33 protein-coding genes are annotated in these 42,811 nt (G+C 27.2%); 24 read left to right on the top strand and 9 right to left on the bottom strand.

What is annotated here, in order from left to right:
- The first annotated feature begins 57 nt into the window (after positions 1-57).
- From MSCUN_RS00845 to metX, 5 genes are all read left to right on the top strand, one after another.
- On the top strand, positions 58-1,017 hold the full coding sequence (locus MSCUN_RS00845; RefSeq protein WP_095608115.1) for a ketopantoate reductase family protein: 960 nt from the start codon (positions 58-60) through the stop codon (positions 1,015-1,017).
- Between the two features lie 1,097 nt (positions 1,018-2,114).
- Positions 2,115-3,239 carry an AAA domain-containing protein gene (locus MSCUN_RS00840; RefSeq protein WP_095608116.1) on the top strand — a complete coding sequence of 375 codons (1,125 nt, stop codon included), beginning with the start codon at positions 2,115-2,117 and terminating at the stop codon, positions 3,237-3,239.
- A gap of 11 nt (positions 3,240-3,250) precedes the next feature.
- Positions 3,251-3,970, top strand: a complete 720-nt coding sequence (locus MSCUN_RS00835) for a DEAD/DEAH box helicase (protein ID WP_095608117.1) — start codon at positions 3,251-3,253, stop codon at positions 3,968-3,970.
- Between the two features lie 567 nt (positions 3,971-4,537).
- Positions 4,538-5,827, top strand: coding sequence for an O-acetylhomoserine aminocarboxypropyltransferase/cysteine synthase family protein (locus tag MSCUN_RS00825; protein ID WP_095608118.1), 1,290 nt, complete (start codon positions 4,538-4,540; stop codon positions 5,825-5,827).
- Positions 5,828-6,091: 264 nt separating this feature from the next.
- Positions 6,092-7,513, top strand: a complete 1,422-nt coding sequence (gene metX, locus MSCUN_RS00820) for a homoserine O-acetyltransferase MetX (RefSeq protein ID WP_245837625.1) — start codon at positions 6,092-6,094, stop codon at positions 7,511-7,513.
- Positions 7,514-7,777: 264 nt separating this feature from the next.
- Here the strand turns inward: metX and MSCUN_RS00815 are convergent, their stop codons facing one another.
- The 8 genes from MSCUN_RS00815 to aksF all read right to left on the bottom strand — a co-directional run bounded on the left by MSCUN_RS00815 (position 7,778) and on the right by aksF (position 20,734).
- Entirely contained in the window at positions 7,778-14,809 is a 7,032-nt protein-coding gene (locus MSCUN_RS00815) for an Ig-like domain-containing protein (protein ID WP_109582943.1), read from the bottom strand.
- On the bottom strand, positions 14,784-15,074 hold the full coding sequence (locus tag MSCUN_RS00810) for a hypothetical protein (RefSeq protein ID WP_095608121.1): 291 nt from the start codon (positions 15,072-15,074) through the stop codon (positions 14,784-14,786). Before MSCUN_RS00810 ends, MSCUN_RS00815 begins: the two co-directional genes overlap by 26 nt.
- A 988-nt stretch (positions 15,075-16,062) precedes the next feature.
- Positions 16,063-16,266 carry a hypothetical protein gene (locus MSCUN_RS00805; protein WP_095608122.1) on the bottom strand — a complete coding sequence of 68 codons (204 nt, stop codon included), beginning with the start codon at positions 16,264-16,266 and terminating at the stop codon, positions 16,063-16,065.
- Between the two features lie 16 nt (positions 16,267-16,282).
- Positions 16,283-16,609: a hypothetical protein gene (locus tag MSCUN_RS00800; protein ID WP_095608123.1), complete on the bottom strand. Its 327-nt coding sequence runs from the start codon at positions 16,607-16,609 to the stop codon at positions 16,283-16,285.
- 65 nt (positions 16,610-16,674) lie between these two features.
- On the bottom strand, positions 16,675-17,565 hold the full coding sequence (locus MSCUN_RS00795) for a hypothetical protein (protein ID WP_095608124.1): 891 nt from the start codon (positions 17,563-17,565) through the stop codon (positions 16,675-16,677).
- A 197-nt stretch (positions 17,566-17,762) separates the two neighbouring features.
- Positions 17,763-18,080 carry a hypothetical protein gene (locus MSCUN_RS00790; RefSeq protein WP_095608125.1) on the bottom strand — a complete coding sequence of 106 codons (318 nt, stop codon included), beginning with the start codon at positions 18,078-18,080 and terminating at the stop codon, positions 17,763-17,765.
- Positions 18,081-18,253: 173 nt separating this feature from the next.
- Positions 18,254-19,348 carry a fructose-1,6-bisphosphate aldolase/phosphatase gene (fbp, locus tag MSCUN_RS00785; protein WP_095608126.1) on the bottom strand — a complete coding sequence of 365 codons (1,095 nt, stop codon included), beginning with the start codon at positions 19,346-19,348 and terminating at the stop codon, positions 18,254-18,256.
- A 405-nt stretch (positions 19,349-19,753) separates the two neighbouring features.
- Entirely contained in the window at positions 19,754-20,734 is a 981-nt protein-coding gene (gene aksF / locus MSCUN_RS00780) for a homoisocitrate dehydrogenase (protein WP_095608127.1), read from the bottom strand.
- 270 nt (positions 20,735-21,004) lie between these two features.
- Here aksF and MSCUN_RS00775 point away from each other — a divergent pair, with 270 nt between their 5' ends.
- From MSCUN_RS00775 to npdG, 9 genes are all read left to right on the top strand, one after another.
- Complete coding sequence (locus MSCUN_RS00775) at positions 21,005-21,610, top strand: HEAT repeat domain-containing protein (RefSeq protein WP_095608342.1); 606 nt, start codon at positions 21,005-21,007, stop codon at positions 21,608-21,610.
- A gap of 411 nt (positions 21,611-22,021) precedes the next feature.
- On the top strand, positions 22,022-22,975 hold the full coding sequence (locus MSCUN_RS00770) for a malate dehydrogenase (protein ID WP_095608343.1): 954 nt from the start codon (positions 22,022-22,024) through the stop codon (positions 22,973-22,975).
- Between the two features lie 323 nt (positions 22,976-23,298).
- Complete coding sequence (gene pdxT, locus MSCUN_RS00765; RefSeq protein ID WP_095608344.1) at positions 23,299-23,877, top strand: pyridoxal 5'-phosphate synthase glutaminase subunit PdxT; 579 nt, start codon at positions 23,299-23,301, stop codon at positions 23,875-23,877.
- Entirely contained in the window at positions 23,865-24,782 is a 918-nt protein-coding gene (locus tag MSCUN_RS00760) for a class II glutamine amidotransferase domain-containing protein (RefSeq protein ID WP_095608345.1), read from the top strand. Before pdxT ends, MSCUN_RS00760 begins: the two co-directional genes overlap by 13 nt.
- 24 nt (positions 24,783-24,806) lie before the next feature.
- Positions 24,807-25,484, top strand: coding sequence for a GltB/FmdC/FwdC-like GXGXG domain-containing protein (locus tag MSCUN_RS00755; protein ID WP_095608374.1), 678 nt, complete (start codon positions 24,807-24,809; stop codon positions 25,482-25,484).
- A 1-nt stretch (position 25,485) separates the two neighbouring features.
- Complete coding sequence (locus MSCUN_RS00750) at positions 25,486-26,547, top strand: Coenzyme F420 hydrogenase/dehydrogenase, beta subunit C-terminal domain (RefSeq protein ID WP_095608346.1); 1,062 nt, start codon at positions 25,486-25,488, stop codon at positions 26,545-26,547.
- Between the two features lie 6 nt (positions 26,548-26,553).
- On the top strand, positions 26,554-28,029 hold the full coding sequence (locus MSCUN_RS00745; protein ID WP_095608347.1) for a glutamate synthase-related protein: 1,476 nt from the start codon (positions 26,554-26,556) through the stop codon (positions 28,027-28,029).
- A 91-nt stretch (positions 28,030-28,120) separates the two neighbouring features.
- Complete coding sequence (locus tag MSCUN_RS00740; protein ID WP_308574326.1) at positions 28,121-28,462, top strand: P-II family nitrogen regulator; 342 nt, start codon at positions 28,121-28,123, stop codon at positions 28,460-28,462.
- Positions 28,463-28,660: 198 nt separating this feature from the next.
- Complete coding sequence (gene npdG / locus MSCUN_RS00735) at positions 28,661-29,341, top strand: NADPH-dependent F420 reductase (protein WP_095608348.1); 681 nt, start codon at positions 28,661-28,663, stop codon at positions 29,339-29,341.
- A gap of 1,437 nt (positions 29,342-30,778) precedes the next feature.
- Here the strand turns inward: npdG and aroE are convergent.
- Positions 30,779-31,633: a shikimate dehydrogenase gene (gene aroE, locus MSCUN_RS00730; RefSeq protein WP_095608349.1), complete on the bottom strand. Its 855-nt coding sequence runs from the start codon at positions 31,631-31,633 to the stop codon at positions 30,779-30,781.
- Positions 31,634-32,277: 644 nt separating this feature from the next.
- Between aroE and hisS the strand changes: the two genes are divergently transcribed.
- The 10 genes from hisS (at position 32,278) to cbiQ (ending at position 42,698) form a co-directional block, all read left to right on the top strand.
- A complete protein-coding gene (gene hisS / locus MSCUN_RS00725) occupies positions 32,278-33,573 on the top strand; it encodes a histidine--tRNA ligase (RefSeq protein WP_095608350.1) in 1,296 nt (431 codons plus the stop codon).
- Positions 33,573-33,962, top strand: coding sequence for a phosphoribosyl-AMP cyclohydrolase (gene hisI / locus MSCUN_RS00720; protein WP_095608376.1), 390 nt, complete (start codon positions 33,573-33,575; stop codon positions 33,960-33,962). The genes hisS and hisI overlap by 1 nt, the downstream gene beginning before the upstream one ends.
- Positions 33,963-34,007: 45 nt before the next feature.
- Positions 34,008-35,885 carry a PINc/VapC family ATPase gene (locus MSCUN_RS00715; RefSeq protein ID WP_095608351.1) on the top strand — a complete coding sequence of 626 codons (1,878 nt, stop codon included), beginning with the start codon at positions 34,008-34,010 and terminating at the stop codon, positions 35,883-35,885.
- Positions 35,886-35,937: 52 nt separating this feature from the next.
- Entirely contained in the window at positions 35,938-36,696 is a 759-nt protein-coding gene (locus tag MSCUN_RS00710; RefSeq protein ID WP_095608352.1) for a sugar phosphate isomerase/epimerase family protein, read from the top strand.
- Between the two features lie 26 nt (positions 36,697-36,722).
- Positions 36,723-37,229: a tRNA-intron lyase gene (gene endA / locus MSCUN_RS00705; RefSeq protein ID WP_095608353.1), complete on the top strand. Its 507-nt coding sequence runs from the start codon at positions 36,723-36,725 to the stop codon at positions 37,227-37,229.
- Between the two features lie 190 nt (positions 37,230-37,419).
- Positions 37,420-38,508: a tryptophan--tRNA ligase gene (locus MSCUN_RS00700; RefSeq protein WP_095608377.1), complete on the top strand. Its 1,089-nt coding sequence runs from the start codon at positions 37,420-37,422 to the stop codon at positions 38,506-38,508.
- A gap of 281 nt (positions 38,509-38,789) precedes the next feature.
- On the top strand, positions 38,790-40,382 hold the full coding sequence (locus MSCUN_RS00695) for a DUF6508 domain-containing protein (protein ID WP_095608354.1): 1,593 nt from the start codon (positions 38,790-38,792) through the stop codon (positions 40,380-40,382).
- Positions 40,383-40,731: 349 nt separating this feature from the next.
- On the top strand, positions 40,732-41,361 hold the full coding sequence (gene cbiM, locus MSCUN_RS00690) for a cobalt transporter CbiM (RefSeq protein WP_095608355.1): 630 nt from the start codon (positions 40,732-40,734) through the stop codon (positions 41,359-41,361).
- 13 nt (positions 41,362-41,374) lie between these two features.
- Complete coding sequence (locus MSCUN_RS00685) at positions 41,375-41,659, top strand: PDGLE domain-containing protein (RefSeq protein ID WP_095608356.1); 285 nt, start codon at positions 41,375-41,377, stop codon at positions 41,657-41,659.
- 244 nt (positions 41,660-41,903) lie between these two features.
- The gene (gene cbiQ, locus MSCUN_RS00680; protein WP_095608357.1) at positions 41,904-42,698 is read left to right on the top strand and encodes a cobalt ECF transporter T component CbiQ; all 795 of its coding nucleotides are present in this window, start codon (positions 41,904-41,906) and stop codon (positions 42,696-42,698) included.
- Positions 42,699-42,811 lie beyond the last annotated feature (113 nt).

Raw genomic sequence — 42,811 nt, 5'->3', positions numbered from 1 at the left:
AAATATATATTATATAATAATAAATAAATTAAAGAAAAAAAATTTTGATGATTAAAAATGAACATTTTAATAATAGGATCAGGAGCAATAGGAATAGCACTAGGAGCATCAATGATATCAGAAGGTGCAGATGTATCATTTTATGCAACAGAAAATACGGCTAAAATGCTACGTGAACATGGAATTGAAAGAATAGGATTATTTAAAAATCTATCATATAAACCAAGCGAATTTAATGTATATACATCATATGATGAAATACCAGAAGATACATTTGACTATGTATTTATCACAACAAAAACCACAGTAAATGAAAATGTATCAGAAAAATTAGATAAATACTGTGATATACTACATTCTAATGCTAAAATTATAATTTTCCAAAATGGATTTGGAAATGATGAATACTATCTTAGATATTTTAGCAAAAATCAAGTATTCTCAGCACGCGTAATAACAGGATTTATAAGACCTCAAAAAAATATAAGTGAAATAACAGTACATACAGCACCAATACTAATTGGATCACTTCAAAATGTAGAAATTAGTGATGATCTTAAAAAAATAGCTCAGATGATAAACAATTCAGGAATACCTGCTAGTACAACCGAGTGTGTTGAACAATACTTATTAGCTAAATTACTTTATAATTGTGCATTAAATCCACTAGGTGCACTTCTTGGTGTTTGTTATGGAAAGTTAACTGAAAATAAGTATACTGTTGATATTATGAATAATATTATTGATGAAATATTTAATGTAATTGAAAAATTAGGATATAAAACACTATGGGATGATGCTTCTTCATATCGTGAGGAGTTCTACTTGAAACTTGTTCCTGATACATATAATCATACCTCATCAATGCTTCAAGATTTTAATCGTAAACAACACACTGAAATTGATTCACTTACTGGTAAAATTATACAACTAGCAGATATTGCAGGTGTTGATGTTAAAACAAACAAAGTAATTTATGATCTTATTAAAACTCGTGAATTAAGCTTTGAAAAATAGCAGAATACTACTTTCTAATATTTAATAAAAAAGTTAGCACATGTTTTTTTATAAATATTTTTCAAAAGTATTTCATTTCTTTTTTTTTAATTTTATTTTTTTTTTGAAACTTTTTTTTTAGTAAAATCTTTTTTTTATCATTATATAAAATTCTATATTTTAAGAATAAAATTTTTGTTTTTAATTAAGTTTTTATTATATATTAAACATATATAGAATTATAATATATTAATCATAATTAATTTAATATATTATATATCCAGAAAGAAATCTTTAAAATTTATTAAATCATTAAATGATTTGTTAAATATATTATGATAAATATTTTCTTTTTAGATGAAATTGAAACACGGAACAACTAAATTATATCCTATAAAAAAAATGAGAGATGTAAAAAAAGAAATTTTCATGATGGATATTGATGAGAATGGATAAACTTATCAAATTCATCATTCTCTCTCTTTTTTTTAATTTTAAATGCTCTTTTTTTGGTATCATATTTCTTTTTTTTATGACGATTACAATAATTTTAATTTTCTTTTGTATGTATCTTTTTTTTCTTAATTTAATTTATGGAAAAAATAAATAAAAAAATAACTGCTTTTATTATTAACTACTTTTATTTTTTTAGGGTTTAATTATTAAAATTAATTCTTTTAAATATTTGTGTTTAATTTTAAGTTTTTTATGTTTTTTTTAACTAGGACTTTATTTTTTTTTTTACTATATTCTCTGTTTTTTTTCGGGGTGTGGTTTTTATTTTTTTCTTGAAATATTTTTTTTATAGCTTATTAAATCTTATATTGAGTGTATAACTTCCGAATTTTTTTTATTTTTTTTTATATTCACGTTTTTCATCCATTTTTTTAGCCTTAATTTCATACATTTTCCTGCCTTTTTTTTTATTGTTCTTTATATTTTTCTTTAAATGATTTATTTTAGTTTTTATACATTAAATTTTTTGTTTTTTGATGTTATGAAAAAATATATTTTTTTATATGAACTAATAAAAGTATGAATTTTTTTAAATTTTGTATTACTTTCTACAAATAACTATATGTAATACTAAATATATAAATGTTATTACAAATTACATTATGAAAAAACCAAATAAAATACTAAATCACTTAAAAAAACAAATACAAAATGAAAAGAAAAACAACCAAATACATGCTAAAATAACATATATACATGAAAATAAGATACATGTATCACTAAAAAATCCAACAAAGATTCCTAAAAATACACAAATAATAACACATCACATTAAAGGTATAATAACAAAAAATAACCATAAAAATCTTGAAATAAAACTAACAAAACCTCACAAGTTCAGATTACATGATAAAATTATAATAAAAAACATACAAAATGAAACCATAACACATAAACTTGAAAAAATAGTATCACAAATTGAAAATAATCAACTAAATGAAGATAATCTTGAAACATTACAACTACTACAAACACAAATAAATCCAGAATATGACACAAATATCACATATTATAATCATAAACTTAATAAAAATCAGAATAAAGCTGTTAAAAAAGCACTCCAAACATCAAAATTTCATCTAATACAAGGACCACCAGGATGTGGAAAAACATATACAATAGTAAATCTCATAAAACAACTTCATAAAAACAAAAAGAAAATACTAATATGTTCACATACACATATAGCAGTTGATAATGTAGTTGAAAAACTAGAAAACATAGCAGATGATGATATTTTAAGAATTGGTAATAAAAATAAAATCAGCCAAAATAACTTAAAATATACAATAGATGAACATATTAAAAAAGCACCAGAATATAGTGAAATACAAAAATATAAAGATAAAATAGAAGATATTAAAAGTCTTACAAATAAATCTTCTATAAATAATGATCCACTTATCATTGATAATAATTGTGAGTCTATATTTTCACGTTTATTTAGAAAATTACTCCCAACAAATAATAAGACAACTAATTATATTAATGAAGTAAGTTATGATGAAAATAGTATTTATGAACTTGAATGTAAGATTAGTAATATAGAAAATTCATTAAATGATACAATAGTTAGAAATGTTTCAATTATTGCAACGACTGTAATATCAGCATCAAGTTTTCTCATTGAAAATGTTGAATTTGATTATGTTATAATGGATGAAGCAAGTCAAGTTCCTCTTTATTTATCATTAATTGCTCTTTTAAAATGTGAGAAGTTTATTTAATTGGTGATAATATGCAACTTGAACCAATACATAATAATAACACATCAATGTATCTTAATAAGTCTATTTTTACAACACTTCTTATGTTATATCCTGATAATTTTACATTTCTTAATATTCAGTATCGTATGAATCAGGAAATTTGTGATATTGCAAGTAATTTGTATTATAATGGAAAGCTTAAAACATATGATAAAATTGCAAATAAAAAAATTAGTGTTGATAACTCTTCTATTTTTGTTGATGATTCACCCGTAGTTTTTATTGATACTAGTGGTGTTTCATATAATGAGGCGAGAATTAATCGTAGTTGTTATAATAAATTTGAAGCTGAAGTTATTTTAAGTATAATTAAAAATCTTATAGATAATGATATAAAATGTGAAGATATTGGTGTTATTTCAGCTTATAGATGTCAGAAATTATATATTAAAAAGTTACTTGAAGATAATGGAATTAATGATGTTGAGGTTGATACTGTGTATCGTTTTCAGGGACGTGAGAAAGATGTTGTTATTTTGAGTTTTTGTAAGAGTAATAATGGTGTTTTATCACGTTTTGAGAGTGATTTTATTTCAAATATTAATCAATTAAATGTTTCAATTACTCGCAGTCATTATAAATTAATTATGATAGGTGATCTTGATTTTTTAACTCATGCTTTAAATATTAAAAAGCTTATTTATATGTTGGGTAGTTTTAATGTTATTCATTTATCAGATATGTTTTAATATGGAATATATGATTATATTGTTTGATGTAATATAAGGGGCGTTAAGTTTATATACTAAATACAATATAACAATAGTTATATCACTTAGTGTGATTACAATTTTTTATAAATTAAGCAAGCCAAGTTTTATTTTATAATACCTGATATAACAATGTTATATTTACACCCCATTTAAAAATATATTATATACTAAACACAAAGAAAAAAAAATCACCACCACACTCATACACTCAACCTAAAAAAAGCATCCTATAAAAAAAAGGTTAATGAGTGTATGAGAAAAAAAAACATCCTAATCATAAAAAAAAATTATCACCAAAAAAAAATTATCACCAAAAAAAAATTATCACCAAAAAAAAATTATCACCAAAAAAAAATTATCACCAAAAAAAAATTATCACCAAAAAAAAATTACCTAAAAATTCAATACAAACAAAAAATAAAATATAAAAAAAAGAAAACCCTAGATTAAAAAAAAAGATAAATAAACTAAAACAAAAAATAAAAAAATAATTCTAACCCAATAAAAAAAAATAGAAACCAACAAATAAGTGGAGAGAATAAAATGGCATATGAAATAAAAAATAAAAAAAATATAGCAACAATAGGACTACACGTAGGACAAGAAGAAACAGATGAAACAGGATCAAGAGTAACACCAATATATCAAACCACATCATACGTCTTTGATAATGCAACACAAGCAGCAAACAGATTTGCACTAAAAGAAGGCGGAAACATATACACAAGACTTACAAACCCAACAACCGAAGCATTCGAAAAAAGAATGGCAGCAATAGAAGATGGAACTGCAGCATATGAAACAGCATCAGGAATGGCAGCAATATTCTATGCAATAATAAACCTAACAGAAGTAGGAGATAACATAGTATCATCCTCAAGTCTATATGGAGGAACAGTAGAACTCTTTGAAAACACACTTAAAAACATGGGTCGTGAAGTAAAATTTGTAGATGGAGATAAACCAGAAGAATTCAAAGAAGCAATAGATGAAAAAACAAAAGCACTATATGTTGAATCAATAGGAAACCCACAACTACACATACCAGACTTTGAAAAACTCGCAGACATAGCACACTCAAATGGCATACCACTAGTTGTAGATAACACAATAGGTGTTGGAACAATAAGACCATTTGATCATGGAGCAGATATTATAGCAAGCTCTGCAACAAAATACATTGGAGGACATGGAACAACACTAGGTGGAATAATCATTGAAAAAGGAGACTTCCCATGGGATAATGGAAAATTCCCATCACTTGTAGAACCTGATGAAACATATAATGGACTATCATTTTATGAAACATTTGGTCCTGCAGCATTCACAACAAGAATAAGAGCAGTACTAGGACGTGACACAGGAGCTGTACCAAGCCCATTTGGATCATTCCTATTATTACAAGGACTTGAAACATTAGATTTACGTGTAACACAACATGGAAAAAATGCACAAGCAGTAGCAGAGTTTTTAGAAGATAATCCAAAAGTTGCATGGGTAAACTACTCAGGACTTAAAAGTAGTCCAAATCATGAAATAGCATCAAAATATGTAGAAAAAGGATACAGTGGAATGGTATCATTCGGACTAAAAGCAGGATATGCAGGTGCTGTAAAATTCATAGAAAATGTAGAACTACTCTCACATCTTGCAAATGTAGGAGATGCAAAATCACTAATCGTACACCCAGCATCAACAACACACTCACAACTAACTGAAGAACAACAAATAGCATCAGGTGTAACACCAGATCTAATAAGATTCTCAGTAGGAATAGAAGATTTAGAAGACATCCTAGCAGATGTAAAACAAGCACTAGATAAAATAGACTAGAAGTATCATCAACACCAAACCTCTTTCTCCTCCCATATTTAACCTCCATTCATCTTATTTTTTTTATACTCTTTCAATTTAACTTAAACATCTTGTTTAATTATTAAAGAAAAATTGTAACAATAGTTATAAACATAACAAAATATAATATTATATAATATCACATAATTAATAACAATTAATTATTAACAACTACAATAATAGGAGGGAAAGTCAATCACAAATAGAAAAACACTAGGAAACATACAAACACAAACATACACAATGAAAGAAGACCTAAAACTTGAAACAGGAGACATACTAAAAACACCAACAATAGCATATGAAACATACGGAAAACTAAACAAAGAAAAAAGCAACGTAATACTCATATGTCATGCACTAACAGGTGATGCACATGCAGCAGGATGGCATGAAGGAGATAAAAAACCAGGCTGGTGGAATATAATAATAGGACCTGAAAAACCATTAGATACCAACAAATACTTCATAATATGCTCAAATGTAATAGGAAGTTGTAAAGGATCAACAGGACCAAGTTCAATAAATCCAGATACAGGAAAACCATACGCACTAGATTTCCCAATTATCACAATAACAGACATGGTAAATGCACAGAAAAAACTACTTGATCATCTAGGAATATCACAATTATTTGCTGTAGTAGGAGGATCTATGGGTGGAATGCAAGTACTCCAATGGACAATAAACTACCCTGACATGATACGAAATGCAATAATGATAGCATCAGGAGCATACTCAACACCACAACAAATAGCATTTAATGCAGTTGAAAGACGAGCAATAACAGAAGATCCTAACTGGAATAAAGGAAACTATTATGACAAAGAAAAACCAGAACAAGGACTATCTGTAGCACGAATGATTGGACATATCACATACCTAAGTAATGAATCAATGTATGAAAAATTCGGACGAAGACTACAAGATAAAAATGATTTCAGTTATGATTTTAGTAATGAATTTCAGGTAGAAAGCTACCTTGAATACCAAGGAGCATCATTTACAAAGAAATTTGATGCAAACAGCTATCTTTACATGACAAAAGCATTAGACTACTATGATGTACGTGTAAATAATTCACTAGAAGAAGCATTTAAAAACATAAAATCCAAAATGCTTATCATGTCAATTACATCAGACTGGTTATACCCAAATGATCACATGGAAGAAATAGTACGAGCACTAAGAGCAAACAATGTAAATGTAAGCTATTCAAAACTTAACTCAGAATATGGACATGACGCATTTTTAATTGAAAATGGACAAATGAACTATATTCTTAGTAACTTCCTATCACATGCAACAGTACGAGATGTAATGTCAAGTAACATTATAACAATCGATGAAAAATACACAGTAAAAAAAGCAGCAGAACTAATGTTAAAAGAAAACAAAACACATATACCAATAGTAGATAATAAAAATCATATTGTTGGAATAATCACAGCATGGGATCTTTCAAAAGCAATAGCGACAAATACAGATAATATTGATGATATTATGACAAAAGATGTTATAACATGTCATGAAGGTGACTCAATTTATGATATTCGTGATATGATGCAAAAATATAGTATATCATCAATACCAGTAGTAAATGATGAAAACATAGTTATAGGAAATATAACATCATATCATATAAATAATCTACTTGAAGCATGAGAATATTATTAAAAAGTTTTCATAAAATAAAAAATTTCAGGATATCTTCTTCCATCCTCTCTTTTTTACCCTCCATCCTCTTTTTTTTGTTTAGGTTATTTATCACTATAAAAATTAAATTTATGATAATCTTCTTTTTTTAAGTTTTAGGTTAGAAAATGTAGTGATAATATTAATATAATAATTTTTAATTATCAAAAAAAAATAAGAAAAAAAAGAAGGGAGGGGAGTGAAATTTAAATGTAGATTCTTCTTTTTTTAAGTTTATGCTTTTATTGTTAATGCTTCTTGTGTGCATCTTGCAGTTTCTACGTAACTATTTCCTGAGTATGTTACTGTTATATTATATGTTTTACTTTTCATGTCTTTTGGAATGTATAGGTGTATTGTTGCTTCTCCATTTGATATTCTTAATGGTTCAGAATTTACAACACCATTTTCATCTACATCTTTTTGAGTTATTCCATTTATTTTAAATGCTACTTTACCACTTGTTATATTTTCATTTGTCATATTTGTTTTAAATGTTGCTTTTAGTGTTATGTAATCTCCAGGTTTAGCTGTTATTTTATTAATGTTAATTAAAGCTCCTTGTTTGTATGCATTTATTGTGAAGTTACATCTTTTTGTATTATATTTACTATTTTCACCAACTACTATTTCTAAAGTATTATTACTTCTTAATGTTTTTGGTATTTCTATGTATTCACATAGTTTTCCATTGTTTATAGTTGTTTTTAGTATTGTTTTTCCATTATATTTAATTGCTACTTTATTTTTTCCTACTAGTTGGTTTCCATATACATCATAGAGTGTTTCATTAATTAATAATTTTGCACCCATGTTTGTGTTAATTGTTTTAGTATCTAATACTATATCTTTTTTTCCAACTGATAATATGACTGTTGTATTTGAAGATTTTTGAATATTATTTCCATTAAATTCTGCTATAAGTTCATAATCTCCCATGTCAAGATCTTTTAGACTAAATGTAGTTTGTGCTAATCCATTTACTATACTTACAGTAGATGTTTTATTTCCAAGTTTAAATGTTACATTACCTTCATATACAATATTACCATTTGAATCCATAATCATTACTTTTGGATTTACTTCTACTTTAGGATTTGTTATATTAGGCATTAAAGTAGTTGTACTAAATTTATTAATTTCAATAGTTTTATTTAAAATTTTTAATTGTTTTTCTGCTTTTAGATCTATATATCTAATTTTTACATCTAATGATCCAACATCATCTTTTGTTAATGTATAATTATAAAGTGCTGTACCATTATCATCACTACTAAGAGTTATATTTCCTACTTCTTTACCATTAACTATGAATATTACAAGACCATCTTCTACAGGTATATATTGTCTATCTGGACGATATTTAAATGTAACATTAAATAATACACTGCTAAGTGCATCTGTTGAAGATACTATATTTGAACTTACTTGTACATTAACTACTTTTCCAACATTATATCTTACTATATTATTTACTGTATCATTTATATTTTCTTGCAATACTGCAACATCTCCCCCGTGTGTAGCTGTTATTAAACTGTTATATTCAATTGTATTTCCTACTCCTTCAATAATATTTATTAGATTTCCTGAATTTCCTGATTGTATGGAGCAATCTCTTATTGTATTATTGTGTGAGTTATTTATTATTATAGGTATTGTTCTAATAGTATTAGTTCCATACCCTGGTATATTTATGTTTTCAAATCTATTATATGTTGAATTATTTTCCACTAATATTAATTGTGTATTTGATATATCTGCTCTTAAACTTCCACTAAACTTGTTATATGATGAATTATTTAATTTTAAATTTACCATATGGTCAGATGAATAACATCCAATTGAAGCATCTACTATGTTATAATTTGAGTTATTAAGCACTACTCCACATGCTTCATTAGCATAGAAAGGTTGGAAAGTAGAACTCTTTGTCATGTTTATATAGTTATTATTTGCATTATTTAATAAAACACCAATTACATTATAGTATTGTGATTCTAAAGTCTCTATGTTAATTTTATTAGAATCTCCTTCTATTGTAATTATTGTTGCATTATTTTCTGATGCTCCTCTTATCACACCATTAGATAACATGATATTGTTATTATTTCCAAGTATTAATATTGGATTTATATTATTTGTTGATGTAATATTTAATTTATCCATATTAAAAGTACAGTTATCTGCATAAATTTTAACTTTAGTATTTTTTCCTACTAAAGTTACACCTGTTATATTTGTATTTGTAGCTTTTTTATCAATAATTATTATACAATCTTCAAGTGTTGTTTTCTCTGAAATTAAATTTAATGGTTTGGTTATATTAAGTGTTTTTCCATATAAGTTTCCTGAAATTAATATTGTAATATGTGATGGTATTTCATCTTTTAATACTCCATTTTTATCAAAGAATTCAGAGTATGTTTTTTCATTAAGAGTAATAAATGATGTTGGATTTTCAGGATAGTTTAAACGTATACGATTTAAAATTCCATTATCCATAATTGAATCTTCTGCATAATATTCATTTGAATAGAGTGTATTTGTTTTAATAAGATTTCCACTTGATTCTTTATCAAGAGTTATTGTGTATTTATTTAGTGTTGATATTGTACTTCCTGAAATCTGCATACCACTTGTATTTATTAATTTTATATCAGCACTATCATTTGTAATATTTCTTGCAATTGTATTTATTATATTATTTGTTATATTGCTATTTTCTGATGAAACTATATTAAATGCCTCAGCATTTGTTCCATTAAGTTTTATTTTGTTTGCCTGGAAATCACAATTATTACATTGATATAAACTAAATCCTACAGTTTTATTTCCATTAAGTACTATTGATGATGAAGATGCTTGTGTGTTATTACACATTGATAATATAATACCTTGTGCATATGAACCATTACAAGTTATAATATCACTTAACCTAGTTCCATTTGATCCCATTACTTGAATTCCTGCTGGTGATTGTCCTTTTGTTATTATTCGATTATAGTTTGATTTTATTGTTTGATAGTTACTGTTAATTGCATAAGCATAATTATGACCATTTGTATTAATATTATTACTACTTATAGTATTTACATTTCCAGTTTTATTACCTATCATATTTACTGAATATATTGTATCATATTCATCTTTATATGAATTATAACTTGTAGTTATATTATTAACACTTACTGTTACACCTGTTGTATTAATAAGTTCAATAGAACATGTTGAAACAATACCACTTACCCAGTTAAGATTTGTTGCAGGACCATAGGTAGTTATATTATTACTTCTTATATTTGCTGATGTTGGTGTTACATTTCTAATACTTATTGATGCTACATTATCAGAACTATTTACAAAAATATTATTATAATTAATATTGAAACTAGCTGATGATACATTTGTTATATTAATTGCATTTGTATCAGCTGTAATATTTGTGTATTCTATGTTAATTACTGGTGAATTGATTATAATTGGTGTTTTTTCATTATTATTTATTATTGTTATGTTTTTAATATTTAGTTTAGTATTTCCTAATGTTTTTATTGTACAATTAGTTAATACTGCATTTTGATAATTTTGTAAGTTAATTGTTCTATCTATATTAAATATGAATTCTTTTGATTTAATAGTTCCATTAATTAATAAGTAAATTTCACGTATGTCACTTATTGGTTTCATGTTTCCTTGATTATCAAAGTATTCATTATAATTTTTCTCTGTGATAATATAATTTTTATAAGATGGAGTATTATCTTCTATTTTATTTGTTGTTGATGTTGTTTTTACAGATTCATCTCCTACAAGAATATCTGCAATTAATACATTGTTTGTAATATTATTATTTTCTCCATTAAGAACTATTGTATTATCAGCATTTGTTGTTATAGCTACATTTTCAACAATATTTTCATTAGAATTAAAGATTAATCCTGGTTCTTTGTTTGTATTTACTATTTTAACACCATTTATATTTGCTTTAGCATTATTTATGGTTATTGTTAAGTTAGATGATATTATATTACTAGTTTGTATAATTTGTATATCTTTATCTAGGATAATATTTTTATTTGTTAATGGGTTATTTATTTGAATTTGTGTTATGTTTTTAAATGTATTAAGTAATTTTCCATCATCATCAAAGTATCTATAGAATGTATCATCATCAACTTGTATGAGTGATGCTTGAGGTGTGTTATTTTCTATAATATTTGTTGTTAATGAATCATAGTTAATTGCTGCACTTCCTAAGAATCCTTTTGTTGATATGTAGTTATTTGTAACATTTGTTAAACTACTACTTCCAATTACAATACCATATATATCTTCTTGTGTTGTAATATTATTTCTAGTTATAGTGTTATTTTTCCCAATAACTGAAATTACACGATTAAATGTATTATTTTTGAGTATTACATTATCTGATTTAATTTCCACAGCATATGTTTCTCCACCTGTAATATTTAATACAGTGTTATTTTCAATCACATAGTATGCATTTGCATATGCTTTTAATGCAAATTGAAGTTCATTTAATGATGAAAGACTTTTGAATAATGAAGATCCTCTAGGAGAATTAAATGTATTATTTATTATACTTATATTATAATAACTAAAATCATTCGTAAATTTAGGTACATATATTCCTGTTGAATTATTAAATACACAGTTTGTAATATTTATATTTGATTGATCTAAATAGATGTCAAGTTGATCATTGTTAATAAATGTACATCTATCAACTACAGTTGTTACATTATCCATAGTTAAGTTAGCATAAAAGTTTGTTGATTGAGTATTAGCTGTAATTCCAGTTCCTGTTTTATATGTACTTCCACCATCATATTCAATGTTATCACGAATAGTTGAATTGATAATAGTTAAGTTTTTATCATTTGTAACTGTTCCCCATCTTGCATAGTTTTTCTGGAATGTAGAGTTTATTATTGTTGCTGTTCCATTATTATATATTCCTGCCCCATAGTTACCTGTACTGTTACTTTTACGGTTTGCTTCAAATAAGCTATTTAAAACTGTGAGATTTCCTTCAGAATTATTTTTTATACCAGCACCTACTCCACCATGGTTATATATAAATGATACGTTATTAACTATAAGATTTCCATTATTTGTAATTGTACCTGTTAGGTATGATTCAAAATTACTTTCTCCTGGATTCCAACAGTTTTTAATTGTAAGATTACTTAGTTTTATAAGTCCAGTTCCACTTGTTATGTTCATAGCCCAGTTTCCAGTTGCATTATTGTATGGATACCATATTGGTGTAGATAACCAATAGTATTCATCTGGGTCAAGAATTGTTTTTATGGTATAATTTACTTCTCCATCTATACTTGAATTTCCTACTCCTATAAAGTTTATATGAAGATTTCCAGGTACTGTTAGGTTTGTATTTCCTACTCCTTTGAAGTTTCCATCTAGGTATATGTTTGCATTTTGTTTGTTTGTATTTATTGTGTTTATTGCTTTTTGTATTGTTTTAAATGGACTAGTTTGTGATCCTGTGTTTGTGTCTGATCCTGTAAGATCTGATACATAGTAGTTATTTATTACTTCATCTGTTTTTGTTGTTTTTGTGTTTAACACTAGTTTTGTTTTTATTTCAGTTCTGCTTTCTTTATGGTTGTTATTTTCTCCATATATTGCTAGAACTTTTATTTCTCGGTTGTTCCAACTTTTTGGTATTGTGAAGTTTAGTGTTGTTTTTCCTTTTATTTTTAGGTTTTGTAGTGTTTTTCCTTCTATTTTTACACATATTTTTCCAGTTTTTACTGTGTTTCCTTTTTCATCTTTTGGATCTACTGTTATTTTTAGTATGTTTCCTTCAATTGTTGTTGTTAGATTTGTTTTTGTAACAAGTTTTTTAAGATGTAGTGTTGAGTTAGTACGTGCTTCTATGAATTTGCTACTTCCTCCATATGTTGTTGTTAGTATGTAATCTTTTGCTGAGTAGTTTTCTGGTATTGTGTAGTTTAGTTTTGCTGTTCCATACTTAATATTGCTATGTCCTATTGTACATCCATTGATTTTAAATGCTACTTTTCCATTTGGTATAAGTTTATTATCTGAAGTTTTAAATGTAGCATTTAATGTTATTGTTTCTCCTGGTTTTGCTGTGATATTGTTAAATTCTACATTTGAATGATCATATATAATATTAGCTATTAAAATGTTACCTGATGTTAATGTTATATTTTCATGATTTGCTGGAAGTTTACTAATATCTATCCTTGTTGTGTAATTATTTTCTGGATTTAATGATATTTTTGTTGTATTAATAAGATCAGATGATGATGTAATATTTATCACATATCCTAAACCAAGATTATTAATAATTTCATCTTTATCTTTATCTTCATAGATATATTTAATATCAAGTTTTTTAGTTTTCTGATTAAATACACTAGCATATTTTCCATTTACAATAAATGTAAAACCACTTTTATCATTAATAAAATAATTTTTTCCTACTATAGTATAATCCATGTAACGTTTATTTGATGTATTAAATACACAGTATTCTACAGTTTTATTAGAAGAACTTCCCAGAGCAATATCACTTCCACCATAAGTATATGATGCATAATTTCCTTCAAAATTACAGTTTGTAATATGAGCTGTAATCCTACCTGATTGAATTGCTATAGCTCCACCACGTCCTCTTTCTCCATTTGCAGAGTTATTAATGAAGTTAGAATAAGTTATATTACATGTGTATAAGGTATCTTTTTGGGCAAAGTAGATAGCACCCCCATAACATCCATTATAACCTTCTTGTATGAGTTTATTATTAATAAAGGTTGAATTTACAACTGTTAGATTATTATTAACATATATTGCTCCACCATAAATAGATGGTGTAGTTGTACTAACTTTATTATCTATAAAGTTACAATTATTAATATTTAATTCACTTTGAGTATATATAGCTCCACCAAGCGAGTCATTTAATCCATTTTTAAATGTTATATTATTAAAATTAATAATTTGATTCATACTTGTAATGTTAAAGAATCTTGTCTTATTTTCTCCATCAAAGATTGTTTTATCTACATTATTACCATTAATTGTAATATGTCTTAAATCTGTAATATTAGAAGATAATTCTTCTTTAAAATTATAGTTTCCATCTTTAAGGTTAATTGTGTATTGTGTTGTATTATCACCATTTTCTTGAATATTATTCCAAGAAGTTTTTAGTGTTTCATAGTCATTTGCTGTTTGAGTTTGTATCAATTGTTTTTTTAATTTGTTTATCTTTACTTGTTGTTTTTATAGTTTTATTTTTATTAATAGGTTTAGATATTTCAGCTTTAGTATCCTTTATATTTGAGGATTTTATAGTTGAAGTTATATTACTATTTGAAGTATCTTGTAAATTAATGCTGGTATCTGATATGCCATTATCATTGATATCATTTGTTGCATTAATACTACTAATTGATACTAGTAATATAAGTAGTGTTAAACCTAAGAATAAAAATTTTGTATTCTTATTCATATAAAAAAAATCCATTATAATTATTACTATAAACTATTTAAAATAATTTTATAAAAATTAAAAAATATTTTAATAATTTATACAATCATATTTAGAAAAAAATAACTATTTAAAACTTAAATAAATACAAAAATAAAACTAGATTTTAAGATATTACAACATATCTTTTTCACCCCCCCCCCCTTTATTTAGATTAAAATCTATTAAAATTAATTTTAAAGGATATTTTAATAAAATTATGTAAAATCTAGTAATTTATTAATAATTACAAAAAAATAAGAATTTCAACAAAAAAAAAATTTAAAAAAATTCCAATTACTCTTTAAGAAGTTTATGTTTAATATAAAAAATTTTAAAACTAGTATACTATTTCATATTTTTCCGAATGAAAATAAAAAAAAAGAGAAAGAATATGTTAATAAAAGAGAATTGTTTCTATTATTATTCTTTTAACTTTTTTTTATACTTTTATTATTTGTACTATTTTTGATGATGTAGAATTTTTCTTATAATATATCTGTGGTTTAACTACTATGAGTGTTCCATTATATGTTGCCTTATTATATAGACTGTTTTCACCTAGTATTATTGTTAGTTTGTATGTTGGATTTTCAAATGTATCTGTTGGTATTTCTACATTTATTAACCCGTCTGTTATGGTTGTTTTTATAAATGTTACTCCATTTATTTTAATACATATTTGTGTTTTTCCTTGAATTTGTTTTCCGTTTGTATCATTTACTGTTATTGTTAGTGTTGTGTTTGTTCCTTGAATAACTTTTATGTCTGTGAGTGTTTTATCAGGTATGGTATTTTTTTATTATTGTTAGATTTTGTGTAATACTTTCTTTATTATAGAATAAATTTATGTAAACTACTGTTATGTTTGAGTTTCTTGCTTCTATTTGTGTTGTTAGAGTGTAATTTAATTGTGCTTTTCCATTTACTACATCTGCTCGTATTAATTTACCATTTTCATCTTTTAGTGTTATTCCACTGATTTAAATATTACAAATCCACCATTAACAGGTGTTTTATCATCTTGTGTTATTGTCACATTAACTATTAGATTTTCTAGTGTTTTGGGTGTGTTTGTTTCTATTTGTATTGTTGTGTTTCTTTTTTGTATGTTTATTGTTTGTGTTATTGTTCCCATATTATAGTTAGTATTTGATCCGAGTATTATTAACATATGGTATGTTGGATTTTTAAATGTGTCTGTTGGTATTGTTATATTTTAGGATTCCATCTGTTATTTGTGTTTTAATTTGTGTTTTTCTATTTATTTTTATGCATACTTCTGTGTTTCCAATTAATTGATTTCCTTTTGTATCATTTATTATAAGGTATAATGTTTCATTTGTCATTGAGGTTATGTTCATATCATCTAATGTTATATTTGCAATACTTCGTTTTGTTATATTTAAGTTTTGTATGATAGTTGCATTGTTATAGTTTGTACTTTCAGGTATTGTTATTGTTATTGTGTATTCTCCTGGAGCTAGTGTGTTTGTTGGTAGTGTTACATTTAGCAATCCATCTTTTATTGTTGTATGTATTGTTTGTTTATCTACATTTATTATTACTGGTACCTCTCCTATTAGTGGGCTAATGTATTTGTTGATTTAAACTCAATATCTCTCATATTATTTGTAATATTTGAGTTTTTAAGTGTGAAATTTTTTGTTGAATAAATTGTATTATTATTGTTTGCTTTATTATTAGAAAATTGTGTATTATTTATTATTAAATCTCTTAGGTTATTTATTGCTCCTCCATTTGCTGTTGCCGTATTTTCTGTGAAATTTGAGTTTGTTATAATTATTATATCTCCAAAATTATTTATTACTCCACCAGTATTTGCATTATTTTTATTAAAATTTGAATCTATAATATTAATACTACAATTAATATTATTATGTATTACTCCACCATATTCTTCTGCTATATTTTGTGTAAAGTTTGAATTTCTAATATTTAAGATACTTTCTTGTGGTATAATACCAGTATATGTTTGTTGAGTTATTACTGCTCCATTATGTGCTCTGTTATTATAGAATATTGAGTTTGTAATGTTTACTTTTGAACGTCGTTCTAAAGCCATTACTCCACCATTTTCTGTTGCATTATTTTCATTAAGGTTTGAATTTGTAAGATTCATATTACCATAATTATATATTGCTCCACCTTCTGAATTTGCACTGTTTTGTGTGAAGTTTGAATTTGTAATATTTAATAAAGCTTTATTATATATTGATCCACCATCATATGATACAGTATTTTTTGTGAAGCTTGAATTTATAATTGTTACATGACTTACTGCACTTATATTATTATATATTACTCCACCATATCCTGCAGAATTTTCATTAAAGTATGAATTTGTAATGTTTAAAATTCCATCATTATATATTGCTCCACCTTCTGATTTGTGACATCTTTGAATTGTTATATTTTCTAATTTTATGGTAAATGATTTATTTATTACCATGAATTGTTTTTGGTTTTCTCCATCTATTATTTGTCCATTTCCAATTATTGTTAATACTTTTGTTGTTTGTGTTGTATTTCCCCAGTTAATTGTGTTTATAATAGTGTAATTTCCAGGATTTAGTGTTATTGTTGCTTCATGATCTGTTGATGTTGTTTTTATTTCTTCTATTTTATTGTATAATTCTGTATAGCTATTTACTGTTGTTGTATCTTTTTTTTTGTTATTTTTGTAGTGTTTTTATTTTTATTTAAAGTTGTTATATTTGTTTTTATTTTTTCTTTAGTTTGATTATTTATGATATTATTTTCATTTTTAGAATTAGTAATTGTTTGCTGATTTTGTTGTGTTTTAATTAGATTTGTGTTTTTCTGTGTATCTATTGTATGTTGTGTGTTTTCATGTGTTGTTATTGTATCTGTGGTATTATCTGTTGCATTAATTGTACTGAAACTTATTAGTGTTATGAGTATTAGTAATTCTATTAATAAAAATTTAGAATTTCTATATTTCATATAAAAGTCCTCATATAATTAAAAAAAATTTATTATTAAAAAAAAGTTTTTTCTAAGAAATATTAATAGTTTGTTATAAAAAAAAAGATTAAGTTCTAAAATTTCCTTATGTAATGTGTAAATTTATAAAAATTTATTAAAAAAAAGGAGTTAGAATATGTAAATTATTACATTTACATATCTTCAAATCTGTCTTCTAGTTTTTCAAGAACTCCAGGGAGGCTTGTGTATTCCATTTCATCAGCTGGTAATCTGTGTGGTTCAAATGGTCCGTGTCTTCTCATGTAGTTTGAGATTTCTACTGCTTTTTGTCTGGTTCCATCGAATGCTGGGTCATCAAACATATCTACAGGACCGATGAGTTTTGCGTTACTTACTTGGAATCCAAGTCCGATTACTCGTGGAGGTCCATCAAATCTTACAGGTCTTGCATCTTTTTGTCCTACAGGCATTAAAGGTCCGTTATGTGATCCTCTCATCCATCCACTTACAAGGTGTGGGAATGCGAATGCTTCGGATGTTTCTCCTCCTGCTGGGAATCCTGATTGTGATCTTACGATTGCTACAGGATCATCTTTTCCTACGTATTTTCCTGCCATCATATTGAGTTTGTCTGTACTTACTGCTGCTGCAATTTCGCCATCTGATCTTCTGAAGATTCTTTTTATTACGTATCTTCCTGTTGAACCGATTAATGCAAGTAAGTCATACATTTCATCAGGACATGACATGATAACTTTTCTGTTTTCAATTACATCATATACTTCAAAGTCGAATCCACCGTGTAGTGTTGGGTCGATTACTAAACCTGCAGTGTTAAATGGGTCTGCAAACATTTTAAATAATGGTAAGTTAAATGCTCCTGGTTCTGTTTTATCACAGCAGTATGCAAATACTGGGTCTGCTCCTCTTTCTTTGAATTCTATTTCTGCACTTCCAGGTCCCATTCCTTTGATGTTTCCACTGAATGTTTCTGATAATAAGTCTTGACCTGCACCGTATAATTTAAGGTCTTTTGCAATTTCTGCTCCTGCCATAAATGTGTCAAATGCGAGTTTGTGTACTTCTTCGTTATCAACACCGTTTGTGTGGGTCATGATCATATCTATATCGTCACCACAGTGAGTTATATAATAGTCTGTTAATAATCCTTCTTCTTTTGCTATTGATAAGTGATTGTCACATTCATCTAATAGTTTTTGGTGTGTTACTGCGTGTCCACCAACACTTCCAATATCTGCTTTTATTATACTTACAGTTGTTTTCATTTTAAGTTAATACCTCCTTGGGTAATAAAAATTACATACCAAACCTTAATGTTCCATTATTATAAAGTTTATGAAAAAAATAATAAGAATGAATTTAAGTATTTTTTTTAATTCTTTTTTAGAAATTTTTCCCATTTTTTCCTAAAAAAAAGAGAATTTACATACCTCATCTTTTCAATTATTCTATTTCATATCACTTTTTTTATGTAGTAGTTAAGATAGTAATTATATAAAAATTAAATAATTCACAATTTCTATTTTTGGGAATTATTCTTTGCAAAACTAAACAAAAAGTTTTTTTAAGATATTATAATATTTTCTTTTTCTACATTTATAAATTTATTTATATTATGTATTTTTACTCTAATTTTTAGGGTATGATTTATTATTAAATATCATTAGGTTTTATTCTATTTTATGTAATATTGCATCTGCCATTTGTTGTGTGTTGCTATGTCCACCCATATCAGGTGTTTTTACTTTGTTTTCATCTATTACTTTATATACTGCATTTTGTAGTTTTAATGCCTCATCTGTTAGGTTGAGAAATTCAAGCATTAAGGATGCTGAGAGTATCATTGCTATTGGATTTGCCTTGTTTAATCCTGCAATATCTGGTGCTGATCCATGTACTGGTTCAAATAGTCCATTATTAGATCCTATATTTGCTGATGGTATAAGACCTAAAGATCCAAGTAATCCTCCTGCTTCATCAGATAAGATGTCTCCAAATAGATTGGTTGTTACAATTACATCAAAATCTTGAGGACGTGTTATTAGATACATTGCTGTTGTATCAATATAGTAGTCTTCTGCTTTTATTTGTGGATATTTAGTTGCTACTTTATAGAATTCATCTTTAAATATTCCATCTGTTAATGGAAGTAGGTCTGCTTTATGTGATGCTGTTACTTTTTTATGTCCAGTTTTTTTTGCATAGTTAAATGCATATTCTGATATTCTTTCACATCCTTTGTATGTTATTTTCCTGTATGCTGATACTTCTTGTTTTTCTGGATTTTCAACTTCTAGGTGTGAATAGAGTCCTTCTGAGTTTTCACGTATTATTGTAAAGTTTATATCAGGATTGGTGTATGATTTTATTGGTCTTTGATTTACATATAAATCTAGAATACGTCTTAGTGTTACAATTGCACTTTTTTGTTGTGGTATTGATGTTACAGCTCCAAAGAGTGTACTATCTGTTTTTTTAGTAGTTTCAATAGTATCTTCAGGTAAGTTTGTCCCATATTCTTTGTAACATTCAGCTCCTGCTGGTTTGTGTATGAATTCAAATTGGGTGTTTAATGTTTCTAGAATTTCTATTGTAGGTTTCATTACTTCTTTACCTATTCCATCTCCAGGTATTGTTGTAATTTTATACACAGTTATTCAATCTCCATATACTTATTTTATATAAAATTTATTTTCAAAAAAAAATATTAAGAAAAAAAAATAGTTTTCATTATTTGTATTTGTTATAATATTTGGGCTTTTTATTATATTTATTTATTAAAAAAAAGTAATTATATAATTATTTTTAATGACAAATCTTTTTAGAATAAAAAATATAAAAATAATAATATAAAAATAATAATTAAAAAGTGAACATAAAAAAAATAAGAAAAAAAATAAGAGTAATGGAGAAATTAAAAAATGAGTAAAGAAGAAATACAAGATGCAGTATTAAAATTATCAGATAAAGATGACTTTGTAAAACTTGAAGCTGAAAACACAATAGCAATGAACATGCCAGAATCATTAGATGTGTTACATGAAGAAGTAGTTAAAAAAGAACATCCAAAAGGTGTAAAACTTCCAATTATAAGCTTACTTCGTCAATTTAATGACCCAGCATCAATAGAAATATTTGCACAATTATTACATGATCAAAATAAATGGGTAAGACGTGAATCAAGCTCAGCACTATCAGAATATGGTGAAAAAGCACATGAAACACTCCTAAAATTAGCAGATGATCCAAACTGGAGAGCACGTGGTGGTGCAATATGGGCACTTGCAAAAAATGCAGATGAATCAATGACAGATGTTTTCATCAAAGCAGCAAATGATGAAAGAAGCTTTGTAAGATCAGGATCAGTATTTGGACTAGGAAAAATAGGAACAGATGAAACAATGGCAATACTACAAGATCTTGCAGATAATGATGAAAGTGGATACATCCAATATAATGCACGTGCATTTATTAATGGAACATTTGATGAAGATGAAGAAGAACCAGATGAAGATAAACTAGAATAAAAAAAAATATATATTATATCACCACCTCCTTCATCATTTTATTCTTTTCATAAATCTTTTTATTACAAATATTATTAACCACCCCAAAAAAAAAATACTATCTTTTTTTATAAAATACTTAATAAAACAAATTAAAATTATCTTATAAAATATGAAAAAACATAATCATATCCCATGATAAACGTATATTAATAATTTTTCTAATTTAAACAATTAAACATCATATAACATTAAAATTTATACAAAATAATAATATACTAAAAAATATACTAAAAGTTTTATTATATATAACAATTAAAAATATAATTAAATAAATACAAAAAAAATATTTTTATTAAAAAAAAAATGGAAATCAAATAAAAACATAGGATAAAAAAAAATATTGAGAATATAGAAGGGACTTGATATAAAATGGCAAAAATCGCTATAATGGGAGCATCAGGAACAATAGGAAAAAATGTAGCATTCACACTAGCAAAAGAAGATAGTATAGATGAAATAGTACTATTTGCACGAGAAAGTAGTTATGAAAAAATAACCGGAGAAGTACTAGATATGTATGATGCACTAGCTGCAGAAGATATGGATTGTATACTAACACCAACATGTAGCTATGAAGATCTAGAAGGATGTGAAGTTGTACTAATATCATCAGGAATACCAAGAAAAGAAGGAATGTCAAGACTACAACTTGCAATACCAAATGCAAAAATAGTAAGTGAATACTCACAAGCAATAGCAAAACATGCACCAGATTCAATCATACTAATTGTAACAAACCCTGTTGATGTAATGACAACAATAGCACTTAAAATGTCAGGCTTTGATAAAAACCGAGTAATCGGACTAGGAAATCACCTTGATTCACTAAGACTTAAAATAATACTAGCACAATACTTCCAAATAAACAGTGGAGAAATAAACACCCGCGTAATAGGAGAACATGGAGATCACATGGTTCCACTACTAAGCTACACAACCATTGGTGGAGTACTACTACATAACTTCGTAAAAAGCATACCACTAGATATTGATGAAGTAGTAAAAAGACTCAGATCTGCTGGAAATACAATAATAAGCAAAAAAGGAGCAACAGAATATGGACCATCATATGCTGTATCAAACCTTATTAAAACAATAGTAAATGATAGTAGAAAAATCTTAACTGTAAGCACATATCTTGAAGGTGAAGTAGAAGGAGTATATGATGTATCACTTGGTGTGCCTGCAATTCTATGTAAAAATGGAATAAAAAGTATAGTACCACTAAAAATGGATGAAGATGAAAAAAAACAATTCCTAGATGCAGCACGTGCAGTTAAAAAATGCACATACCTAGTACGAGAAGAACTAGACATAAAATAAAAAAAATATTAACCACCACCTCACCTCACCTTCAGACTTCTTTTTTTATAAATACTATAACCCCAAAAAAAACATGAATTTATTTCAATGTTTAAAATAAACATTATTTAGAAAACTATTTTTATACAAATAATATTTTATAAACTATTTTTTAAACTTCTTCTATTTTTTTAGTTAAAAAATTTGACAATAAACTAACAATATCAATTTATATTTTTGTAAAAACAAACAATATAATTAAGAAATTAAAACTTTACACAAAAAAAATATAATACGATAAATTATCTAATTTTTTAGAAAAAAAATATGTGAGATATAAAAAAATGATAACAATAGGAATCTTAAACTTACAAGGAGATGTTGAAGAACACCAAATAATAACACAAAAAGCATTCAAAGATATGAATATTGAAGGAAAAACCAAACTCATAAACATACTTGATGACATAAAAGACTGTGATGCACTAATAATATCAGGTGGAGAAAGCTCAACAATAGGAATGCACCTTGAAAAAACAGGATTACTTAACTATATTAAAGAAAGTAAAATACCAGTACTTGGAACATGTGCAGGATTAGTACTACTATCATCTAAAACAAAACGTGACCAAATACTACTAGAATTACTTGATGTAGAAGTTAAAAGAAATGGATTTGGAAGACAAAGAATGTCATTTGAAGCAGAAATAGACTTTGATGGTGAAAAATATCCAGGAATATTCATAAGAGCACCATATATTGAAAATGTACCAGATGATGTAGAAGTTCTAAGTACATATGATGATAAAATAATAGCAATAAAAAAAGATCAATACATGGCAATAGCATTCCATCCAGAATTAACAGATAATACACTAATACATCAGAAATTTATACAAGAGGTACAAAGATGTGTGGAATAGCAGGAGTACTATATAAGGATGAAAAACAACACAATGTAGGTGAAAATCTTACAGCAATGCTTAAATCACTCCAACATAGAGGACCTGACTCTGCAGGATTTGCAATATATGGAGGATTAAACTTACCTGATAATCAATACCAATTAAATGTAGAAGTAAAAGATAAACCAGGACTTATAGATCAACTAAAAACAACACTCACACAGATAAGTCCAATATATGAAGATCAAATAATACCATCCACAGATAACTATAATATTTATCGTTGTGTTATAGAACTTGAAAACTATGAGTTACTAAAACCTCTTATTAGTAATCTTGACATAATTGAAGATATTCGCGTAATAAATGGTTCACACTCATTTGAAATGATAAAAGATGTAGGATTAGTAAAAGATATAGCTAAAAGATATAATGTAGAAGAAGTTAAAGGAACACACGGAATAGGACATACACGTTTTGCAACAGAAAGTAAAATAGACAGATATCATGCACACCCATACCAAAGTTACATAATACCTGATATAACAGTTGTACATAATGGACAAATAACAAACTACTGGAAAATACGAGATCCACTAGAACGTAAAGGACATACATTTGAATCATACAATGACACAGAATGTATAGTACACTATATTGCTGATAAATTAAGTGAAGGATATCATCTTGAAGAGGCATTAGAATCTGCAGTATGTGATCTTGATGGACCATTTTCAATACTTGTAGGAACACCAGATGGTATTGGTATTGCAAAAGATAAACTAGGACTAAGACCAGGTGTAATGGCAGAAAATGATGATATATTTGCAATAGCATCAGAGGAAATGGCACTACAAGATGTAATAGACACACAACATGTAGAACAAATTGCACCAGGAGAAGTACGAGCATATACAATATAAAAAAAATAGGTGGAGGGCTTTATTATTAAAGAATATATTATAGATGCAAAAAACATGGATGAAAAAACCCTAACACGCACAATAAAAGAACATGCAAAATACTATGATAAACTCATCATAGAAAATCCACAATCAAAACACAACATTGCAGCAGGACTTATGGAAGATGTGGAAATTGAGATAAATGGATCTGCAGGATATTTTGTTGCAACAATGATAGATGGACCACAAGTACATATCAAACGTAATGCTGGATGGTTTGCAGGTGATAACATGACAAGTGGTGAACTAATCATAGATGGAGGTTCTGGTGATGGAGCAGGACAGGGAATATATGGTGGAACTATAGTAATATATGGTGATACCGGATCACGTACTGGTGAAATCATGAAAGGTGGAACCATAATAATAGGTGGAAATAGTGGATTTATGACAGGACTTCTTATGATGGGAGGAAAACTCATAATTCTAGGTGATGTTACAGATGATGTAGGAGAATCCATAATGCGTGGAGAAATATATGTTATGGGAGATGTTAAAAGTCTTGGAAAAAATGCCATAATGAATCAAACTACACTTGAGGATCAAAAACAACTAAAAGAAATACTCACACCTTACAATTTTAATCTGACAGATCTTGACTATACAAAATTTAAGAAAATAACAAATGAAAACAAACTACTTGATAGTGAGGTGAAATAAGATGAGTATATCAGATGAAAAAGTAGCAATAATATCAACACCATGTCAAATACAAGCTGCAGCAAAGATCCAGAAATTCCTAGATACTCCTATAAAACTTAAAATTGGACTTTTTTGTATGGAAAACTTCTCATATTCATACTTTAAAGAACACCTAAAAAAATACAATATAGACTATGATAGTATTAAGAAATTCCGTATTGAAAAAGGACATGCATTCATAACACTTGATGATGATTCAATTACTAAAATTCCACTTGGAGAACTTAAAAGTGTAGTACGTAAAAACTGTCATATCTGTATGGACTTAACATCACAAAATGCTGATATATCAGTAGGATCAATAGGATCTGATGATAATTACTCAACTGTAATAATAAGAAATCTTGATGCACAACACATAATAGATGATGCAATAAAACAAAACTACTTCACATCAAAACCATTAACACAAAAACAAATTGGTATACTAAATAAATTATCACAAAAAAAGAAACATGACAACCAAGAAAATATAGAAGATCATGAACTTAGATCAAAACCAGTACTTTATACACGAGAAATATCAGATAATGAAATATTATCACAAAATATGGAATCAAACTTCACTGATCTGAAAGATAATGTAATAGATGTTGGAGCATGTGTATTATGTGGAGCATGTGAATATTTATGTCCTGATAACTTGATTATTATTGATGATACAAAGCCAAGAAAACAAGGAAAATGTCGTGATGATTGTCATATGTGTTTTACATTCTGTCCAAGAACTTACACACCTGAAGATTTAAAAGTTGACTGTGATGATATGGGTAATTATCTAAATATTATGACATTAAAAAGTAATGATAATTACATAACCCAGGATGGTGGTGTTATAACAACACTCATAAAATACTTACTTGATCATGATATTATTACTAAGGCAATGGTAGTTGATAAAAAAGATGATAATGCATGGAAACCATATGCAAAACTAACTGATGATATGGATGAAATAATAAAATCAGCTGGAAGTAAATACTCAGTATGTCCAGTATTTAAAGCACTAGGGGAGGATTAGAAAACTATGGGATTTACTGTAAATAGACGATCTGAAATTTGTAAACAAAACAATGACAGACCAGGATGTTGTAACTACCTATGTGATAATCCACATAAAAATAACTGTAAAAACTGTTATAGCTGCTATGTTAACTGTCCTCATGATGTATACCAGGTCATAAATGATGAACCAATACCAGTATATCTAGAAAGATGTGTTGGTTGTAAGATATGTGAGAAGATGTGTCCAACACATGCAATAAATGTAGTATCAAATCCTAATGAAAACCGTGGAGTATGGACATCAAGTACACTTTCTGAAATAAAACGAAAAAGTGAAACTGGAAACTATAAAGTGCGAGGAAGTGGAGCATTAAGACATATTCCAACGTTTGATGATCTAAGTATACTACCAGCTCAAGTATCAAGACCACCAATAGATTCATACCGTGAACCTTGTCGTACAGATGTAACACTTGGTGCTCGTTATGCTGAAAATCCAATAAAAATAGCAACACCAATAATGATAGGAGCTATGTCATTTGGATCTGTAAGTAAGGAAACTAAAATAGCATTTGCAAAAGGTGCAACACTAGCTCAAACTACAGCAAACACTGGTGAAGGTGGAATGCTTCCAGAAGAACGTTATTATGCTGATAAACTAATAGCACAATATGCATCAGGACGTTTTGGTGTAAATGCAAGTTATCTTAATAATGCTGAAGCTATTGAAATAAAAATAGGTCAAGGTGCAAAATCAGGAATGGGAGGACATCTTCTAGCTGATAAAGTAACAGCAGAAGTTGCACATATTCGTAATATACCACAAGGTATGGATGCACTTAGTCCTGCACGACACATGGATATTGTAGGACCTGAAGATCTTGGAATGAAAATAGCTCAACTTCGTGATATTACAGACTGGAAAGTACCTATTATTGTTAAATTTACTGCAGGTCGTGTGAAAGAAGATGTTAAAATAGCAGCAAAAGCAGGTGCTGATATTATAGTTATTGATGGAATGCAAGGTGGAACAGGTGCAGCACCTGATGTTATAACAGAACATTCTGGAATTCCAACAATTGAAGCAATAGTAAAAGCTGATGAAGCACTAAAAGAGGTAAACCTCAGATCTGAAGTTAATCTTATTGCTGCTGGTGGAATACGTTCAGGAGCTGATGTTGCAAAAGCAATAGCACTTGGAGCTGATGCTACATATATTGGTACAGCAGCACTTGTTGCAATAGGATGCCAGGTATGTCAAGCATGCAGTAAAGGAAACTGTCCAAAGGGAATTGCAACACAAGATAGACGACTTAGACGAAGACTTGACCCTGTTCGTGGTGGAATAAAAGTTGCAAATTATATTAAAGCTATGACAAAAGAAGCTGAAATGCTAACACAACAAGCAGGAAATACAGATCTTCAAAAACTTGAAAAACAAGATCTTGTAGCATTAACATATGAAGCATCTAAGTTAACTGGTGTACCACTAGTATAAATACTAGAAAATATTATAACCAAAAAATTAGCTTAAAAAGTATTTAATCAAATAAGAAATATCATAAAATAAAAGTATAGGAGATAATAATATGATTCAAAAAGTTGAAGCAATAATACGTACAGAAAAACTTGACATTGTAATTAACAATCTTAATGAAATTAATTGTAATGGAATAACAGTAGTAGATGTTAAAGGACATGGAAACCAGATGGGATTAACAGAAAAATACCGGGGAAATACATATAAGATAGATCTTATTCCAAAAATTAAACTTGAAATTATAACAGAAGATACCAAAGTTGATGAAATCATACAAGTTATACGTGATTCAGCATATACTGGTGCTATTGGTGATGGTAAAATATTCATATCAGAAGTTGAGGAAGTTATCCGTATACGAACTGGTGAGAAAGGTATTGATGCTATATAAAACAAAATAATACCTTATTTTCTCCTCCTTTTTTACTTAGTTTATATACTCAGTTGCTTTTTTTAAATAATTTTATATATTAAATTGAAGATATTATAAATAACGATTAATAATTATAAACCATTATGAATAATTATAATCAAATAGAAAAAAAATTTTAAATTTAATATAGATTAAAAATATAGAGGTTCAGATAAAATGAAAATAGCAATTATTGGTGGAACAGGATCACAAGGATTAAATCTTGGAAAAAGATTTGCAATTGCAGGTGAAGATGTTATCATAGGATCACGTAAAGAAGAAAAAGCATTAATGAAAGTTGAAGAAACATTAGAAGAACTTAAAGACTATGAAAATATCAGCATGGTAGGAATGGCAAATGAAGTTGCAGCAGAAGAAGGAGAGATTCTAATATTAACAGTACCATTATCTGCACAAAAATCAACACTACAAACAATAAAAGACCATGTTGGAGATAAAATCATAATGGATGCAACAGTACCATTAGAAACAGCAATAGGTGGATCACCAGCAAGATTTATTGATTTAATGGAAGGATCAGCAGCAGAAAGAACAGCAAAAATCCTAAAAAACACTGATGCAAAAGTTATCGCAGCATTTAACAATGTAAGTAACTCACTTTTAGAAAACATACCAGAACCAATAGATTCTGATTGTCTAATAGCAGGAAACGATAATGAAGCTAAAAAAGTAGCAATAGAACTTATCGAAAAAATACCAGGAATAGAATGTATTGACTGTGGAAAACTAGAAAAAGCACGAATGATAGAAAAAATTACACCACTATTAATCGGATTAAACATAAAATACAAATCACACTACGGTGGATTAAGAATCACAGGAATAAAAAAAGAATAGGTCTACTATTCTAACCTTATTCTTTTTTATTTACAAAATAAACTCCAAATTATTTTTTAAAAAATTTAAAAAAATTTTAAACACACTATTTTTATAAAAAACATTCATACATTTAATTAAAAAAGGTTAGTTCGTATTGAAAGTAATATACCTTTAAATACTACATATGTAAAATAGTATAAGTGTATTATTATATTAAAGATAATTCGAAATCTAATGATATTTGGTCACACAACTTTATACATAGAGATGTAGTGTAAAATTGTATAATGTTGAAGTATTAAAAGATTTTGTAGTTAATTTAATTATAATAGTATAATCAAATATAAAAAAATAAAAAATAATCAAAAAAAAAAGTTAGATCAGGAATAAAAAAAAAACTAATAAAACATGCAAAAAAAAAGGGAAATTTGAAAAGTTATAAATTTTTTTCGTAATATTTTAAGTTTTTCCTCCAGACAATTAACTAAATAATACATAAAGAACAAAATTAAGTTACCTTTACTTTAAAAATATAGACAAAAGTGTTTCATATAAAATAAAATCATTAAAAATTTTTCAAATAAGTTAAAGTTAAGATAATACGAAAAAAAAAGTTTTTGAATGTTTAATATAAAAAAGTTAGATTTTTTTTTATAACCATGACTTAACATAAAAAAAAATTTTCCAAATTTGAAATCAAATACTATGATAAAATTGTACAAATAAACAAGCAGATAACATTAATCAGTAATTAATAATAATAATTATCACATAAATCACATTTAACAACCATCAAACGATAAACAGTTATAAAATAAAGTATAAAATGGATGAGTACAATTTACTTTATTTTATTCATATCTTAAAAATAAGTATACAAAAAATATAGTGTTAAAAAAAATAGACAAACTAAATCAAATGAAATAATTCAAGGTTATGTTAAATTACAAAGTGGGATAAAATTATAGAAATATGAATTATAAATTTAAAAAGGAATAGAAAAGTAGTGATTTCTAATCTTTTTTAGTAATCTTTGAAATGTAATTATATAAGTGGAAATCATATTTCTTTTTATGTGGTTTAACAACTACAACTATTTCAAATAATTATATTAGTCAGTAAAAAGAAGAAGAATCATCCATAAGAAAAGAAAGTGTTGAAAATAGTAGTGTGTTTTCACCATTATGATTATGAAAAAATAGTAGTGTGTTTTTTCATATAAATTGTTTTCTTTTTCTTCTCTTTTTTCTGCTTGAAATTTTTTTTTAAAAACATTAATGGAATTTTTTTAGAATTTGATTATTCTAAAAAAAAATAATTACTCTTTTTATTATATTATTTACTCTAATTTTAATTTTACATATTAGATGATTTACTCTTTCATAATTTAGCAAGTTAACTATTTTTACATATTCTAATAGTTTTTTATAAAAAAAAGAAGATGATTATGGGAGTTTATTGTTTTTGTGTTAGTATTTTAAGTAGTGGTTTTTCGAAGTATTCATATTTTGGTGTTTGATTTGTAAATATTTTGAATGCTTCTATTCCTTGGTTTACTAGCATGTGTGTTCCTGGTATGGTTTGTGCTTTTTGTTGTTTTGCTTTTTTTAGTAGTTTTGTTTCTAGTGGGTTGTATATTATGTCCATTACTGTGTGTTTTTGATTGATTTTATCTGTATTTATTGGGCATTCATCTATGTTTGGTGTCATTCCTATTGGTGTTGTGTTTATTATTATGTCTATATCATCAATTATTTCATCTGTGTTTTGTATTGGTATATATGATATATTAGTATATGGTGTTTGTTTTTTGATATTTTCAATTAAGGTATCTGCATTTTGTTGTGTTCTGTTTGCTATTGTTATGTTTTGTGGATTTTCATATGTTAGTGTAAATGTGATTGCTTTTGATGCTCCTCCAGCTCCTAATATTAGAATATTTTTATCTTCAAGGTCTGTATATTTTTTAAGTGATTTAATTGCTCCTATTCCATCTGTATTATATCCTTTTGCTTTTCCATTTTTAAATTGTATTGTGTTTACAGCTCCTATTTTCTGGGCTATTTCATCGATTTCATCTAGTTGTGGTATGATGGTTGTTTTATAGGGTATTGTTACATTTAGTCCTTGTATGTTCATGGTTTTTGCTGATGTTATGAGGTTATCTATGTTTTCTGGTAGTATGTGAAATGGTACATATACATAGTCCATATTCATTTTTTTATATGCTGTGTTGTGCATTGGTGGTGAGAATGAATGTTTTATTGGGTGTCCTATTACACCTGTTAGTTTGGTTTTTCCTGTTATCATTATACTTTCACTTTTTATGTTTTTTTCATAAATATTATCAAAATATTTATATACTAGTAAATATATAAATATTAATATTCTTTATCATATGTTAAATTTCTGTTTAAGTAATTACATAAATATAACTATTTTATAGTAATTATTTATAGTGGAAGTTTAATTAATTATAAAAAAAAGTATTTAGATTTTTTTTAGAAAAAAAAGTAAATAATTCTAATAAAAAAAAGATATTTTTTTTAATCTAAAAAAATAATATAACTACCATTAAAAATTTTTATTTCTTATTCTCATATATTATAATTAACAAAAAAAAATAATGTAGATTAAGAATCCTAATTTTAACATTAATGATATTAAAAAAAAAGAGATTATCTAATTATCAAAAAAAAAAATAAATATTATTTTTTTCTAAAAAAAAGACTAAAAACACAAGATACACTATGTTAACATGTTAGTTTATCTATCAAAAAAAAAAAGATTAAAAAAAAACATTTTAACTCCTCTTTTTGGTATGGTCTTCTAGCATACTTAACATGAAAAAAAAAGTATCTAAGGGATTAAATACAATGTTAACTTTATAAGAAAAAAAAATTAGGTTAATCACATCAACACCAAAAAAAATATAAAAGGGATGTATATTAAACATGGAATTTAAAAAACCTAGAGGAACACGTGATTTTCTATTTGAAGATTTAGAAGAAAGAAAATATGTAGAAAATACCATAAGAAAAACAGTAGAAAACTACGGATTTAAAGAAATAAAAACACCAATCTTTGAAGATTTAGAACTATTTACAACACGTTCAGGCGAAGGAATCAAAGAAGAACTATACCACTTCCAAGATAAAGGAAAAAGAGACCTTGCATTAAGACCTGAAATGACAGCAAGTGTTGCAAGACTATATAATAACAACCTTCAAAGAGAAGCAAAACCTCTAAAAATGTACTACTTCGGAAGCTGCTTTAGATATGAAAGACCACAAGCTGGAAGATACAGACAATTCTGGCAATTTGGAATAGAAGTAATAGGTGGAACACCAATATATAACGAAGCAGAAATAATCGCAATGGCAAATGAAGTACTACAAAAACTTAATATACAAAACTATGAAGTTGCAATAGGACACCTTGGAATAATAAAAGGAGTACTAAATCATCTTGATGTAGATGCCCAAAAACAAACAGAAATCATAGCAAGTATAGATAAAGAAGACTATGAACATCTAAAAGAAATCATGGAAGATCTAAAAATCGACATGAAAAACCAACAAATAATCAATGATATTATAAATGTTAATGGAACACGCAAAGATCTAGATAAAATCAAACCAGAACTTGAAGAAATACCAGAAGCATATGAAGCAGTACTTGAACTTGATTCTATCCTAGAAATAATTGAAGCATATAACTTTACAGATTACACAGTAAAACTTTCAATAGCACGAGGACTTGATTATTACACAGGCTTAGTATTTGAAGTATATGTACCAGATCTTGGTGCTGAAAAACAAATTACAGGTGGAGGAACATACAACCTCATGGGATTATTTGACTCAGAAGAAGTAGAATCCACAGGTTTTGCATTTGGATTTGATCGTATAATGGAAGCATATCATAAACAAAACATTCAAATACCAGAAGATAACACCAAACGTGTACTAATCGTACCAATAAAACCTGACTTTAAAAAAGAAGCTATACAAATCGCACAACAATTAAGAGGTGCTGATATTATCACAGACATAGATCTTAAAGGTAAAAAACTTAAGAAAAATCTATCATATGCAAACACACACAACATAAATAACGTTGTAATGCTAGGAGATAAAGAAATCACAGATAACACAGCAACACTTAAAAACATGAAAACTGGAAACCAAGTAACAATACCACAAGATGAACTTATAGAATTAATACTAAAAGATGATGATACACAATGATAGAACTTAACTTCAGACACAAAATAGGTGATAAAGAACTTGCAACAGCAATAGCTCAAGACTATGAAACAGGCGAAGTACTAATGGTAGCATTTATCAATAAAGAAGCATATGAAAAATCAGTAAAAACTCGTAAAGCACACTACTATAGTACAAGCCGTGATGAAGTATGGTTCAAAGGTGAAATATCAGGACACATCCAAAAAATACATGAAATACACATAGACTGTGATCGTGATGCTGTATTATTTAAAGTAGAACAAATAGGAGGAGCATGTCATACAGGACATTACTCCTGTTTCTACACAGAAATTACAGATGATGGTGAAAACATAAAAGAAAATAAAAATAACATTGTATTTAATCCCGACATTGTATATAAGGAATAAAAAAAAAGATTGAAGCACGAAAAAATATCATGGAGGGTATTAACAATGCTTAAACTAGTACCAGATACAAGCATAATAATAGACCAACAAGTAAGTAAACTAATAGAAGATGAATTTAGAAAAACCAATAATGAAATACAAGTACTAATCCCAGAAGCAGTTCCATCAGAAATAGAAAATCATGCAAATAAAAGAAAAGAAATAGGATATAAAGGAATAGATGAATTAAAAGAACTACGCAGATTATCAGAAGATGGAATAATAACACTTGAATTTGTAGGAAGAAGACCAAACCTTGAAGAAATATCAATAGCAGGGGGAGGAGAAATCGATGCAATGATACGAGATATTGCACGAAAATACCATGCAACACTCCTAACAAGTGACAAACTTCAAAAAGAAATAGCAGAAGCACAAGGAGTAACAGCATACTACTACAAAAAAGATGTAGAACCAATTGCATATAACAAAACAGAACTTGAAAAATACTTCACAGAAAACATATCCTCAGTACACCTAAGAGAAAATACAACACCAATGGCAAAAAGAGGAGTACCAGGACATGTAGAATTAGTAGAACTTGACTACAAAGCACTAAGATACAATGACTTAGATAGAATAGCAAAAGAAATACTAGAACAAACCAAACACAGACATGATAGTTTCATAGAAATCGACAAAAAAGGAGTAACAGTAGTACAATTTAATGATCTAAGAATCACAATAGCAAAACCACCATTTGCAGATGGATATGAAATAACAGCAATAAAACCAGTAAACAAACTAGATCTAGATGACTATGACATATCAGACAAACTTCTACAACGTCTTGAAAATGATGCAAAAGGAATACTAATTGCAGGATCACCTGGAGCAGGAAAAAGTACATTTGCACAAGCACTAGCTGAATATTATCATTATGATATGGAAAAAATTGTAAAAACCATGGAATCACCACGTGATTTAAATCTTGATGCTAACATAACACAATATGCACCACTTGAAGGTAACATGGAAAACACAGCAGATATACTACTACTTGTAAGACCAGATTTCACAATATTTGATGAAGTACGTAAAACTCGTGACTTTGAAATATACTCAGATATGCGTCTAGCTGGTGTAGGAATGATTGGAGTTGTACATGCAACACGTGCAATTGATGCTGTACAAAGATTACTTGGACGACTAGAACTTGGTATTATACCATCTGTAATAGATACAACAATCTATATAGAAGATGGAGAAGTAAAACATGTATATGCATTAGAGATGACTGTAAAAGTACCAACAGGAATGCTTGAAGCAGATCTTTCACGTCCTGTAATTGAAATTAAAGATCTTGAAACTGATGAATTACTCTATGAAATCTACACATATGGTGAACAAACAATTGTAATGGATATCCAGAAAAACTATGCTTCATTACAAGATGAAGAAAATGAACGTGAAAAAACTCCAGTTGAAAAAATAGTAGAACGAACAATAAGAAAAGAAGTACTAAAAGTTGCACCAAAAGCAATAATGGAAGTATCTTTAATATCAGATAAACGTGCACTACTTGAAATTGATCCAGATCATGCAGGAGTAATAATTGGTAAAAATGGTAAAACAATAGATAAAATCGAAGAAAAAGCAGGAATAAGTATTGAAGTTGAAGAACTTGAAATAAAAAATATTGATAGTAAAATACCAATAAATGTTTCTGTATCAGGAAATTATCTATCATTAAACTTTAATAAAGAAGATATTGGTTCAAGCTATGATATTATTGTTGAAGATGAATACCTTTTCACAGCAACAGTAGGTAAAAAGGCAAATATCAGACTTAAAAAAGATATTGAAATGGCAGAAATTGTAATACGTGCAATGAAAAAAGATGAACCAGTATATGCACGTTTAAGAAACGAAGATGCATACTAAAAAAAAAGATAATAATAAAAATAAAAAATAAACTATAGGGGACTTGAACATAATGAAAATAAGTGTTTCAACACTAGGATTATATCCAGCAAAAATAGAAAATGTATTAAACTTCATAGATGATCAGAAATTAGATTACCTTGAAGTTATACATGAATACCCATATGACCACCTAACATATGATGATTTTGCAAATCATGATATTAACATTAGCCTTCATTCACCAATGTCAGATGTAAACATAGCATCACATGTTGATAAAATACGTAATACATCAATTGAAGCTGTATGTGACTCATTTAAACTTGCAAATGAAATAGGTGCAAATCGTGTAGTAGTACATCCTGGATCTATACCAATTATGGCATTAAAGTATCCTGAAAAAATACTTGATTATAATACAGAGTCACTTAAGAAATTACAAAAAAGTGCTGAAGATTATGGTGTTATGATGTGTGTTGAAAACATGCCCCTATTTGAACGTATGCTATTTACAAATGTTGATGCATTATTTGACTTTATAGATACAGATATACACTCAGGAATAACAATGGATGTAGGTCATGGACATAATAATGGTTTTACACCCGATGAAATGCTAGCTTCTGATAATATTCATCATATTCATTTAAGTGATAATGATGGATCATATGACATGCATGATGCACTAGGAAAACATAACATTGATTTTCCAAAAATCTTTGAAATATTAAAAGATAAAAAATATGATGATATCTGTGTAATAGAAGTTAATACAAAAGCAGAAGTACTTCAAAGTATTGACTATCTTAAAAGCATCAACATACTATAAAATTAAGGTTGGTGTTTAAAATTTCAATGAAATCAATACTATATGATGATCGAGTAATTGTAAAAGATGTTAATGCCCATAATTTATATAATAAACGATTCTATGGTAATTTAACAGACTTTGGATTAGAACTATCATTAATTGAAGCATTATACTTACTTAAAAAAGGAAAAATCTACATAATTACAGAACACAAAGAACAGATAACAGCAGAAAAACTCTCAGAAATAATACGTAAAAAACAAATATACTCACATTACCTAGTATATGAAGATCTAAGAACACGTGGATATATAATAAAAACTGGATTTAAGTATGGAAGTGACTTTAGAATATATGAACGAGGACATAAACCAGGAGAAGGACATTCAAATCATTTAGTTAAAATACTTTCAGAAGAACAATCAATAAAAGCTCGTGATTTTTCAAGTTATGTGAGAGTAGCACATGGAGTTCGAAAAAGTTTACTTCTTGCAGTTGTAGATGATGAATATAACATAACATACTATGACATAGAATGGACAAGACCATAAAAAAAAACTAACACTTTAACTTTCCCTTTTTTTTATCCTCTTTTTTTTTATAATAAATTTTTTTAGATATGTGTAATATAAATAAATAATACACAATAGGATGAGAAAAAATAAAATAGAATTTTTTTTTACTTTCTATATTTATACATAAATAAACTTTTTTTTGTGGAGGAATGAATTAGATATGAATATGATAGATCCATGGGGTTCATCAATTATAGATTATGAAAAACTTACAGAACAATTTGGTATAAAAGCATTTTCTGATAATTTAGATAATATTAAAAATCCAAGTAAACTTATGAGACGTGGAATCATCTTTGGTCAACGTGATTATAAAAAGATAACAGATGCACTTAAAAATGGTAGTGAATTTGCTACAATGACAGGTATGATGCCAAGTGGAAAGATGCATATTGGACATAAAATGGTAGTTGATCAACTAAAATGGTATCAACAACAAGGATCTGACATTTACGTTTCAATAGCTGACATGGAAGCATATGCAGCACGTGGAATATCAAAAGAAAAAGCACGTAAACTTGCACTTGATGAATATATTACAAATTACATAGCACTTGGTCTTGATGTAACAGTTGATAACTTCCATCTTTACTTACAATCAGAAAATGATGATGTAAAAGATCTTGCATACACACTAGGAAGTAAGGTAACATTTAGCCAGATGCGTAGTATATATGGATTTGATAATAGTACTAATATATCACACATCTACACACCACTTCTTCAGGTTGCAGACATACTACATCCACAACTTGAAAAATATGGAGGACCAAAACCAGTTATAGTACCTGTAGGACCAGATCAAGACCCACACATCAGACTAACACGTGATCTTGCATCTAGATTTAATGATGAATATGGATTTATTGAACCATCAGCAACATTCCATCGTTTCATGACCGGATTAACTGGTGATAAAATGAGTAGTAGTAAACCAAAAACTGCAATATATCTAACTGACTCAATAAAAGATGCAACCAAAAAAGTTAAAAGTGCAAAAACAGGTGGACGTGAAAGTCTCAAAGAACAAAAAGAACTAGGAGGAGAAGTTGATAAATGTTCAATCTATGAACTTCTAGTATATCACCTGGTAGATGATGATAATAAACTTAAAGAAATACGAGAGCGTTGTCTTAGTGGTGAAATGGTATGTGGAGAATGTAAAGCATGTGCATCAGAACTACTTGAAAAAATGCTTGAAGATGTACACACAAAACATGAAGAAGCTAAAGAAATAGCTGAAACTCTACTTTAAAATAAATCCACTCCATTACTTTTTTTTATATTTTTTTTAAATTATTTTTAACTAACTATAAGTTTTTCTCTTATTTTAACTGATTTATTTATAATAACTTTATATTTAGGTATGTTAAAAAATAATAATTACTTAATAGATAAAGATTTTACTAATTGTTATAAAATATTCATAAATAAGGATTATAGAAGATATTACAATACTATAAAACATAAAAATTCACATAACAATTATAAACTCAATATTAAATAAAAAAATAAGCTATATAGGAGAATAATTAAATGGACGAAGAATTAGTTGAAATTTGGAGTAATTATGACAGACAAACTGTATTTAATTACGTAGAAACAAGACTTCATCACTACTTATTTACAAAAATTATGAAAGATGAAGCAGAAATCATGTCTAAAATCATTGAAATTGATGCAAATGAACTAAAAGCATTTAAAGTAGATTACTTCTTAAATATAGATGCAACACAAGATTTAATCAAAAACTTTGATAAACTTGAAGATATGATTGGAGATAATGATCCAACACAATCACCATATAATGAAATTCTAAGAGTAATCAAATATATCTTTGAAAACATTAAAAATGATGATGCAAACCGTATAAAAAACAAGAACTTTGATGATGATAAACTTGAACGTATTAATGAAGAACTTCTTGCAAATAAAAAAGAACTTTCAAAAATACTTAAAAAAGATATCTTCAAAAACATAGAAAAACCTGACATTATTGATGTTAACCTTCTTGAATTTGCAGCAAAAAGTACAGATCGTTTATTTAATCTTGCACGAATATATGAAGTATATGATGAACTATTTGTATTTCCGGATAAAATGGAATTATACAATACAATAGTTAATATAATACTTCCTGCAATGAGTAATGATAAACTCTTTGAATTATATGTACTTTTAAATACTCTTGAAGCACTTGAAAAAACTAAAGGAAAAATTACATTCCAAAAAGCAGGTGTACGTGAACTTGCAGAATATTACATGCAAATTGAAGAAAACAGTATGGAACATACAACAGTTATGCAAATATTCTTCCATGATCTACCAGAAGAATTAGAAGCAAAATTCAAACCAATATTAAAATATCCATACATATGTCTACGTATGAAAAACTCAGTAAAAGCACGTAACATTACACGTACAAGTTACCTTTTACTTGAAATTGAAAGAATTACAGATAACCAAATAAAATACAAATGTAAAGCAACAGAAGATATCCGTAACATCCTAGTTGTATGGGATCACAGACTCTTTAATGATGAAAAATCACACATTAAAGTATTAGACTATAAAACACTACAAATGGGACTTAACAAATCATTTGGTAACATCTTCAAATTCCCAAATATTGAAAATGTAGATGCAATACTTGAATATATCCCATACTTTGAAGAGAAAAAAGATGGATTTATATACACAGAAAATGGTCAAAAATACTATGATGAAGAAGCTGACTTCTTTAAAGATGATCTTTACCAAGAAAACATTTATCGTACATTTGATGATCTAAAAGATTGGGAAGAAAAAGGTTGGAGATATATTAATAACCATGAGCTAATTAAAAGATTAGATCTATTAACAATTATGAAACTAATCTACTTAATTATGCAAAAAGAAAATACAAGACCAGGTTTCCTTGCAACACTCATGGAAGATGGTACAATTCTAACAATTCTTAAAAGACTTGAAGAAATTAGAAATGTAAATGAATCAGAAATAACTGAACTTTATTCACCATATAAAAAACTTAAATGTTGTCCAATTCACGATCCAGATTTCTATGCTGAAAAAGAAAAAGAAATGGATGATTTATTAGCACGTAAAGCTGATGAAGTTGATGAAAAATAGGTATTAAAATATCCTATTTTCATTTTATTTTTTTTATAAACCTTTTTTTATTATTTATTTCTTATTTTGTATTAATTTTTTTATTTTTATTTATATACTATGTATTACTTTATTACTATTTTATATTGATTAATTTAAATTGTATTACTTATTTTGGTATTAATTTACTATTTAATTAGTATCTAATTAATATTATTACAAATAAGACTTTTTTATGCGTTTTTGTAATAAATAGTTTTAAATATGAAAATAATTAATAATTTATATATAACAAGAATTAATAAAAAAGTTAAAACTTGTATTACATTTATAGAAAAATAATAATAAAAAATTAAAGGAGAAATTAAAAGTGCATATACCAGATGGCTTTCTTAGTACACCAGTTTGGATTATATTATACATAATTGCAATAATCTTCGTAGCATTATCAATACGATGGTGTCGTGAAAACTTAGATGAAAAATACACACCACTTCTTGCAGTATTAGCAGCAGGTATATTTGCAATAATGTCATTTAATCTCCCAGTACCATTTGGATCAAGTGGACACTTACTTGGAGCAGCACTTGTTGCAATTATTTTCTGCAGTCTTTATGCAGCAATTTTAGTACTAACAGTTGTACTCATAATACAAGCATTATTCTTCGGAGATGGAGGAATAACAGCTCTAGGAGCAAATATCTTTAACATGGGAGTAGTAGGTGGATTTGTAGGTTATTATGGATTCATTGGACTTAGAAATAAAGTTGGAGAATATCCAAGTATATTCATAGCTTCATGGGCAGCATGTTTTATTTCAGCAGTAGTTGCAGCAATTGAAATGGCTCTTAGTGGAACATTCCCACTTGTTGATGGAATTCTATTTATGGGAGGATACCATGCAATGATAGGAATTATTGAAGCTGTAATAACTGTAATAATCATTAAAGGAATTGATGCTACAAGACCTGATCTACTAGCATTTAACAGAGAACAATAAGGAATGAATTAACATGAAAAATAAGAATGTTTATATAGCAATATTCGTTATTGCTGTAATTGTTTGTATCCTATCTCCATTTCTAGCTTCAAGTGATCCTGATGGACTTGAAAAATCAGCAGAAGAAATTAATCCAGAAGTACTAGATGCAAATCAAGTAATAGATCCTGCAATGCCAGATTATACTCTTCCAGAATTTGAAGATAATCCACTAGTTGGAGTAGGTTGTTTAATTGTAGGTGCAATAATTGCGGTAATAATAGCTTATGGTGTATTTTATATCATAAGCAAAAAGTAGGGAGAAAAAAGCATATAATTACAACCTTAATATCATAACCTCCCAACATTTTATTTTTTTAACCCTATTTTTTCTGGAATTTCTTTTATTATAAATTTTCAACAAAAAAAAAATTTACTGTTTTTTTCTATTAAAAAAATAAATACTAAACTTAAATAAGACTTTACTTAAAATTAAATAAGAATTAATATAATATGAATTATATAAATATAATGATACTTAAACTAAGGAGCATAAAAAAAACATGGTTTCACTTAATGAAATAATAGCACAAGATGCACTTTCAAGTAAACATAGCTTACTTCATGATATTGATAGTAGAATTAAGTTAATTGTTCTAATTTTAGTAATTGTATTTAGTGTATCTGTAAGTAATTTTGCAATTTTTGCAATTTTAGAAGCATATCTTCTTATATTAATATACATGTCTAATATTTCAATAAAAGATGCGTTATTTAGAGTTCTTCTAATACTCCCATTTGGATTTTTCATAGCAATATTTCAGCCATTTATTCAGCCTGGTGATGTAATATATACACTACCATTAGGTATAACAGTTACACAACAAGGAATTGCATTTGCAGAACTTTTACTTTTAAGACTTGCTGTATGTATAACATCAGTTGTACTTTTTTCATATATTACACCAATGCAATCTATTGCTGAGGCTTTTCGTAAACTTCATCTTCCTAAGGAGTTTGGAATGATTTTCTCATTATTTGTAAGATTTTTATTCCTATTTTTTGATGAGTTTGAAGTTATTAGACAATCACAGAAAAGCCGTGGATTTGAACTTTCAAACAAAGCTCCTTATAAATGGAAATTAAAACAGTTCGGATACCTGTTTTTAATGATGTTTCTACGTGCATATGAACGTGGAGAAGCAGTTTATAATACAATGGCATGTCGTGGATTTTCATCAGATAGTCAAATTTACACATCACATGATAAGATGAATATGCAAAGTTATACATATCTTCTCATTACAATTATAATAATACTTATATGTAGTGTAATTGAATATCTTCCTGTATTATAAAATCCCTATTTTTTTATTTTTTTAAAAACATTAAGTATTCTCTCTTTTTTCAGTATTTATAATAAAAACAATACTATTATAAAAATTAAATGATATAAATATATAATAAATAT

Origin of the sequence: Methanosphaera cuniculi (genome assembly GCF_003149675.1) — an archaeon.
Taxonomy (GTDB): domain Archaea; phylum Methanobacteriota; class Methanobacteria; order Methanobacteriales; family Methanobacteriaceae; genus Methanosphaera; species Methanosphaera cuniculi.
The sequence above is the reverse complement of the archived record's forward strand: the minus strand, read 5'-3'. Positions and strand labels throughout refer to the sequence as shown.

Excerpts from the sequence above, each read along its gene's own strand:
- MSCUN_RS00845 (WP_095608115.1), top strand. The coding sequence starts at position 58 with ATGAACATTTTAATAATAGGATCAGGAGCAATAGGAATAGCACTAGGA.
- MSCUN_RS00745 (WP_095608347.1), top strand. The coding sequence starts at position 26,554 with ATGGGATTTACTGTAAATAGACGATCTGAAATTTGTAAACAAAACAAT.
- MSCUN_RS00715 (WP_095608351.1), top strand. The coding sequence starts at position 34,008 with ATGCTTAAACTAGTACCAGATACAAGCATAATAATAGACCAACAAGTA.
- cbiQ (WP_095608357.1), top strand. The coding sequence starts at position 41,904 with ATGGTTTCACTTAATGAAATAATAGCACAAGATGCACTTTCAAGTAAA.
- endA (WP_095608353.1), top strand. The coding sequence starts at position 36,723 with ATGAAATCAATACTATATGATGATCGAGTAATTGTAAAAGATGTTAAT.
- aroE (WP_095608349.1), bottom strand. The coding sequence starts at position 31,633 with ATGATAACAGGAAAAACCAAACTAACAGGTGTAATAGGACACCCAATA.
- MSCUN_RS00790 (WP_095608125.1), bottom strand. The coding sequence starts at position 18,080 with ATGAAATATAGAAATTCTAAATTTTTATTAATAGAATTACTAATACTC.
- MSCUN_RS00695 (WP_095608354.1), top strand. The coding sequence starts at position 38,790 with ATGGACGAAGAATTAGTTGAAATTTGGAGTAATTATGACAGACAAACT.
- MSCUN_RS00775 (WP_095608342.1), top strand. The coding sequence starts at position 21,005 with ATGAGTAAAGAAGAAATACAAGATGCAGTATTAAAATTATCAGATAAA.
- hisS (WP_095608350.1), top strand. The coding sequence starts at position 32,278 with ATGGAATTTAAAAAACCTAGAGGAACACGTGATTTTCTATTTGAAGAT.
- MSCUN_RS00740 (WP_308574326.1), top strand. The coding sequence starts at position 28,121 with ATGATTCAAAAAGTTGAAGCAATAATACGTACAGAAAAACTTGACATT.
- MSCUN_RS00795 (WP_095608124.1), bottom strand. The coding sequence starts at position 17,565 with ATGGTAATAAATAAATCATTTACCATAAAATTAGAAAATATAACAATT.
- npdG (WP_095608348.1), top strand. The coding sequence starts at position 28,661 with ATGAAAATAGCAATTATTGGTGGAACAGGATCACAAGGATTAAATCTT.
- MSCUN_RS00840 (WP_095608116.1), top strand. The coding sequence starts at position 2,115 with ATGAAAAAACCAAATAAAATACTAAATCACTTAAAAAAACAAATACAA.
- MSCUN_RS00805 (WP_095608122.1), bottom strand. The coding sequence starts at position 16,266 with ATGTTAATAATACTCGGATCAAATACTAACTATAATATGGGAACAATA.
- fbp (WP_095608126.1), bottom strand. The coding sequence starts at position 19,348 with ATGAAAACAACTGTAAGTATAATAAAAGCAGATATTGGAAGTGTTGGT.
- pdxT (WP_095608344.1), top strand. The coding sequence starts at position 23,299 with ATGATAACAATAGGAATCTTAAACTTACAAGGAGATGTTGAAGAACAC.
- MSCUN_RS00770 (WP_095608343.1), top strand. The coding sequence starts at position 22,022 with ATGGCAAAAATCGCTATAATGGGAGCATCAGGAACAATAGGAAAAAAT.
- MSCUN_RS00750 (WP_095608346.1), top strand. The coding sequence starts at position 25,486 with ATGAGTATATCAGATGAAAAAGTAGCAATAATATCAACACCATGTCAA.
- MSCUN_RS00760 (WP_095608345.1), top strand. The coding sequence starts at position 23,865 with ATGTGTGGAATAGCAGGAGTACTATATAAGGATGAAAAACAACACAAT.
- MSCUN_RS00810 (WP_095608121.1), bottom strand. The coding sequence starts at position 15,074 with ATGAATAAGAATACAAAATTTTTATTCTTAGGTTTAACACTACTTATA.
- MSCUN_RS00685 (WP_095608356.1), top strand. The coding sequence starts at position 41,375 with ATGAAAAATAAGAATGTTTATATAGCAATATTCGTTATTGCTGTAATT.
- MSCUN_RS00700 (WP_095608377.1), top strand. The coding sequence starts at position 37,420 with ATGATAGATCCATGGGGTTCATCAATTATAGATTATGAAAAACTTACA.
- MSCUN_RS00825 (WP_095608118.1), top strand. The coding sequence starts at position 4,538 with ATGGCATATGAAATAAAAAATAAAAAAAATATAGCAACAATAGGACTA.
- metX (WP_245837625.1), top strand. The coding sequence starts at position 6,092 with ATGAAAGAAGACCTAAAACTTGAAACAGGAGACATACTAAAAACACCA.
- MSCUN_RS00835 (WP_095608117.1), top strand. The coding sequence starts at position 3,251 with ATGCAACTTGAACCAATACATAATAATAACACATCAATGTATCTTAAT.
- MSCUN_RS00710 (WP_095608352.1), top strand. The coding sequence starts at position 35,938 with ATGAAAATAAGTGTTTCAACACTAGGATTATATCCAGCAAAAATAGAA.